This is a genomic window from Pseudomonas fluorescens Q2-87 (assembly GCF_000281895.1).
Taxonomy (GTDB): domain Bacteria; phylum Pseudomonadota; class Gammaproteobacteria; order Pseudomonadales; family Pseudomonadaceae; genus Aquipseudomonas; species Aquipseudomonas fluorescens_S.
Map to the genome: position 1 here is coordinate 3,942,361 of NZ_CM001558.1, position 54,514 is coordinate 3,996,874.

Here is a 54,514-nt window from a genome sequence, read left to right on the forward strand (position 1 = left end):
CGCCGCTGAAACCGGTGTGTGGCGGGGGATTGGCTCCTTGGGGCGACTGCGCAAAACGGGATGATCCGTCGATGATGATTCAACCTCGTATTTCACGGTTTCGAAGAGCTGTTTTTTACAAGCAAACCTCGCCGGGGGCTATCTAAATTGCGTAACGCCCCCTAACTTAGATCGCCTTTGATTGCCAAGCGCCCCCGCCGACCATGAACAGACCGCCCCAAACCGTCGACGCCCCCCTGACTCGTCCCGCGACCGTCAGCCTGCGAGAAGCTTTCTGGTTCTGGCTCAAGCTGGGCTTCATCAGTTTTGGCGGGCCGGCGGGACAGATCTCGATCATGCATCAGGAACTGGTGGAGCGCCGACGGTGGATTTCCGAGCGGCGCTTCCTGCATGCGCTCAATTACTGCATGTTGTTACCGGGACCTGAAGCCCAGCAGTTGGCAACGTACCTGGGTTGGCTGATGCACCGCAGCTGGGGCGGGGTCATCGCAGGGGCGTTGTTTGTCCTGCCTTCGCTGTTCATCCTCATCGCATTGTCCTGGCTGTACGTCGCCTTCGGAGAAGTGCCGATAGTGGCAGGCGTTTTCTATGGCATCAAACCGGCCGTGACGGCCATCGTGTTGCATGCCGCCCACCGTATCGGCTCCCGTGCACTCAAGAACGGTTGGCTGTTGGCGATCGCTGCGGCGTCATTCACCGCGATATTTGCTTTTAACCTCCCGTTCCCGCTGATCGTGCTAGGTGCGGCTGTCATCGGTTACTTCGGCGGACGCTGGGCTCCAGGGAAATTCAGCCTGGGCGGTCACGATGCCAAGGAGCAATCCTTCGGCCCGGCCTTGATCGACGACGACACACCAACCCCGGATCACGCCCGTTTCAGCGCCTTCAGACTCGCTCGGCTGGTTGTCATCGGTGCCCTGCTCTGGGTATTGCCGATGGGGCTGCTGACGGCACTGTTCGGCTGGAGCGGGACGCTGACCCAAATGGCCTGGTTCTTTACCAAGGCCGCACTGCTGACGTTCGGTGGCGCCTATGCGGTTTTGCCTTACGTGTATCAGGGCGCCGTCGGACATTTCGGTTGGCTGACGCCGACGCAGATGATCGACGGCCTGGCCTTGGGCGAAACCACGCCCGGGCCATTGATCATGGTCGTGGCGTTCGTCGGTTTTGTCGGGGGTTATGTCATGCAGGTGTTCGGCCCCGAACAGGCCTTCCTCGCTGGCGCCGTGGCGGCCACGCTGGTGACCTGGTTTACGTTCCTGCCTTCGTTTCTGTTCATCCTGGCCGGCGGCCCATTGGTCGAATCGACCCACAACGCGTTGAAATTCACTGCTCCGCTGACCGCGATTACCGCCGCGGTGGTCGGGGTGATCCTCAACCTCGCCTGTTTCTTCGGCTATCACGTGCTGTGGCCCAAAGGATTTTCCGGCGCGCTGGACTGGCCGTCAGCAATCATTGCCCTTGCCGCGGCCATTGCGCTGTTTCGCTACAAGCGCGGCGTTATCCAAGTATTGGTGGCGTGCGGGTTGGCCGGGTTGGCGGTGCATTTGCTGCGCTAGGGAGACGGTGGCGACCACGATTGCGAGATCGCCTCATGACCCAGCGCAAATGCCATCCCCCCCTCATCGGCTAAGCTCAACCTATCATCAAGACAGGGAATCGACATGAGCAAGGCAGACCAGCTAGCGGCCAAACTGAGGCAAACCCAGCAAACCCGTGCCGACACCGACAATTGCGCCGACCTGGCAATCGAACATTGGCCCGCCCAGGTCTACGAGCTGTACCGTCAGATCGAAACGTGGCTGGCGCCGGTGTGCGAGGCCGGCCTGGATATCCGGCGCAACCCTACCCACGTGTTCGAAAGCCATTCCAGCAGTTCGACGTACCACTACGCCATCGATCAGCTGATCATCGAAGGCAACCATCGACGCATCACCCTTGACCCAATCGCGCGCTTCTCGGCCAAAGGAGACGGCTGCATCGAGATCCACATGAAAGGACAGGAGCATTGTCTTTTACGGACATTGGGCGAGCATGGCGAATCGTTGTGGCATATCCAGGCGCTGCGCTCGGCCGGAAAACAGCCCGACCCCGTGGCGTTGGACGAGGACGCGCTGCTGTCATTGATCGAGGAAGGCCTGGGGCTATAACGCGAATGGGCAGCCCTGAGACTGCCCACTGTTGTAGCGCAACACCGACTAGAGGCTGATCCGTGTGGCCGATTCGGGCACGGGATCAACAGGCTCCCTTCGCGTTGCCCCTGCCGTTTGCCGTCCCAGCAGAACACTCAGGGCGTTGTCGATCTCGTCAGCCGCGCCGTTTGCGTACCGCGCATCGGCCCAACCCCAGTAATGATCAGCCATCAACCCACCCACCGCTTGTGCGCACAGCTCATCGCTGCTGATGCCCATTTTTCCGGCAGCAGCGATCACCGCCATAAGGGCCTGTTCCAATTGAGAAATTCTCTCGGTAGCCACAACTAATCAACTCGACTGATCGTTGAGCGAAGCTTACCAAGATATCAATGTGCCACCAACTCCAGGCGCCCAATGGTCATTCCAATCATTGCCTTTGGCGTTGGACCGGCGCGGCTGATCAACCCGCCGTGTTGTAGCTCACTGCGCGGCGCAGCGATGAACAATCCCGACGGGCCGCGCGCGCCGCCAGAACACTCAAAACCGCAGCAACGCAGAGCACGGCGGCGCTGGTTTCGAAGGTCGCCTGGTAGCCACTCAGGTCAAACAGAATGCCGCCCATTGTTGCACCCGCCGCGATAGCAAGCTGGACGATGGCGACCATCAGCCCGCCCCCCGCTTCGGCGTTATCCGGTAGCGTTCGCGCCAGCCAGGTCCACCAACCAACAGGGGCTGCCGTGGCCACCAGCCCCCAGAGGCCGAGCAGTAGGGTCGTGATCGTCATCGACTGTGCAAACCACATCAGGGCAATGGCGATTGCAGCCATCAACAGGGGAATGACCACGAGTGTTCGATACAGACCGTTCTTCAGGAGTGCGCCGATCAGGAAGGTTCCCAGCAAACCTGCCATTCCGATCACCAGCAGCATGAAGGACAGCATGGGAACGCTCACCTGCGTCACCGTTTCCAGAAACGGTCGCAGATACGTGAACAGCATGAACTGGCCCATGAAGAACGCGCTGACCGCCAGCATGCCCAGCGCAACGGGCGCGCGGGTCATTAACTTAAAGACGTTGCCACTGCCTTTCTTCGTTCGTGAATGCATGGAGGGCAGGCGTAACAGCAGCCAGACCAGCGCCACCGCCGCAACAGGCACGATGCAAAAGAACGCGCCCCGCCAACCGATGATCGCCCCGAGGAAGCTGCCCAACGGTGCCGCCACCACCGTCGCCAGGGCATTGCCGCCATTGACGACGGCCAATGCCCGCGGCACTTGATCGTCCGGTACCAGCCGCATGGCCGTGGCGGCCGACAGCGACCAGAAACCGCCAATCGCCACGCCGATCAACGCGCGGCCCAGCATGAACGTCGTGTAATTCGGAGCCAGCGCGACCACGGTTCCAGACACGATCATCAGCAGCGTCAATCCTGACAACAGCCACTTGCGGTCGATCCGGGCGGCAATCGAAGCGATGAACAGACTGGCAATCAAGGCGAAGGCGCCGGAGACGGCAATGCCTTGGCCGGCCTGCCCTTCGCTGACGTGAAGGGCAGCCGCAATCGGTGTCAGCAGGCTGACCGGCATGAACTCCGACGCAACAAGGGCGAACGCGGCGAGCGACATGGCGAGTACGGCACCCCAGGCGGGTTGGCCTGGTGGTTTCGGCAATGAGGTATCGGTCATTGGCATTGGACCTTTGAGTTTCTTGGTGGACTTGAAAATCGGCGGCGCACTTCGCGATCCCTGAAGGCCAGGTGTTGCCTGCGCAGGTTCGAACACGTATTGGGTAACGCCCTCCTGAGTCAGGTTGGATTGCATTCTCAAGGCCCGACCTGGATCACAGGTAGCGCAATGCACTGGTTTTTTTGCCCGATCCTATGAGTTCGTCCATTTCGTGTAGGCAGCGCTTCGCTTGGCGGGTTAATGTCCTGCCTATAGCTCTTAACCGAACATGGCACCGACCCCACCATGGCAAGCCAACGCAGATCCCTACAAGAGACGCTCGCCGACCTCATTGGCGCCCGCACCCCACAGCCAGGCGACTTTGAAATGCCGATTGCCGGGCTCAGCTTTTTCCGCCGTGAAGCCCCGGCGGCGCCCGTCATTTGCATGATCGAACCGAGCATCGTGCTCGTGGCTCAAGGCGTGAAGCAGGCTTGGGTAGGCGGCAAGGCGTACGGGTACGATACCGGACGCTTCCTCATGACCTCGCTGGATATTCCCGCCAACTCGGAAGTGTTGATGGCGAGCCCGGAGACGCCCTGTCTTGGGCTGGTCTTGAAGCTCGATCTGCGCATGGTTGCCGATCTGGTCGCTCAAGGGGGCCTGGCACCGCACCGTGATCGGCCCGTCGGGATCGGCGCGGGAATCGGCACCACAACGGCCGACTTGCTGGCGCCGTTCGTGCGCCTGCTGGCATTGCTCGATGAGCCCGAAGCGATTCCGGTACTGGCGCCGCTGATCCAGCGTGAGATTCACTACCGGCTTTTGATGAGCGACCAAGCCGCCCGCCTGCGGCAGATCGCTTCCGTGGACAGCCAGGGCTACCGGATCGCAAAGGCCATCGACTGGTTGAAGTTCAACTACACCGAGCCCGTGCGCGTTGAAGAGCTGGCGGCGCGCGTGCAAATGAGCGCCCCTACGTTTCACCACCACTTCCGCCAGCTCACAGCGATGAGCCCACTGCAATATCAAAAGTGGCTGCGATTGAATGAAGCAAAACGCCTGATGCTCAGCGAGCACCTGGACGTGGCAAGCGCGGCCTTCAAAGTGGGCTATGAAAGCCCTTCCCAGTTCAGCCGAGAATATGCCCGCCTGTTCGGCGCGCCGCCCAAGCGGGATATTGCGGCATTGCGACAGCCGGGCAGCAAGCGCGAGGTTGTTTGATTCATTCAGGCTGCTTGGTTTTCCATTCGTGGCGAGGGGATAAATCACCTCGCCACAGCTGCTGTGCTCGACTGTAACTACAGTGTTTCAACTCCCTCCAAGTTCCCCAGGACGCTCACCGGCTTATCGGTCTTTTCTGCCAACCCGATACACTTCAACGCCAGGATCATCGTTGGATCAACGAGCGTCACCGTGTGCCCATTGATGTTGAACGCCTCACAGTGCTCAAACAACAGCGGTAACTCCGTACATCCCAGGATCAGAACCTGCGCGCCCAACTCGCAGAGATGCTCGGCCGCTAAAGACAGTTGCTCCTTGCACAGCCCTTGAGTGAAACCGGCCTTGATACCCCGTGGGCCGTAGATGGCTTCCATGACCATCGCCTGGTAATCGACGCCGGGCGTAAGGAGCTGAACCCCGGCGCGACGCGCGGCCTGATGATAGACCTGGCTCTGCACGGTACCGGATGTCGCCAACAGCCCTATCGCCTTGCCCGTACCGTATGTATGCGCTATCCACTCCACCGTCTCGGTCAGCATGTTCACGATGGGTATGCGCAGGTGCGCCTGGATGCGCTCGACAAAAGCATGAGCGGTATTGCAGGGAATCGCGATGGCATTCGCACCCGCGCTTTCGAGACGTTTGCAAGCAGCGTACATCGCCAGGGTCGGATCGGTTTCGTCCCGCAGCAGGTTGGCTGTTCGGTCCGGTATTTGCGGGTTTTGCTCGACGACCATCTTGATGTGGTCCTGATCCTTTCCTGCCGGCGTATTGGCTACGACCTTGGCCATGAAATCTACCGTGGCGGCAGGCCCGACGCCGCCGACGATGCCCAGCTTGAAGGACAGACGCCTGGGTTGCTGATCCAGCGTCGCGAAGTCGGCGTAGATCTCGTTGCTGTCCAGCACGCTGATGCCGCGCCGCTGCAAGTCGGCACAGACCAGGGAAAGTTCGGTCATCCCGGGCAAAACTACCGCTGCGCCTTGGGCTTGTAGCGAAAGGCAAGCCTGGTAAACCGCCTCAATTGGTACGCCTTCCAGGTGGCCGTCCTTGATCCCGTTAACGCCGTACATCGCCTCCATCAGCCCCGATTGAGCGTCAGTGTCGGGATAGACAATCTTGAAGTCCTGGGCGAAGTACCGTTCGAACAAGCCGCAATGGCGGACGAAGTCGGAGGCGATAATCCCCAGTGTCGCCTGGGGCGCAACCGTGCGGCGGACGTGCCGGCTCAAGGCAGCCATCATGTCCAGCACGGGAATGCCCAGTTCCTCTTCGATCTCAGCGCGGAAGGTCTGGCTGGCGAAGCACGGCAGCATCACCGCATCGAAACCACTTTGCTCGAACGATTTGCACACCTGGAACGCATAGAATTTGCGCGACGTCATGCTCGCGCCCTGGTCCAGGGGCAGCAACACATCCTTGAAGGGGTGCTGCTCGAAAAGGAAGTGGTAGCGACCTTGATCCTCGAGCACGGCCCGGGACTTGACCAACTTGTAGAACAGATCGCCCCCGGCCAGCGACCCAAGCCCACCGACGATACCCAACTTGCGAACAATAGAACCCTTGTGGCTCGCCTTCGCTTTGACCTTCATCATGCGCTCCTCAAACAACCGGAACCGGTGCGGATCGAGACCGAACGGGAGCCTGCACGTTATCGTCCTCGATGGTCTCGTCGAGAGGCTCGGACTGGGCGACAACAGCCGTCGCGATGCTGTTACCCACCACGTTGGTGGCGGTGCGCGCCATATCCAGGAACTGGTCGATGCCGATGATCAGCAGCAGCCCCGCCTCGGGAAGATTGAACATCGGCAACGTGGCCGCGACCACGACGACCGAAGCGCGGGCAACACCGGCCATGCCCTTGCTGGTGATCATCAGCGTCAGAAGAATAAGCAGTTGCTGAGTGAAACTCAGCTCAATGTTGTAGGCCTAGGCGATGAACAGGATGGCGAACGCCTGGTACATCATGGAGCCGTCCAGGTTGAACGAGTAACCCAGGGGCAATACGAAACTGGAGACGCGTTTGGGGGCGCCGAACTTCTCCAGCGCTTCAATGGTTTTCGGATAAGCGGACTCGCTGCTGGCAGTCGAAAAAGCCAGGAGAATCGGCTCGCGAATGAGCTTGCCAAGCCGCCAAACGGAACGCCCCAGGAACAGGTACCCGGCACCGAACAACAGTGCCCAGAGGATCAGAATCCCGAGGTAGAACTCCGCGATCAGCTTGCCGTAATCCACCAGCAAGCCAAGCCCTTGGGTGGTGATTGCCGAAGCAATGGCGGCGAAAACCCCGATCGGTGCGAAAGCCATCACGAAGTCGGTAATCCTGAACATCACCTTCGCCAGTTCTTCGATGGCGTCCGTGATCCGGGTATATCCGGCCCGTTTCACACCGGCAAGGGCAAAGCCGAAGAACAGCGAGAACACCACGATCTGCAAAATCTCATTGTTGGCCATGGCCTCGGCGATGCTGCGTGGAAACACATGGCCAATGAACGCCTTGAGGCTGAAGTCACCGGTATTGACCGGCACGGCAACTGCCGCGTGCTGGGCCACGTCCATATTCAGCCCGGCCCCGGGTTGGAACAGATTGACCAGACCCATCCCAATCAATAGCGATACAAGCGACGCCGTTACGAACCACGCCATCGCCCGGGCACCGATTCTTCCGACGGATCGGGAATTGCCCATACTGGCGATGCCCCCCACCAGTGTCGCGAAGACCAGGGGCGCGATGATCATTTTGATCATGCGCAAGAAAATATCGGTGGCCATCGAGAAGTACCCAGCCATCTCTTTGGCACTTTGCTCGCTCCCTGCGAAATGGTGACACGCCCAACCGACCAGTACGCCCAAGGCAATGCCCATTGCAATTCGACGTGGGAGCTTATTCTTCTTCACGGTTCTGTCCTCAAGTAGTTCTTGGAGTTTTTTACTTGGCAGGAATCAAGTGGCGGCCCCCATGCCCTACGCGGCACAGTGGCTTCGAAAGTGATTCTAAGGGGCGCATCCAGAGGCATGATGAGTAATCCAGATCAGCCCATGCGCTTTTGGAATAGTTGGTCAAATGCCGCTATAAACCCGGTGATTGCGCAGTAAGATGGCGCACCGACCGCGGGAGATTCGAGATGCAACTCAAATGGCTGGACGATCTTCTGGCAATTGCTGAGTGGAAGAACTTCTCCCGCGCGGCCGAAGTTCGTTGCGTGACCCAATCGGCCTTGTCCCGTCGGATCCAGTCCCTTGAGGAATGGGTAGGGGTCAAGTTGGTGGATCGTGGCACCTACCCCGTCCAGCTCACATCGGCGGGCATCACCTTTTGCGCTGAAAGCAGAGAGGCGCTCGCTGGTTTACTCAGGTTGCGTTCGACCTTGCGTGACGTGGAACGGATGCCGGGACGCTCCATCCAGATCACCGCCGGCCACAGCCTGTCGATGACCTTCCTGCCGAAATGGCTCACCCAATTCCAGCAACACAACGAGCAATTTAATGCCCGTGTGGTGGCCGCCAACATCCACGACGCCGTTATCGCGCTGGAAGAAGGCAGTTGCGACCTGATGATGGTTTACCACCACCCGCTCACCCCGATCCTGCTGGACCCCGAACGCTTTGGCAGCCTGACCCTTGGCCACGACGCGTTTATTCCTTTGTGCGCACCCAACCCGAAAGGTGAACCGCTGTTTCGCCTGCCCGGACGCTCCGGCAAACCTGTTCCCTATCTCGCCTACACAGCCACGACATTCCTCGGCCGCGTCGCTGACATCGTCATCAAGAATGGCCCCGCCCCCACTGCACTGGAGCGCTGCTATGAAGCCGACATGGCGATGTTGCTGATGCGAATGGCCATTGAAGGCTACGGCGTGGCCTGGCTGCCGCAGAGTGCGGTGGCCGACGAGCTGGAGCGTGGGCTGTTGGTGCGAGCCGGTGACGAGCAGTGGAGCACGCGTTTAGAGATCCGCTCATATTGCGCGATTGCCAATCGTAATCCGACGATGGGCAAGCTTTGGAAGACGTTGGAGGGAGCTTCGTTGCATCGGCCGGGCAGCGCAGCATTTGTGACAGCAGATACTGACTGACTCACCTCACTCACACGCTGTTTGCAAATAGTCGGTTCACACCGATGTAATAAGCCATCCCGACCACTGGCAGGCCGCAATGCGGTGTGGTTAGCTACCTGCACTTCCCTCCCTTTGCCGCCGAAGCCATAAATGAACCTTACCCAGCCTCGTTTGAGATTGCTGTTGATACTGAGCGCGATCCTGTTAGTGGTGGGCGCTACGTCCTACTACCTGTTTCGCCAGAGCAATACATGGGCAGATGAAAGCTTCAGCGCCGAGGATATGAACGAAGGAGGCATAGAAGACATCGGCACGCTGACGCTGCCAGAGGCGCAAAAGCGTCTGAATTACTTGATCCACGACACTGGTGAAACCCTAAGAATTCTGGATTTGGTGATTGACTCGGAATTTAGCCTGACCGTTGACAAGACCGAGTCGGCCAGCAGCCAAGAACTGCGGTACGAGGAGCTGTTTGTTCCTTTCACCAGTGCACAAGTGAAGACGGCCCTGGCGTCGAGCCATGACCTGCGGTTCGCTCAAAGATTGTTTGCTGACAGTTCCGAAGTGCGGTTCGACACCAGCAACCTTGACCCCCTGTGGAAACGCGCCGCCTCGCCGGATGAGGCGGCGGCCGAACAGTACCGTCCAGAACGCTTGCGTTTTCGAGACGGCAGCGAGACAGCGTTTGCCGATATCAAGGTATCCCCCCAATCAGGCCCTGATGATAGCGAGTCATTCGATGCCCCCATCACATTGGCGGTCAACAAACCCTTGGCCAGCCTCAGCCTGACGATCGCGTACCGCAGCTATCCGGCATTCAAAAAAATCGTCCTGGACAAGGACCACCCACGAGTGACCTTGGACGACGGCCAAACTTTCCAGCTCACTGCCCTGGGTGACGGCAGCGCCTCGATACGGCTGAGTATCCCCAAAATGTCGACCTTCGTGGTGCAGGGTTTGACCGGCTCGGGCAAGGCGCTTTACAGCAACGGCAACAGCACCCGCTCCTTCCCTTCGGACGGCGAAATTGCGGCGATGCATGCTTTTTACAACGCCCTGCTGCAAACCAAGGAGGATCTCGATCGGCTCAAGACCAGTCAGGCCGTGCAACAACAAGTGGAGCAACTGGCCAATAATCTCTCCACCCTGGCGGGGCCGCTGAAAAACACCGAGGTCGACTACCAGTTCGAGTCCACGCCTCAGCGTATCGTCATTCATGTGCTCGATCCGATGGAAGACAACATCGCCGTCATCGACGAGGTGCACAACGTTCTGGCAGAGCAACCGCGTTACATCGCCCGCGAGCGAAAATCCGGTCTTTACGGCTTCATCGACCAGGCCGGTCAATGGTTAATCAAACCGCGCTGGAGAGAAGTGCAGGATGGCGGAGTGGCAGATACCTACACGTTGTTTACGCTGGAAAAATCCAGCGAGCCACAACGGGACGTGCGGGAGGTGCGGAGCCAACTCGCCTACTTCGCCGCCGGCAGCAATAAACTCATAGACCTGCCGTTCGAGTACATATCGCAGACATTGGACAATGACCTGCTGCTGGTAGAGCGTGAAACCAACGGCCCCTATGGGATCTACGACGCCAAGGCGCACCGCTTCACCCTGCCAATGAAGTTCGTCAATCCCACGGTAACCGGCAACGTGTTCATCGCCCGCCTCGGCAATAAAACTTATGCCACGGAAGGTTACTACGGCGCTTATACCCTGGCCGGCAGGGAGATTTTGCCACCGCAGTTCTCCTATATTGAGCAAAGCGGTGATCACCTCTACACCCGCTCAGCCGACCAGAGTCACCAGGACGTTTTCGACCTGGAAGGCAAGCGAATCAACCCACAGGGCTATAACGCAATCGGTGTTTTTTTTAGTGAACAACCGCTGTTGGTGCAGGACGGTAAAAGTAAGAAGTTTGCTTTTATCAACCGCCAGGGCGCGTTGCTTCCCATCAAACTGCCCTATGACGAGGTAGAGCCGTTTTCCAACGGCATGGCGGTGGTCGGTCGTGACCAACGCTATGGAGCCATCGACCTGACCGGCAGATTGCGGGTTCCGCTGGAGTACAACAGGATCAATGCGTTCCAGACCCGCTACGCCGCCGCCATCCCGGCCGGCAGTGGATCTGGACTGGTACTGATCAATCAACGCAACGAACAGTTCAAGAAGCTCGGTTCCTACACCAGCATGACAGTCCCGGATAACAGCAACGAAGCCCGTTACAACGTGAGGGACCCGAATAATTCTGACGAGTACCTGGTCTATGACGCCGACGGCAATCTTGTGAAGGAAGAAGAGTAGGGATTTTCCTCAAGACTCAGGGACTCATTATTCGCTTACCTTGCTTCTCCCTCACCTCCAGCGCCTGCCCATCCCGCTGCTTACCTTGCCGCGCCTGGCCGACCAGTAGCGGTATCAAGTCGCCCTCCGGCAAGTGCCGCCAGAAACGCCCGGGCATGTGCTGGCGCAGCGCCTGGGGATTGAGCCGCGCCGGGTTGAAAATGTGCCGGTAATAGGTCCGCCACAGCTCGGCGCCGGGATCTTCGGCGTGACGTGCCCATTGTCGCCATTGCTCGGGGCAATGGCGCTGGTAGTCCAGCCGCTGGCCATCGAAGCGGATGCCGTCGCGAGGCGTTGCGATCAGCCAGCGTTGTTTGCCAAGCCGCTCGGCAAAATGCCCACTCGCGCTTTCAAGGATGTCATGGGCTGGCTCATGAAAAGACACCAGGTCCAGCTGCAATGACTCGGCTATCGCCGGGGGCAACGGGATGAAACGTACAAAGGCGTGCAGATGATGCGCTTCACGCTGGACCTGCTTGATCCGCCGCTGCAATTCACTGCCCAGGCGATCACCGGCCAGCATGGCGGTGCGGTCGCCATGCGCGACGCGCCAGAGCACTTCGTACAGCAGGTTCCAGCGCTGCTCGCCCTGGTAACGCCCGGCCTGTTCGAGCTGAGCCAACAAGGCCGCCGGCACCCGCGTGCGGTACGGCCCTGGACCTAGGGGCAATGGCGTCGGCACAGCCAACAAGTCAGCCATGGGGCCTTGGGCCCATGTGACATCGCTCGGATCGATACCATGGCCGAGCAGCGTCCGCGCCTGGTCGCGCCACGTGGAGAAATCGTCATCACACTCCAATGCGATCATCCCCACAGACCCATCTGTACCGGCCTCTGGGGATCGCGCAAACGCGCCCGTAGCAAACCGCTGCGCACCTGGGCGTCAGCGGGCCGGTAGTCGCTGGTAACAATGAACGGGCGCGCCTTCTCCAACACGCACCGCAACTGCACCAGGTCGTCATAGCGGACCCGCCGCTCCTTGCGCAACGCAACCAGCCTTTGGACGCTACGCAGGCCAATCCCTGGAATACGCGCCAGCAATGCGGGTTCGGCGCGATTGACATCGAGCGGGAATACCTCCCGGTTGGCAAGCGCCCAGGCCAGCTTGGGGTCGATGTCCAGGTCCAGGTTGCCGGTATTGCTTAAAAGCTCACCCGCCTTGTAGCCATAACCGCGCATGAGGAAATCGGCCTGATAGAGTCGATGCTCACGCAACAAGGGAGGCGCCGCCAGGGGCACGCTGGCAGGGCTGTCAGGAATCGGACTGAATGCAGAGTAATAGACCCGTCGCAGGCCATAACCCTGGTAGAGCGATTCGGCGTTGCTCAGGATGGCGTGGTCATCGGTGGCATCAGCACCCACGATCACTTGGGTGCTCTGCCCCGCCGGGGCAAATCGGGGCGCCCGCGGCTCGCCGGCCACGGCTTGCTGGCCCAGTTGGATGGTGCCCATGGCTTGGCGGATCGTCGTCAGCTGCTTTTCCGGTGCCAGGCGCTTGAGGCTGACTTCCGAGGACAGCTCGATGTTCACGCTCAGGCGATCAGCCAGCCGCCCTGCCTCTTCGATTAGCAGCGGATCGGCATCCGGAATGGTCTTGAGGTGAATATAACCACGAAACTGATGCTCTTCGCGGAGCAACCGCGCCACGCGAATCAACTGCTCCATGGTGTAATCGGCCGATCGAATGATGCCGGAACTCAGGAACAAGCCACTGATGCAGTTGCGGCGATAGAAATCCAGCGTCAACCGCACCACCTCCTCAGGCGTGAAGCGCGCCCTCGGCACGTTGCTGGAACGGCGGTTGACACAGTACTGGCAGTCGTACAGGCAAAAATTGGTCAGCAACACCTTCAGCAACGAGACACAGCGCCCATCCGGCGTGTAACTGTGACAAATCCCCATGCCATCGGTGGCGCCAAGCCCCTCGCGGCCTCGGGAGCTGCGCTTCGGAGCTCCACTGCTGGCGCAGGAGGCGTCATATTTGGCAGCGTCGGCAAGAATGCCAAGCTTGGCGATCAGTTGCATGGGAGCGTCTCGATACTGGATGCATACACAGTATTTTGAGATGTGCGGCGATGCAAGCGCCATTGGTCAATTGTGAGCAGATGAAAGCCGGTTCGTCCGGGCCCTCCACATAGGCCATGCCAGTGAGGGAGCTGCGCACCGTTGACATGTCCTTATGCGTTCATTCCGCCGGGTGATACAGTTGCCATCAATTAAAATCTGCTAAAGCACAAAAAATGTACAGGACGACGTCATTCCCACCCAACAAAGAAGGTCGTGATTTTGCGGTGGGCGACATTCACGGACACTTCAAACTTCTAACACAAGCCTTGGATAAGTTGGATTTCAATAGCGAAGTGGACCGTATTTTTTCTGTGGGAGACCTCATCGACCGAGGCCCCGACTCCATAGACGCATTGAACTGGCTTGAAAAACCGTGGTTCCATGCCGTGCGCGGCAACCATGAACATATGCTTATCGAGTGCATCTCCGGCCACGGCGACATACCCAGGCATATCCGAAATGGAGGGGCTTGGCTCTACGAATTACAGCCAGACATCCAGCGTGAACTCTTAAAAGCTTTACAAGCACTCCCATTGATCATTGAAATCAATTTATCAAGCGATCAAACAATTGGAATAGTCCATGCCGAAGCCCCTGTCATGAGGAGTAACGATGGCTGGCAAGAAGCTAAAGACGCTATTACTGGAAAATCGGGGAAGCAGCATCAGCGGCAAGCCTTGAAAACAGCGTTGTATACAAGAGAGAAAATCGAGCAGCAAGACCACACGCCTATTAAAGGCATCGACCGGCTCTATGTCGGGCATTCAACAGTGCCTGGCGTCAGGCGCTTGGGCAATGTTATATATATTGATACTGGCTGCGCATTTTCCGACGGCGCGTTAAGCTTGGTGAACATCCAGACTGAAATGATCGCCAGTATAAGCATGAGCGAAGCGCGCCCTTAATAAACACAGGGCAGATGTTCCGAATCCGGAACGACCAAAACGATGCAGCACGGCCATTCGGACCCGGCTCTCCAAAGGAACTCAACAATACGTCGAGAGGAGCAGTCCACGGTTTTTCAGTAGCGTTTGTAGCCTGCCCCTTTTTCGCATAACTTTCGAGAAGCGCCGCTCAAAGTTTCTCGAAACTTATTCTTCTATGACTTAATAACTAGCATGATCATCGGGATTTGACTGAGCATCAAGAAGCCTCTTCACCTCATCGGCGGAATTTTGAGGCAACGTGAGGGTCCCACCCGTTTGACTGCCCCCTGGAATGGCCGCCCCGGATAGTCCGGATCGTCAGGAGAATATTCGCGGATAAAATATTGCTTATATAGAGTATCTTGACTCATGACAACCTCCTCAAATTAACCTAATAGATTTTTCCCTACCGCCCTCATGACGGCACAGTAAAGATTGAAGATTGAAGGTTGAAGATTGAAGGTTGAAGGTTGAAGGTTGAAGGTTGAAGGTTGAAGGTTGAAAAAATATTGTCACAGAAGATTACGACGCGGAAGCGTGTACTTGCGCGAAGTATCGCAAGACGCATAGTTAGAGCATTGATCCCTATGGCTACGAATCCTGCCCTTTCACGAGATGACATATTGTCCAAGCTTCTCGCAAAAGGTGTCGGACACACAAGTTAAAAACCAGACAACAGACTAATCAACTTGTGAAGCTTAAGAAATTGGTGGCTGGCGGAGGACTCGAACCTCCATCTACCCCTCGAATACCACCTAAAATCCAGGTGTCATTCGAGGGAAGGCTGCGCCGTAGCGCAGCCGTAGGGCGCATTACCGATTATGCTAACCAGCCTACATTTTCGAAAATAGCTCATTCGCAGAATAACTGTCAAGGAGATATTCTTGTTGAAGATGCTGAATAATTCCTTTAGCTCGCCTATCCCCGGTTATTCCCTTATACCTTTTTGCCACCAAAGGAAGCACATCTTTTTCTGGATCTAATGACTTGACACACAAATCTAGAATCACCTGCTGCCAGACTTTCGACAACAAAATCATATCCTGACTATTCAAACTTCCCGGCTGACTTGGAGTGCATCCATACTTAGCGGCTATATTAGTAACTTGGGGTTGACCGAAAGAATACGCCGCACTAGCTTTGCCTCCATGAAAATTTTCGTTTCTTAGCTTCCTATAATAATCAATTATCGCAACATCCCCAACATCCACCAGCTCGCCCATCGCCACATCATCATTCACTATCGTAGAGGAGTCATTCCTTGAAGCATATAAAACGCGGACAGTCTGTCGTAAATAATCTCCCTCCACGGCAGCTGTAGGTTTGCGCACCAAGGGCTGCTTTCTTATTTTTTCACACGCAACTTCAGCCTTACCATTTATAAAAGCTATATGAGAAACATAAACAAACTGTTTCGTACGATCCAACTCTAGCTGATCTAAATACAACCTCCCATACCCTAATAGCTTTGCCTTTGCCGCTATAAACTTGGAAGGACTTACACTAACTTTAGCATCATCCAAGAAAATCCTAACCGATGAGTCCACAATAGCCATGTATGGATTGATGCTACCCAACTCTTTCTTCAACTCAGTAAAAATTGCACCTGGCGTCATCACACCCTCCACCCAAAACTTTAAAGCCCAAAAGAAGTTCTCAACTAGTCAAAGCAGGCATTCCGCTCATGGCGTTTATTTTATTGATAGCATTCACAAACGAAATTAAAAAACCATCTCGACCTTCCGCCACACCACAATAATAAGTTATATACTCTTTGAATTTGAGCTTATCTTTGTCCGCCCACGACTTACAATTCGCAACTGGTGTTTTAGCCTCATCCATAACATCCTTAACTGCTAACGACTTAATACCCGCATCCTTAAACTCACCCAAAAGACGCTCGCGTTCTTTTTTAAACTTTACGAAAAAATTATCATCATTTTCCAACTCCAAGATAAACACTATAATTCGCCGCTCAATTGCCAATCCCTGATCATCAGGCAACGTCAAATAGAGGCTTTTATTTTTATATTGTCAGTCACTGTAGCGGGTACATCCCCATCAAATAAAACCAGGCTCCGTTCAAGTAGCAACGGGTAGTTCACACACAAGGCACGTAATGCGGAATAAGATGTACCCGGACCATTTTCCTGTTTATTCAATGACGAATGAAACTCAACACAGCTTAATATTTTTCTCGACTTTATTAGTTTTTTTGCAAAATGGACAGCATGATCATCCTCGCAAAAAACTCTTATTTTTCTAGCTTTAACAGCCTCTTCTGGATCCTGAAGTGTCAGCTCTTTGTATGCCAGTTCATAAGGAGGATTACGAAGAATCGGATAGTTTCCGTCCACCGCGGTAGATTTGCTAACAAAATTAACTACTATTCTATCTTTCTTTAAGTTCTCACCATGCTCCAAATAAATATGAGAAATCAGATGGAGCGAATGCGTTGATACGATCACCTGAACGTTGTACTTACTCGACCAGCGCTGGAGATAATCAAAAAGTCTTAATTGAGCAACAGGATGTAAACTACTTTCGAATTCATCTATACAAAAATCCCATTACCCCCACCATTTCTCCCTTTAAAAGAGCGCCTAAAACCTAGAAGCCTATTGAATATAGCCCCCAAATTATCCTCCCCCGAAGATATCGAAAGCCAATCATACCTCGCGCCTTCTCCTACAGGGGCAAAAGTTGTCTTGACATTTTTTTCGTGCACGGGAGTAAACTGATTATAATCAGTACTTGGCAATACCGTTTCATAGTAGTCCTTCAGATCAGCAGCTTCTTCGGGACTCAAATCAAGTGACGCCGCCTTATCCGGGACGGCCTTAGTATCAACCAAAGGATACAGTCTTTTCAAATTTAGAAAGGACGTATTATATGCAAAGTTACCATCTCCCTTTTCAGCGCCAGACACTACAACTCGATGGCGATTAGTTTTATCGCCAACATAGTACATCGCCACAGTTTCTTTCAGCATTATCCCTTTGTCCGTACAAAGGATCAAGTCATATTCATACCTATCCCTGTCGAAAACAGGAGACAACTTAAATACTTCTTTTAATGGCGTTTTCAGAACCTTGCCAAAGACATCTTGAGCCTCACTATTAAAGGGGTGCGCTATCAACCCCATCAAGGATGTTTTCATCGTCCCATTACGGCCAGAAAATATCGTAATGTTTTTCCCTAAAAAAACATCTTGATCCTGCATAGTTCTAAATCGCTTAATCGCAATACCTGCGATTGAGGCAATAACAACTTCCTTGTTTTCTGAATAACCCAGCTCAATCTTAGTTGAAGCCGAAGGAAATTTTTTCATCCCGGAGAGTCTCATTATGACAAAATGCCACCACATTACACCTTTTGCACATAATTGGTCAAAATTGAAATAACAAAAGCCCAGCGTTTTTTAGAACTCAGAACAGCCTATCAAGCAAACTGGGCTCCCAATTCATAATCACCAACTCCCGACTCACTTCTGCGTTTCCTTGCCGTTGATTAGTGGAACTGTAGCGAATATCCAGCGTCTCTAAGTAAAAGCCCTCAAACACCCGCCGAATGTCTGGGTGATCGTTAATGCTCACCATCACCTTGCCCTTGCACCGACGCATGAAATAGGCCATTCGCTCGTAGTTTTCGAACGGAAAGTCCACCCCATATCCGGCTGTCTGCCAGTAAGGCGGATCCATGTAGTGGAAGGTATGGGGGACGGTCGTAGCGCTCTGCACATTCTAGCCAGGGCAGGTTTTCGACGTAGGTGCCAGACAGACGCTGCCAGGCGGCCGAGAGATTTTCCTCGATCCGCAACAGGTTGATGGCTGGGCCGGTAGTGGCAGTGCCGAACGTCTGCCCGGTGACCTTGGCGGCGAAGGCATGGTGCTGCAGGTAGAAAAATCGTGCGGCGCGCTGGATGTAGGTGAGGGTTTCGGGGCGGCTCATCTTCTGCCACTCGAACACCTGCCGAGAACTGTGCGCCCATTTGAATTGGCGCACGAACTCTTCGAGGTGGTTCTGCGCCACGCGGTACAGCGTCACCAGGTCGCCGTTGATGTCGTTGAGGACTGCGACCGGTGCTGCCTGAGGCCGCATGAAGTAGAGCGCGGCACCGCCGGCAAAGACTTCAACGTAGCATTCGTGAGGTGGGAACAAAGGAATGAGGCGGTCGGCCAGGCGGTGTTTGCCGCCCATCCAAGGGACGATGGGTGTAGACATAGATAGCAAGACCTTTACTGTATGGATAAACAGGTGCCAGCTTCGCCGCGCTTCGTGCACGGAGTAAGAGCCTTGGCTGGACTTGCAGGGACAATCTGCAGGGACGGCGGTAGGGTTGGATGTTGACGCATCCAACCCGGCCGCTCTTTTTCACTTCGGTGTTGAGACTTCTTTTACATAGGCCTGACAGGCAGCCAGGGCGATCAGTCCTTGGTCGCCGGCATCGGTGATGCTGATAATTCGTTGAGCATGCGCCGGGTCAAGTTGGGCTCTTGTGGCTCCATGAACCACGCTGCCGGTTGTGGTGACGGCTGACACTGTGCGGCCACTGGCTGCATCGGTGGCGTCGAGTAGGACTGACAGGCGCAGATCAGCAGTGGCAAGACGGTCGCGCAGGGGACTTTGATCACGTCGGGCATCGTTTAGGGCTCGGTAATGTGTTTGTTCACTGGCTGAAAGCCGCTGCTCCAGGGCGAGACGTTTGGCCTGCTCAGCTTGTTGCTGCGCTGCAGCCGCCAGAGTCTGTTGGTTAAGGCTTTCCGCCTGAAGGCTGGGTTGTTGCTCCAGCTGCCGACCGTAGCGCCAGTCCTGAACTTGCCAGGTCCGCGCGGCAGATCCGCCGGCCAATGCGGCCAGCAGCACACCGATGGCCAGCAGCCGATACGGCACCGGGATCAGGTCGACGAGACGCATAGCACCGCCCTCGCCCGCGCCCACAATTCCAGCCGATCCGCCAAGCCATTGAGGCCGCCATTGATCTTGCGGGTGATCGCCTCAAACTCATCGCGATCTGCCAGCGCGTTCAGCTCGCGGACCCACCAGAACCATGCAGCCGACTCGGCGGCCCATTGCGGCAGCTCGAGCAGCTCGGGGGTGCGCAACAATCGCTCATCACCAAACAGAGCCAGGCTGCAGCGCAGGTAATTGTTGCGGCCGGTCACCTGAATCAAGCCGCGACCGCGATAGCGCTGGCCACCTCAACCGTGTCCACCGCGTAACGCCCCTGGCGCGCCAAGGACGTTTCGGCATAGCCCTGGTAGATCTCGATAGAGCTGCCACGCCGAGGCAGCTGCACCTCGCCGTCACGGTCATCAATGCGCAACTCAAACTCGTCGGAGTCCATACCTGGCTTGTCAGAGGTGCGCAGCAAAAACGACCTATCATTGATCAGGGTCGTGATATCGGCGCCATCGGCAACGATTCGAAAAGTGGGGGTCATGAATTTTGTCCAAAAAAAACCCGCGCAAGGCGGGTCAAAAAACAAAGTGTCGCTACGCGTAACGCAACGGTCTGTCGGCGGCGGAATCGCCCAAGGTCAATCCCACAAGCTAATCCCTTCCTCGGTCGGGCTGGGCAGGTCCGGCAGCACGATCAGCACCCCAGCGCGGTAGGGCTGGGGTTCATCCGCCAGCCCCTGATTCGCATCCAGCACCGCCTCGGTGCTGCCGTTCAGGTGGCCATAAACGTTATGACAAATGACATTGAGCATGTCCCCATCAGACGTTCTGCATGTCGTCGCCATAGCGCGCAAACTCCAGAGTGAACCCTTGTTTACGGGGAATCCCGCCGTGCATCAGCGCGCCCTGCTCCTCGTTGATATTCTTCAGGCACCAGGTCCCAATCACTTCGCCATAGCCCGTGGTCAGGGTCAGCGGCTGAAGCCTGGCTCCAATGCTGCGCAACGTGTCGAGCTGCTTGAGGCCACCCTTGAAGCCCGGGTAAATCGTCCCTTTGAGCGTTAGCTTTTCCTCCCCCATTCCTACGGCCTGCTGCGCCGGACGGCGCGACAGTCGCTCCTGTGAAGCCCAGCGAAATTCGGTCGAACGGCTCAGCTCGTCGAAGGCCGCCGTGTCCAGGTTGAAGTAGTAGGGCTGAACTTTGGGGTCACGGGGCTGGATGATCAGCAAGTGGGGAAACAGCTTCACCGCCTCCGGCGCCGGCGTGGCATCCACGGCAAAGGAACTGGTGGGCACGATGTTCGCCAACGACGGGCTGACTTTGCCGGCGATGTTATTGATCGCCGTCGCCGCCTTGCCCGCCTGTTCCTTCAGCGTACCCATGCGCATGCTCACCCCTCGCGAGCTGTACCGCGCTCAGAGCTTTCCCGACAACTACGTCATCGACAGAGGACACGACGGTCGGAAGTTCAGCAATAAGACGCAGGTAATGATGGTGGGTAATTCGGTTTCGCCGTGGCCAATGATGACGTTAGTTGGCGCAAACAAAGTTGAAGTAGATGGCGATTTGATAGGAGCGGCAGCATGAATACACTTTGTTTACTCATGGCCCAATACCATAGACAGGCTGTCATCCCGCTCAGTCGCGTTTGTGCTGATTACATGCACCTGACTGTTGAGAGATTCAAACTGAAATGTATGTCAGGAGAAATAGACATTCCAATTGTCAGGCTTGGCGCCAACAGCCAAAAGGCAGCCCTTGGCATTCACCTAAGAGATTTAGCCGATTACATCGACAAACAAAGAGGCAAGGCGACTAAAGAACAAAAACAACTTATGCGCTAACTCAAATACGAGCTATATTTTTTTGCAGCCTCAGAGGGATTACCAATTCGCATTTGTAATCCCTCAAAAAATCCAATATGATAAGCGATTTTCTAGAGAATAGTCAGATGCTTACACCGTTACGCTATCCCGGTGGCAAGGCCAAGCTTGGGGCCTGGCTTGCGCACCTGCTAAGGAATAACAATATTCAAGATGGCTCGTACATCGAGGCATACGCCGGCGGCGCGGGTGCAGCAATTTATTTGCTGAGCAACAAGTATGTAAAAAACATATTTATCAATGATATTGACCCTGCAATTTATAGCTTCTGGAACTCCATTACCAATGATAGCCGCAGCTTCATCAAGCTTCTGTTTGAAACCGAAGTCACTATCGACGAAAGGGAGAAGCAGCGAGAGATATATTTCAACCCCCTAAAACACACTGAACTGGAATTAGGCTTCGCCACCTTCTTCCTTAACAGAACCAATCGCTCAGGCATTATAAAAGGGGGAGTTATTGGGGGGAAAAACCAGGACGGAAATTACAAAATTGACGCCCGGTATGCAAAAGAAAATCTAGCTAAACGCATCCTAGATATAAGCGAAATGAGATCCAAAATAACAATTTCGTCGGATGACGCCATAAAATTCATGAACAAAGTTCCGCACAATGCGAACTCATTGATAAACCTTGACCCACCGTACTACAAGAAGGCCGACCAACTTTACTCAAGTTTTTATACGCACGACGACCACGTACGCATTGCGCAACTGGTACACTCAATAAAGACACCAATCATTGTGACGTATGACAACTGCGAAGAAATTCAAGAAATTTACGAAGACCACAACACATTAACATTCAACATCATTTACTCAAGCCACTTGGAACGCCCCGCCGCAAAAGAGCTTCTAATCTACAAGAATATAAACATCGACCCCTTACCGTTCACATCAAAACAGATAAGCCCAATTAAGGAGCCGAGCACAAAGCAATTAAGCCTTAGCAGCTAGCAACTGCCATAGCAATTTCAAGAAATGATAGAACTCATCCCAAGTTTTTATAACATCCGCATCCTTGGGATTAAACATTTCAGAATGAATAAACTTTTGCATAGTTGGCACTGTCACGATCGAATTTTGCGCCATCAACTCGACCTTCTGAAACAGATCCGACCCTGTCCCCTCTACTAAAATATTATCATCAATCAACTTTTTTCGAATAAATCTAAGCATATCCTTTATTGAGGCACCATCAATACGCCCCTCCTCCATCAATTCGTTTCTCCTCACGAATGCCCTGAAGGTACTTTCAACAAAGGCCCGCACAAGCATCATTCCCGCTATCGGACACTTTTCGACAGTCTGAAGCTCTTTATAGATATCTCTAATTTTTTGTTCGCTCGTGGGCATTTCCAGAGGATGCAAAGCCCTAGTCACATACTTTTTCCGCAGAGAGCTGTGAGTTGCGGGTGTCGTACCGTTCTTCCCACCCTTTACATCCGCTCCCCCAGCCCCAGGAGCACCTGCTTGCGCAGGACCTACTTGAGGCTTGCCACCTTCCGTAACACTGATACCATTTCCGCCAGGCTGGCCGCCGGCCTGCGGAGATGCGGGTCTTGCACCAGGTCCATTGCCGCCCGGCACAGGGTCCACCACATCAACAGAATCCAACTTCATTTCGTGCCGAATCGCATCGATATACAGGTCACGATTTGCCGCACCCATCAGAGACATTGTCCCAGGAGTATCTCCACGTTTAACATGAATATAGCCAGACTCAATATCACCAATAATTTTCTTAACGATCACAACCGCCGTGAACAACGGCACCACTGGATAAATATTATCCTCACCATCAAATTCGAAGCCAAGTAACTTAATATTTTTTGCCGCACTAAAAAACCGGCCCAAAGTAGTAATACTAAAATTATCGGGAACCTCTAAATCATTTTCATCAGCCCAAAGCATGAGTTTTGCGGCCTTCCAATATGGCCCTTTCTCACCAATCGAAATCTGATAGAACTCTTGCTGTAGAGACTCCCAGTTCTTCCGACCTAGCCCGCCATTTTCACCGGTATGGGCTCGCCAAATATACGCGTTAATTGCCTCTTCACTTGAACCGACCATGCAATCAACCTTGCCGATTAGATTGCCGTTATCCTCAGCCGTCTTCGCAAGCTTAGTAAATCGATCCCTGGAAGCTTTATCAGGACAGAGGTGCGGCCGATTCAACAGCTTTAGAGCTGAAATCCGACGATTTCCATCTCTAACTTTATATTTATTTCCGTCTTTGTGAACCACGATATGTTCGATGGACAACCCAGCTTCAGCGATATCCTTGGCAAGCGCAAAAAAAGGCTGCCCGTACGAAATCATTCGAGCTAAAACAGCATCTTGATCTTTGGCGAAACCGAGACGGGGGTTTTTCTCATCCAATGTCAACAGATCAATAGAAACCGCTTTCTTTTCCTTGAACTCAGCTCTCATTTTTAATCTCAGCTATAGGCAAAATTTGGGTAAAAAGACAGGCCACATGTCTTTTTAACATCACGAAACAGAGAACATACTAATTTTGCCCACTGCAAGCAACGACCCACCTGACCAAAAAGAATGTGAAATATTTCGTCACCTCTTGAGAAGGCTAGCTTTCCATTGCCAACTTTTATAGGAATCCCCCCTTTCTCTCAGGTGCGTATAGCGGCGTAATGAGTTCCAATCACGATGCCCTGAAACGCTGGCCACCCTCGGAATATCCCAATCCATTTCAAACAGCCGACTCACCCCGTCATGCCGCAGATCATGAAAATGCAGATCTTCAATGCCCAACAGCGGGCATGCCCGAGTGAAGACTGCCGACACTGACTTACCGTTGTAGGGAAAAATCTCCTTCTCTGCCTTAGGCATGGTCTTCAGAATCGCCCAGGCTTCGTCAGGCAGATGGCACCAGACGTCGTTGCCAATCTTTTGCCCAGGATTCTTCATGTCCCGCACCAGAACGGCTTGCCGGTTCTCGTCAAGATCCTCCCACCGGATCCGCGTGATCTCCTCCTGCCGGCGCGTTGAGAAGATCGCCAAAGCGATCATCTTCGGCATGTGGATCGACTCCGGCCGGCGCTTCAGCGCCCCGAAAAAATGCTCCATGAGTTTATCCAGCTCTTCCAGGGTAGGCCGTCAGTTACGCTCCTTGCTTTTGCTCACCATGCCCAGCTTGCGTAACACCTTGCGCGCATCCGGCATGGCCAGCGGATCGACCTCATAGCCCCAAGCGGGCCGAGCCACGGACAACACCGCACCCAAATGCGACAGATCGTTGCCAACGTCTGCGCCTGAACACTGCCGCCCTCCTTCCCGATTCGCCACTGCGCGAACTCCACCAACTTCTGGCTGGTCAGCGCCGAATCGTCGAGCTCGCCCAACCAGGTATCCTTGATCGCCTTCAGCGTGGCGTTCTTGGTCTTCCCTAGCTGACGGATCTTTTCGTATTCGTTCAGATACTGCTCGATCATTTTATTGATCGTCACACCCTTGCGGTTCGCGCGCTCGATGCCGCCAGGTTCCGCCAGCTCCGTTTCTCGCCGCTTGATCCAGGCCTGCGCAACCTGCTTGCAGTCGGAGGCTTGGCTTTCCTGATAAACTGTCGCCCCGTCCCGATTGATCCGTATCTGCGCTGTGCAGGCCGTCGAGTTGTCCTTGCCCTTACGTGATGTGATCGTGCCCATTTCCAGTTGCTACAGCGCCGAAGTCATTTGCTACATTGCAGCAAGCGACTTCAGAAACAGGGGAAAAATGGGTAGAAGCCTCTGTATGAAGACCAGCATCAATGAATTCTGAAAATCCTGTACTGCCCGTAAACATTAGCGTTGCCCGCTCTGAACCGTCCCGGCGCTTCAGTGTGGCCCCCATGATGGATTGGAACTTCTAACTCTACAGCCCACGTAGTACGAGCTTTGTAGCCGTGTCGATCAAGCTCCGTACCATTTTTGTACCAACCCCTGGCCCAAAGCATCAATGACCGGCGTTTTTCTCACTAGCTCCACCAATCCGAGGCAGCGCTACTGCTATGCTTAATTCCTTCCGAGACGAGTCGGCGATCATGGCAAGCGAATACTCACTGGCGGATGTTCTGTACAGGATTTATCAAAATCAGTTGGCCCTAGAGGCAGCAATAATGGAGCTGACGCTGTGGGCTGAACAGCAAGACGCTGTGGAGGTAGGTGAGAATATTCGAGGGGCACTCAGCACCATTACCGAAAATGCCGGACATATCAAACAAGGACTCGCCCGATTAAAAGGGGCGGGCTTCATCTAAATGGCAATAGCGGCTGTTTAGAAACCTACTGGTAAGGGTAAAGCCCTAGCCAAAAAACCTTACCATTTGCCCTCTCAGGTAAAGCCCTCCTCGGCGAACTGTCTCATGCGCATTGGCGCGCTGCTATGCTTGTCGCTCCCATCCATCGCAGGAGCGACTATGGCGACGCCGGTCACGACTTTGGATCAATCTTTTTCGATAGCGTGTGCGTAATAGCTAACCGCTTCCCCCATTAATCGTCGCCAGTCGTGCTTATCAATAATTCCCTGTTGCTTGAGATCATCGGCCATCCTAGTCAGCTTCTCATACTGCTTCTCGACATCCATTCGGATGTCAGGCTCGGCAAGCGCTTTGTGCCAAGCGGCTAAAGCCTGCTCCCTGCGGTCTTTACCCATCGTTGTAGCCTCGTCGTCACGTAGCGGTGTAGACATTAACGTTCAATGACCCGTTCCAAAACCAGCTCATCGTATGAGAACGTTCTCAGCTGCGGACGGCCAGTTTGGTGGTGTCCTCTCGTGAAGGCCACGGGCTTGCTCAATCCTATGACCGTTCGGATAGGTGTGGGGAACCGGAGCTTTAACGAAAAAATCGAAGTAGAAATCACAAGCTATTCCAGATTATGAATATCGAAAATACAGCCCATCTGATCAGTTTTTTACTGGAGCAAATGACCGCCGATATGCGATACGAGGCGGATGAGCTGAGCGGAGAGCGGGAAATCATTTTGTTCGGAATTCGGGAGATGCTGCAGCTCGGTCTGCTGACTGCAGAATGTGAATACGCGGAAATTTCCGATGCTAACGGACCGCTTTTGGCGTCTGCTTCTAATATATGCCTAACAAAAAGGGGGGTAAATTTTAAAAGGCATTAGGCCACTATTTACTTAAATCACCGCTGGAATAAGCTTGTCAGCTTAAATTCCGAGGTGTTGAAATGGACAGGTTGTCGAAGATCGAGATCGAGGCAGCACTGAGGGATCTACTCCCTGGGTGCTCAGTGGAATGCACCTTAAATTTCGACGGAACCGCCTCGCTTTTGGTAGCAGGTCATGACGGAGAATCTTTTGCCGTTGTCGGTCTGATCAGACACCAGTTTCGAGGCGAAGTAGGCTTAAGGAAGCTGGCTCGATTCATCTTTGAAGACATCGAATTGGCTCGCCAAGGCTTAAAAACTCATAAAGTGCAGGTGGTCTCGCCTTCATCCTTCCACGCTAAGCCTCCGCCAAAGCTAAAGAAAACTCTCCATTGAGCACGCTTCTGCGCTGAGCATCCTATCGCTACGTCTATGATGTGCGCTGAAGTAGATGCTTCATCGAGGCTATCAAGTCGTTTACGGCCCACGGTTTTTGCAAATATAGGGTTGGACCAGGCACTGATCCAGGAAGAAATTGATATCCTGATGTGAGTATCGAACCGATGGAAGGCCATTTGCCCCTAACCATCTTGATAAAATCCATGCCATTGATTTGCCCAGGAACGCCGTAGTCGACAATTACGAGGCAACATCGAACCTGAGATTGAAGCAGGTAAATCAAGGCTTCATCGGCCGATCCGAAAGCGACGGTTTCAGCTCCAATGTCTTCCAAGATCTCAACCATGAGTACACGCAGTGTTTGATCATCCTCAACGATCAATACTTCGCCTTCAAAAGGGCCAATTTCTTCCCAGTTTGTGATCATATTTTGTCTCTGCCAGAAACGGCTGGCGCATGCAGCCAGCACGAGCGGATGCTCCTCTATATCGCGATCCCAATATGATGAGGCAATGCTCAATTGAGCGTAGCGTACTCGACCGGTGCCGCGCCGTTTTTAACACCTTCCACAACCTCACCGGCTGACGCTTTGTGAACCAGTGCGTGCGAGTGAATGAGAAGGTGAGAACTGCGCAATCCTGCACACAGCTTCAGGCGGTGGCCCGCTCGAGGCATGTCCAGCGTTTTTATGTTGACCCACGGGAAAGAGGTTAGGAGGGTTAGTTTTTTACTCGCTGCCCTGAAAGCCTTGTCTGGTAAGGCTTCGCGAAGGATTCGCGAAGGTTAGTTTTTGGTTAGATTGTGGTTATTTCCTAACCTTTATTGGCGTTAAATATTCAGCTTATAAATTCTTTTAAATACAGTCACTTATGGATTCCTAACCTCTAACCTAACCCAACCTAACCCTTCAAAGTTAGGTCTCAAGCCCAACAAATACGGGCCCTCCAGCCCACAACATCCCTCTCAAAAAAAACCTAACCCTTTTCCCGTGGCGCCTCCGAAATCCGTACGCCTTTGCACGCGTATGAGCATTGCGAAAGACACCCACCTTCGCAGGGATCCGCAGGTATTCGATAGCCTGGATAAGCTCCGATAGCGCCCGGAGGGCTTGGTTACAGTGGGAGTGCAGAAGCGCGGAGAAAAAGACCTATTTAGACCGGAGGCGAGGTGGGGGGACGACGGCGCGCGCCAGGTTTGAAGCACGCCACTGCCCGCCGATAGCGCCCCATTTCGGTGCGATTTCTTGGGGACGAAAAAAAGCCGCCTCGGCGGGCGGCTCATGGATCAGCAGATCATCGACAGGGCACCTGCCACAGCTGGTCCAGCCTGGTCGTGTAGCTCTGGCTCATCATCTCCCGCCGCATGCCCCAGTCAGGGTTGACGGGCACGCTGGCTGATCGGAGTGTCCCTCTCCCCCATCGCCCGTTGATCTGGTCCAGCACAGCCATCAACTTCGTGGCGTCGGCTGGTTGGGAGGTGGCAAACAGGTCGTCGGTGTACTCCCCCTGCTGACATAGGTTCATCAACAGCACCTCAGCTTTGCTGTACTTGAAGCCCGGCCGAAACACGCGGTCGAGCGCGTCCACTGCTGCCTTGGTCAGCAGCCGCACATCATCAGTGGGGTACGGCATGTCGATCAGCACACCAGTGGCGTACTTCGCCTCCTCCGGGTTGAACATGCCGGTGCGGATGCTAACGCGGATCTTCTTGCACAGCGACTGCTGCGCCCTGAGCTTTTCCGAAGCACGCATCATGTATGTAGCCACCGCTTCCTTGATGGGTGCCAGGTCCGTGAGCCGCTTCCCGAACATCCGACTACAGCAGATTTCCTGCTTCGGTGGGTCCGGCTCGTCCAGCTCCAGGCACGGCGTGCCGGCCAGCTCCCGGGCAGTCTTCTCGATCACCACGCTGAACTTCTTGCGTAGCGTCCACGGGTCGGCCTTCGCCAGGTCCATTGCGGTCTTGATGCCCATAGCGTCCAGGTGAAGTTTCATCTTGCGGCCGACGCCCCAGACCTCGGACACGTCGGTGTTGCGCAGAACCCAGTCACGCTTGAACGGGTCGCAGATATCGACCACGCCGCCGGTTTCCACCTGAAGCCGTTTGGCGGTGTGATTTGCCAGCTTTGCCAGGGTTTTGGTGTGGGCGATCCCCACCCCAACAGGGATGCCTGTGCAGCGCAGTACCAGGCTGCGGATCTTCCGACCGAGGGCATCCCGGCCGTCGATGCCGGTCAAGTCGGCAAAGGCTTCGTCGATGCTGTAGACCTCGACGGCAGGCACCAATGATTCAATGAGCGTCATGACCCGCTCGCTCATGTCGCCATAGAGCGCATAGTTCGAAGAGAACGGAACGATGCCGTGCTTGTGCAGCTTGTGCTTGATCTGGAAATACGGTTCGCCCATCTTCACATAGGGCTTGGCGTCGTAACTACGGGCGATCACGCAGCCATCGTTGTTGCTCAGCACCACAATGGGCACGCGGGCCAGGTCGGGTCGAAACACGCGCTCGCAACTGGCATAGAAGCTGTTGCAGTCGATCAGGGCAAAAACTGGCTGGGGTTTAGACATGGCTGCGCACACTGCATGTAATGACGCCCCAGATCACCAGCTCGTCGCCCTCAAGCACGTACCTCGGTGGATACTTTGGGTTCTCCGACAGGAGAATCACCTCCTTGCCGCGAATGCAAAGCCGCTTGCATACGGGTTCGTTGTTCAGCAGCGCTACGACGATGTGACCGTGTGCTGGCTCCAGAGCGCGGTCCACCACAGCGAGATCGCCTTCAAAAATACCGGCGCCTTGCATACTCTCCCCAGCGATTGAGACCAGGTAGACATGCGGGGCGCGAATGTTCAGAACCTCATCCAGTGAGATGTGCGCTTCGATGTGATCCGCCGCCGGAGATGGAAAGCCGGCAGGCACTCGAAACGAACACAAGGGCAGCTTCAAGCCACCCGTGGCGATAGGGCCTAGAATTGAGAAGCTCATAACGCACGATTCCCAAAAAATACTGTACGAACATACAGTTAATCTTGTACAAATTTTCCGGTCAATTTGTATAGGAAAAATCTGACAGGCGGGATAGCCGCGTGCGAGCGGTTCGTCAAGCCGATACCCGGGCCCGTCCCAGCGATGGTGAGGTAGATCATCAGCAGCGGTTCGCGTGCGCCCCACGTAGACATGTTGATGGCACTTCGATATTGTTATTCTTTTGAAAATAAGGGACAAGGAATGAAGCGAAAACTTCAGGTGTTCATATCTAGCACTTACACAGATCTGATTGAGGAACGACAAGCAGCTGTAGGTGCTATTCTAAAGTCAGGTCATATCCCTGCTGGCATGGAGCTTTTTACGGCCGGTGATCGTTCTCAGATGGAAACAATTAACGACTGGATTGATCAATCAGACGTTTACATGTTGATCCTTGGCGGTAGATATGGATCCATCGAAAGCTCTACGAATTTGAGCTACACAGAATTGGAGTTCGACTACGCCGTCGCACAAAATAAGCCGATGTTTTCAGTAGTAATCAAGGAAGACGCGCTGGAAAGAAAAGTGCGCGACTGCGGAACGAATTATCTTGAAAAAGACAACCCAAAGGAACTGAAGGCGTTTCGAGAAAAAGCACTCGGAAGAATATCCTCATTCTTTGACGACCTTAAAGATATAAAGCTTTGCGTATATGAAAGTCTTTCTGATTATGCGGGAAGAGGCGAGTTAACAGGGTGGGTCTCAGCAAGCGAAATTGTCGATACCAAGCCCTTATTCGAAGAAATAAAAAAGCTATCGGATGAAAACACTGAACTAAAAGAAATAATTAAAAGTTTAGAAAGTCGCCCTTTACCCGCCCCAGCCAAGCCGGCTGGAGACACAGAAAAACTTTCAGAAATAGCGGAAGTATTAAGCCATCTTACAGTAACCATCCCAGCAACTGTAACCTCAACTGAAAAGGAAGAAGAAAACAGCCTTTTAGATATTTTTTACAACACACGAAGTAAATTAATACAAGGCGTAACCAACGCAGCATCAGGGGCGACTGACGTAAGTAGATTCCTTTATTTCAATATCTGCCCAAAGCTACAAATTCACGGCCTAACAGAGAACGAGAAGGTTACAGGCGTAAAATATAGAAGATACTTCGTGACTAAACTAGGATTACAACTGCTCGCACATATCGAAAAAGAACAAGTAGCTTTAAAGAAGCAGCAAAAATAAACCAACAGTAAAAGAACGCATTCGAAGCCGCCATGATGGCGGCTAATCGAATTTACCCAAAAAGTTCCGCCATCCAACATTCGCCGCAAACATATCAACTTCCAATTTATGGTTACGGACTCCACCGACTTTTCTGCCACTGGCGCCAGTTCGCTGCACAGAACCGAACGCCTAGGAATCTTAAGCCTCCCCGCCGTTTGCGTAGTGTTTGAAGCGCAGTATTTCCTCCCCTAGCCAGTGATTTAATTGCGTCATCCGCGTCTGGATGGGCTCAAGCTCGTTGGCTGCATAGATCTGCGCTGCCTCCCTGATCGACCCAAAACCGCCCGCGTTCTGGGGCACAATCCCCATTAGTTGCGGTGGAATCCGCAGGCTCGCCAGCACATCATCACGGGTCTGATTCTTGATCGAGTTGAATTCGTCTTTGGCCGCTACCTCGCTGACAGGGATTAGCTGAATCCCGTCCTTCTTGCCCGTGGGCGAGTAGACAAACAAGTTTCGAAAATTCCCTGGTCCCTTGGACTCTTTCAGCGCATTTCGCAACGCATCAATATCCGCCTCAGTCTGCGCCGCGTCGGTCATGTACAGGATGAAACCGGCGTGACTCCCGTTCTCGTAATACTTGCGCCGGAACAGCGTCGCCGACTCATTCAATAACGCCGACTGCAACGCACTGATCCACTCAGGCAACCCATAAATCTCCTGGTGCAGATCCGCTTCACGCAGATGAAAAATGCTCCCTGGCTCAAACGCGTGCTCGTTCTTCCAGCCCTGCACCTGGTAGAACTGCCCCTCCGGCCCAACCCGCATGTACTTCGCAAGCGACGGCACCAGTTGCCGAGTGTTGCCCAGCACCGAACGGCGTTTCTCCAGGTATCCATTCCCCAGGCACAGGAAATCCAGGGCGAACTGTTCAAAAGCGGCTCGGGACAGCATCGGATGCGGGATAAAGGTCTTGCTCAACAGGTTGCGCTTGAACATCAACCCCGAATGCAGATGCACGCTCGCCCCCACCGAGCGGGCCAGGCCGTTGAGCGACAGAGGCGGCTCATACCACCGTCCGTTGAACCAACACTCCAGGTAATCGAACACCTCTCGCCCACCCAACACCGGCGTCGGCTCTCCGAAGCTAAACACCTGAGTACCCGCACTGGTGGCATCGAGGGCGGCCGGCAAAAGATCCTGGCTGGCAAGTTGTTCGGTCATCAGTAAATCTCCATTCGCCCGGTATTGGCAGCGGTCTGCCCTTCGAGCGGTTCGTTCTGCAATGCGTGGAAGAGCGCCCAGGCCAGGTCGGCGTGGCCGGTGTTGTCGTTGCGGCCGGCGGTGTAGGTGAACTGGCGGCCGCCTGCGGTGATGGTCTTGCGAATCGCCATGAGCGACTGGGCCATGTCGGTCCAGCCGGCGTCGAACTCCAGCCGGCCCTTGTGGATCACGTCGTATGCCTTCAGCACCAGGCGGGTTTTCACCTCGGGCGAGTAGCTGAAGGTGGTCACGGCCGGGAAGAACTGGCGCACCAGCTGGGCCACGCCGCTGCCCAGGCCGGTGACGTCGATGCCGATGTATGTCACCCAGTAGCGGTCGCACACGCCCTTGATGGCGGCGGCCTGGGCGGCGAAGTCCATGCCGCGAAACTGGTGGCGCTCGAGCACGCGGAACTTGCCACCCGGCACCAGAGGCGGCGCGACCACCACCAGGCCGGAACAATCGCCCGTCTCAGCCGGGTCATAGCCGACCCATACCTGGCGGTCGCCGAACGGACGCATGGCGAAAGGTTTGTAGTCCTCGGCCCACTCCACCCAGCTATCGACCATGCAGGACTGCAACACCGACAGCGGGAAAATGCTCGCGCCGTCGTCAACGAACTCGCACATCAGCAGGTTGGCGAACGCCTCGGGGCTGTACTCCCGGCGCAGCTCTTCGATGTCGAATAGATCGCAGCCGCCCCGCTCCGCGTCGAGGATGGTGACAATCTGGCGCCATAGCCGGTCCTCACAGAACCGCCCCTGCTGGAGCGCGCCGTGGGTCACATCAACCTTGGTGTGCTGTGCGGCGGGCTTGCCCTTGTTGAAGCGCTCGCCCGTCCAGAAGGTGTACGCCTCGTGGGCCATGCTCGACGGGGTCGAGAAATAGGTTTTGCGCCACTTCTTGTGCATCGCCATACCCGAGGCGACCTTGTTCAACTCCTCGAACTTGAACGTCCAGAAGAACTCATCGAAGTAGAAATTGCCGTGGTAGCCCTGGGCGGTGCGGGCGTTGGTCCCGAGGAAAAACAGCTCGGCGCCGTTGGGCAATACAATCGGGTCACCGGTCAGCTCGACGCCGATGACTTCCCGGGCGAAGGCCTGAATGTAACCACGGAACAGGTAGGCCTGGTTCTTCGATGCCGACAGGAAAATCTGGTTGCGACCGGTGTCCAGGGCGTCGATGAACGCCTCGCGGGCGAAGTAGTACGTGGCACCAATCTGGCGGCTCTTGAGGATAACGCGGGTACGCTGGTTGCCGGCCCGATACCAATCTTTCTGGTAGTCGAAACAGCCGTCGATGAAGGCCTCGCGCAGCAGCTCGATCTGGTCTTCGCTGATGTCATTTTTCGGGGACTTTTTCTTTGGTCCTTCGTTACGCTTGGCGAGGTTCGGGTTGAGGTCGGTTTCGGTACCGCCGCCCTGGAAGCGTTGAATGCGGGCCTGGCGTTCAAGCTGGCGGTGCAGCAGGTCGATCTCCTTGAAATCGCCTCCGGTCTTGTTGTCCTTAAGGATCAACTGCACCAGGCGCGCTTCCAGGGCGCCGCCGATGCGCTCGACGTTGTCGGCCCGGTCCCACTCGTCGCGGGCCTTCCAGCTGTGTAGCGTTTTTTCCTTTTCGCCCGTAGCCTCGGCAATCTCGCAGATACGCCAACCCATCCAGTACAGGAACTTGGATTGGCGTCGGGGATCGATAGGCAGCAGGCAGGTCGTCGTCATGGCCGAGATGCTGCCGCCCATGGCGACGACTCAATAGCGCCGCCCCTTGTACCCTCCTCGCCTACAGTCCCGTCTCGTTGCCGCCGCTCGCGCCCGTGACGACCATGCCCCTCATTGCAACGCACTGCTCAACCCAGCAGGCGCCCCACGCACTGAGGATTCCCGGCATGAAGAAGTTTCGCAGCAACTGGTTCCGCGTCGCCGTCGAGGGCGCTACTTCGGACAAGCGCACCATCAAACGCAGCTGGCTGGAACAGGCCGCCAAGAACTTCAACCCGTCCACCTACGGCGCCCGTATCTGGCTGGAGCACTTCCGCAGTCTGTTGCCCGACAGCCCGTTCAAGGCCTATGGCGACGTGCTGGCAGTGAAAACCGAGGAGGTGGACATCAACGGCCAGAAGAAACTGGCCCTGTTCGCCCAGGTTGAGCCGACCCCAGAGCTGATCGCCATGAACAAGGCGAAACAGAAGATCTACACCTCCATCGAAATCGACGACAGCTTTGCCGACACCGGCGAGGCCTACATCGTCGGCTTGGCTGTCACCGACTCGCCCGCCAGCCTGGGCACCGACGTTCTGGCGTTCTCTGCCCAGAAACCTGACGCCAGCCCCTTCAAGGATCGCCACTACTCGGCAACTTCGATGTTTACCGAGGCGGTGGAAACCGAGTTGCAGTTCGAAGAAATCGAAGAGAAGCCCAGCATCGGCGCCCAGCTGTTCAACAAGGTGCAAGCGCTGCTGACGGGCAAGCAGGCCAAGGACGACAGCGAGTTCGCCCAGATCGGCGAAGCCGTCGAAGCCATCGCCGAACACGTCAAGGATCTGCCCGACCAACTGGCTGCTGAAAAGCAATTTTCAGCGGGGCTGAAAACCCGGCTCGACCAGGTCAGCACGGAACTCACAGAGCTGAAAACCAAGCTCTCCACCACCCAGGACCACAGCCAGAAAACGCGTCCGCCTGTAACCGGCGGCAACGACCTGGTCGTGACCGACTGCTGACAGTCAGCCCAACCACAGCCCCGAATCATGAAGGACGATCAACATGCGTAACGACACCCGAGTACTGTTCAACGCCTACCTGCAACAACTGGCGCAACTGCATGGGGTGACTGACGTCACCACCAAATTCACCGCAGACCCCAGCGTCGCCCAGACCTTGGAAACCCGCATTCAAGAATCCAGCGCGTTCCTCAGCGCCATCAACGTCTACGGTGTATCGGAACAGTCGGGTGAAAAGGTCGGCATCGGTATCGACGGCACCATTGCCAGCACCACAGACACCACTACCAAAGACCGCGAGCCCCGCGACCCAAGCGGCCTGGACGACCGTGGGTACACCTGCACCCAAACCAACTTTGATACCAGCCTGCGCTACCAGAAGCTGGACCAATGGGCCAAGTTCAAGGACTTCCAGGCACGCATCCGCGACGCCATCATCAAAGCCCAGGCGCTCAACCGGATCATGATTGGCTGGAACGGCATCAGCCGCGCCGCGACATCCAACCCGGCCATCAACCAGCTGTTGCAGGACGTCAACATCGGTTGGCTTCAAAAGATGCGCCTGGAAAACCCTGCCCGGGTTCTGGATGAGGTGGTGGCCGGCAGCGGCAAAATCGAAATCGGTGCCGGTAAGGACTTTGAAAACATCGACGCTCTGGTCGTCAGCATGGTCAACGAGTTCATCGAGCCTTGGTATCAGGAGGACACCGAACTGGTGGTCATCTGCGGTCGCCAACTGCTGGCCGACAAGTACTTCCCGATCATCAACAAGACTCAGGCGCCGACCGAAATGCTGGCGGCCGACATCGTCACCAGTCAAAAACGACTCGGGAACCTGCCGGCGGTGCGTGTGCCGCACTTCCCGGCCAACGGTTTGCTTGTCACCCGCCTGGATAACCTGTCGCTGTACTGGCAGGAAGGCACCCGCCGCCGCACCGTCGTGGACAACGCCAAGCGCGACCGCATCGAGAACTACGAATCGGTGAACGAAAGCTACGTTATCGAAGACCTGGGCTGCGCGGCCATGGCCGAAAACATCACCCTGAATTGAGGCGGCCATCATGACCAACCCATGCCGCCGTCACTTTGAACGTGTCACTGCCGCCATCGAGGCGGCAGCGACCGAGCCCACCCAAACCATGGCCGGCGCCACGGCCTACGAGCACCAGCTCAACCAGCTGCTGCAAGACCGCCTGCGCCTGAAACAGGTCCAGTCCAACCAGGGCAAGGCCGAACTCAAGCGCCAGTTGCTGCCGAGCTATGAATCCTACGTGCAAGGTGTGCTGGAAGGCGGCCAGGGCGCGCAGGACGAGGTACTGACCACCGTCATGGTCTGGCGCTTCGACGCTGGCGACTTCACCGGTGGGCTCGACATCGCGACCTACGTGCTGGAACACAAGATGGTTATGCCCGACCGCTTCGCACGTACCTTGGGCTGCCTGGTCGCCGAGGAAGTCGCGACGGCAGCCTTCAAAGCCCAGAAGGTTGGCGAACCATTCGACCTGGCAATTCTGCACCGCACCGCCGAACTCACCGATGCCGAAGACATGCCCGACCAGGCCCGCGCCAAGCTGTTTCTTGCCATGGGCCGCGCCACGCTGGAAGGCATCACCGAAGAGGCCCCAGGCCAACCCGGCCAGCTTCAGGCCGGTGTGGATCTGCTGAAAAAAGCCATCGCCCTGCACGATGCCTGCGGTGGCAAAAAGGATCTGGAGCGGGCCGAACGCCTGCTCAACAAACTTGCCGGCCCTGCCGGCTAACCGAGCGTCCCCACGCACCCCGCCGGCTCGGGGCGGATCGGCCAGGCCGCTCCTCCTGAACGTGAAGCCCCGACCACCGGCGACCTATTTTAGAGTGCTGTTCCATGAGCGGATTCGTAGCCGGCGGCACCGTCGCCAGCGGCCATATCAACACCGACGCCTTCTGGCCCTCCATCGATCTGGATCAATTGCGCGCCACGCTGAGAATCGACGCGAGCGTCACAGCACCGCGCCTGGAAACCGCCGCTGTGGCCGCCGCCATCAGCGTCAACCGCGAGCTGAGCGAATGGCGGGCCAGGCAGGAAGCCGCAGGCCATGTCGAACTGGCAGATGTTCCTGGTGACAAGATCAACGACGTGTCGGTACTGGAGCACCTCTACCGCCGCGCCATCGAAGCCGCCACCGGTGCCGAAGTGTGCGAGCGCTACCGCTCCTACGACACCACCAACAGCGGCAACCAGAACGCCGAAGATCTCACGCCAAACATCGACGATTACCGCCGCGACCTGCGCTGGGCCGTGCGTGACTTCCTTGGCATCAACCGCACCACTGTGGAGCTGATCTGATGCCCGTCACCGTCCGCGCCTTTCAAAACGACACCGTAGACGCTCTGTGCTGGCGTCACTACGGCCGCACTGCCGGCGTAACCGAAGCAGTACTCGAAGCCAACCCCGGCCTGGCCGACTACGGGCCGATCCTGCCCCAAGGCCTGGCCGTGCAAATGCCCGAGGCCCAGCCGGCCGCCCCACAGCGGCAGATGGTGAACTTATGGGACTGATCAACCTGCAGCGAGCCCACGAACCCACCCACCCTGGATTACGGAATGAAGCGCATGCCTGAACGTCCCGACACCTGGGCCTGGCTCGCCGCCTGGCTCGAACAGAACTGGCCGGCCCTGTACGCGGGAATCCTGGCGCTGACAATCGCCGCTCTACGGATCATGTACGGCGGCGGAACCCTGCGCCGGATGGCAGTTGAGGCCCCGCTTTGCGGTGCCCTAGCGCTGGCCGCCAGCCATGGCTTGGCGCTGCTCGGCATCCCCGCCTCCACTGCGCCGTTCTTCGGTGGGGTGATCGGTTTGCTTGGCGTCGAGGGGACTCGCGCCGCCGCCAAAAAGTTTTTCACCCGAAAGGTAGAACAACTATGACGACACTTCGCCACGGGGACCGCTCGCAAGCGGTGCGCATCCTGCAAAAGAACCTGAATGATCATGGCGCCAAGCTGGCAGTGGATGGAGACTACGGCGACTCCACCGAAGCCGCCGTGCGGGCGTATCAGTTGAAAGCCGGTTTGGTCGCCGATGGCGTGGCCGGCGAAAAAACCCAGGCAAGCTTGTCTGGCGGTGACTGTCAGTTCCTGCTGAAAAACGAGGACCTGGTACAGGCCGCGCAGATCCTCGACGTACCGTTGGCGAGCGTATATGCAGTCAACGAGGTGGAATCCAAGGCCAAGGGTTTTTTGGCGAATGGCAAGCCGGTGATTCTGTTCGAGCGACACATCATGTACCGCCAGCTCGCCACGCCGCGCCACGAAGACGACAACATCGACGAACTCAAACACCACGCCGACCAGCTGGCCGTCGCCAATCCGGCCATCGTTAATCAGAAATCCGGCGGCTATGCCGGTGGCACTGCTGAGCACCAGCGCCTGAGCCATGCACGTCTGATCGACGACACCGCCGCGCTGGAGTCCGCCTCATGGGGAGCGTTCCAGATCATGGGCTTTTACTGGCAGCGCCTGGGCTATTCCAGTGTGCAGGCGTTCGCCAAGGACATGAGCGCAGGCGAGTCTCAGCAATTCGCCGCCTTCGTGCGTTTCATCCAGACCGACCCGGTCCTGCACAAGGCGTTGAAAGCACGCAAATGGGTCGAATTCGCCAAGCTCTACAACGGCCCGGACTATCAGCGGAACCTGTACGACATCAAGCTCCAGCGCGCCTATGAGAGGCATGCAGACTGCGGCTGCGGCCAGGCGGTGGCGGCATGATCGATCTGGACGCAGTGCGCAAACTGGACGTCCAGGACGGCAACCTGCTGGTAGTGCCGGAAAATACCGAGCAAGCCGATATGGAGCTGCTGTGCGGAGCACTGGTCTACATGACGCCGGATTGCCGTGTAGTCATCGTGCGAGGTCCCGTGGAGCTGATGGATGTCGGCGCCATGAACAAACTTGGCTGGTACCGCGCATGAGTACCCTGCGCCAGGCACTCTACGGTATCGCCCTGCTGGGCGCCCTGGCGCTACTCATCTGGGGCCAGGAGCAGCGCATCACCGTGGCCGAGAAGAATGCCGAGCTGGCGGCGAAAGACACCAAAACCGCCCGCGATGAGGCTGACAGGCTGCGCAGCAATCTCAGCACCCTGCAAACCACCCTGAGCGACGAGCGCATCGCCCAAACCGCTTTGCGGAACCAGCAGGATCAGTTGCGCCAGGGGCTGGCAAAGCGCGAGCAAACCATCGAGGCACTGAAACGTGAAAACGAAGACCTTCGCAACTGGGCTGACCAGCCTTTGCCTGAGCTTGCTCGCCGGCTGCGCGAGCGCCCCGCCCTCACCGGCGCCGACGCTTATCGTCAGTGGTTGTCCGGCCGTCGTGCCCTGCACCCTGCCGGCGACAAGCCCACTCAATAACGGCGATCAGTTCACCGACCAGGACCGCGTCGAAACCGCATGGGCTGAATGCGCCGGCCAGGTAGACATGGTGTTCAACCATCAACAGGCGGCCCCATGAACAAACCCGAAAGCCTGCGGGCCCATCTGCTGAGCACAGTGGCCGAACTCAAGCACAACCCCGACCGGCTGCTGATCTTCATCGACAACGGCAAAATCCGCTGCACCGCGGCTGCCTCGCTGTCGTTCGAATACAGATTTGATTTACAGGTCATCCTCACCGACTACGCCGGTCACCCAGACAGCGTCATGTTGCCGTTGCTGGGCTGGCTGAGCGTGAACCAGTCCGAGCTGCTGGAGAACTTGAACAAGTCCGCCGAGGGCATCCAGTTCGAGGCCGACATCCTTGACAACAGCAAGGTGGACCTGAGCCTGACACTGCCGCTAACCGAGCGTGTGGTTGTGGGGACAGACGCCAATGGCAATACCACCGTCCACCATCCTGGAGAGCCTAAGCAGGTGGCCGCATTCCTCGACCCGGCGTGGATACCTGGCGCCCAAGGCACCGGCAGCGAATGGGTCGTACCGAAATGACCAACCGATTGGAAACGCTGGAGGATTGGGCCGCCGGCCTGCTGGGACAATTGGAACCGGCATCGCGCAACAAACTGGCCCGCAGCGTCGGCCAGGCCCTGCGGCGCAGTCAGCAACAGCGAATCATTGCCCAGCGCAACCCAGACGGCAGCAAATATGCGCCGCGAAAGCAGCGCAACATGCGCGCGAAAAAAGGTAGAGTGAAACGAAAGGGGCAGATGTTTCAAAAACTTCGCACCGCGAGTTTTTTGAAGGTTCAAGGCGACGGCAATACCGTCACCATCGGCTTTACCGGGCGAGTTGCCCGGATTGCCAGAGTGCACCAATATGGATTGAAAGATCGTGCTGAGCGGGGAGCATCTGAAGTGAAATATGACCAGCGCGAATTGCTCGGCTTTACGGAAGCGGACCTTGATTTGATTCGCGACAGTCTGTTAATTGCGTTCACTAGCAATCAGTAGATTATGCTGCACGTGCAGCTTCACTGATTACTCGTTTAAGCTCATCGCAGGCTTCACCAAACGCCATTTGTGCATCGGCAGCTGGGCGCTTGTATACGTCTCCGGGCCGACCTTGCTTATACGCAAACTTATGGGCGGCATTCACCTCATTGATTGCCTCACGTGCTTCCATCACTTTCTCATAAGAAGGTCCTAACTGGGCCCCATAAATATCGATGATCATTTCAATCCGGCTGAAATCGAAGCCGCCTAAGTCTTTAGTGCTGGTTCTATCAAGATATTCGTTGTAATCAATATGCCCCTCCATGACTAAATTTAAACTCATGTATTGGCTGAAGAAAAGGTTTCCCCAATGACATACGAGGATGTACAGCTCCTCTAAGCGCTCCTTTTTTATTTTTTGACCGCTAAGACGCTCTTCATGAGCCAATTGCTGCATTTGCCTTTTCGCGTTTGCATTGTTGGTAAGCCAGACACCAAAAGTTGTCAGCAAAGATCCAAAAATTACGCCTGAAAGACCAACCCATGATTCTGATGAAGCTTTCGCTACCAATTCTGAAAGCACAACACTGGCTCCTGCCCTAACGAAAGGCTGGAAAGTACGCCCTCCATGACTCCCTGTCTATTGGGGTTTGTAGCTTAAATGCATACAACCTTAGGTTGCTGTGCACGCGTGCGCGGGACGCGAACATGGGCGCCATGAACGACTTAGCCACCCTCGCCCGCCTGATCGAAAACCTCATCCGCTTCGGCACCATCGCCGCCGTCCAGATGCTGCCCCCGCGTGTGCAGGTCAAAACCGGAACCCTGACCACCGCCTGGCTACCGTGGATCGCCCTGCGGGCCGGTGCCGACCGGGAGTGGAACCCTCCGACTGTCAACGAACAGGTCCTGTTGTTCAGCCCCTCGGGCCAGCTCGGCAATGGCGTCGCCTTGACCGGCCTGTTCAGCGACCAAATCCCCGCCAACGGCGACCGCGAAGGCCTGCACCGAGTCACCTACCGGGACGGCACGGTGATTGAGTACGACAGCGTCGCTCACCACCTCAACGCCACGCTCACCGATGGCGGCACCACCAACCTCATCAGCACCGGCGGCATCAAGATCGTCGGCGACATCACGCATCAGGGCGATTACACCCAGACCGGCAACCAGAACGTCACCGGCAAAGTCACCGTGTCGGTGGATGTGGTGGCTGCCGGCATCAGCCTGGTGAAACACTTGCACGGCGGCGTCATGCCTGGCAGCGGCAAGACGGGGAAACCGGAATGAATCGACACACCGGCACCGTCGTCACCACCGTGGAGAGCATCGCCCAATCCATGAGCGACATTCTCAGCACGCGCATAGGTACCCGGGTGATGCGGCGCGAATACGGCAGCCTGTTGCCCGAGCTGGTGGACCATCCGTTCAATGACATCACCCGCTTGCAGGTATACGCGGCCACGGTCATGGCGTTGATGCGCTGGGAGCCCCGTATCAGCCTGAGCCGCGTGCAGTTCCAGGGCGCCACGCTGCAAGGTCAAGCTTCGCTGGATATCGAGGGCAGCATCGTCGATAGCAACGAGCCGCTGAGCCTGAGCGTGCCTTTGAACTTGGGGGGTAGCGCATGAACTCATTCGTCGCGATTGACCTGGGCCAGCTCCCTGCGCCCGAAGTCGTGGAGCAGATCGATTACGAGCAGATCCTCGCCGAGCGCAAGGCCTACGCAATCAGCCTCTGGCCCGTCGAAGAGCAGGCCGAAATCGCTGCACGGCTTGAGCTGGAATCTGAGCCACTGACCAAACTGCTCCAGGAGAACGCCTACCGCGAGACGGTGTGGCGTCAGCGCGTCAATGAGGCATCCGTCGCCAACATGATGGCCCTGGCAAAGGGCAGTGACCTGGAGAACCTGGCCGGCAACTTCAATGTCAAGCGCCTGGTCATTCAGGCCGCCAAGCCCATGGCCGTGCCGCCGGTACCGTTGCTGATGGAAAGCGACGACAGCCTGCGGGAGCGGGCTCAAATGGCGTGGGAAGGATTGAGCACCGCCGGCCCGCGCAACAGTTACATCTTTCATGCGCGCTCTGCTGACGGCCAGGTTGCCGACGCCACTGCCGAGAGTCCCGCCCCGGCCGAGGCAGTGGTGACGGTGCAATCGATCCTGGGCGACGGCACCGCCTCGCCCGCGCTGCTGGCAAAGGTCAATGCCTACCTCAGCGACGACGACCGCCGCCCTGTCGCGGATCGGCTCACCGTGCAAAGCGCCCAGGTCATCAACTACCAGGTCAAGGCCAAGCTGTTTCTTTCGACGTCCGGCCCTGAGAGCGAGTTGATTCTCGCGGCGGCCAATGCGCAGTTGCTGGCCTTCGTGCACCAGCGGCGACGCCTGGGCTTGGAGGTATCGGAATCGATTATCCATGCCTCACTGCACGTTGAGGGTGTGCGCAAGGTCGTGCTGGAGAACTGGGCGGACATCGTTGCCACGAAGTACCAGGCCCCGTTTTGCACGGCCATCGACTTGGCGTTGGGGGTTGAATGATGGCAGACGCGCCCTTGCTCCCCAGCAATTCGACGCCATTGGAGCGCCAAGCAGCGCAGGCGCTGGCCCAGATCCAGCGTGTACCGATTCCACTGCGCACGCTGTACAACCCCGACCTTTGCCCGCTGCCCCTTTTGCCTTACCTGGCCTGGGCCTTCTCCGTGGATCGCTGGGACAGCAAATGGACCGAGGCGGCCAAGCGCGCCGCCATCCGCAGCGCGTACTACATCCACTCACGCAAAGGCACCATCGGGTCACTGCGACGCGTCGTAGAACCGCTCGGCTACCTGATTGAAATCATCGAGTGGTGGCAGACCGTGCCGGTCGGCCCTCGCGCCACGTTCAAGCTCAAGGTCGGCGTGCTGGACACGGGTATCACCGAAGAGATGTACCAGGAACTGACCTGGCTGATCGACGATGCCAAGCCCCTGACACGCCACCTCACCGGGCTCGCCATCAGCCTGGAGACCACCGGTTCCGTTCATATCGGCGCCTGCGTCACCGAAGGCGACGAGATTGATATCTACCCACCTACACAGCGAGACATCGAGGTCACGGGCTACATCCATCAGGGCGGCCGTGAACACCAGATCGACACCATGGACATCTACCCATGACAGACCAAAACAGCCAGTTTTTCGCCATCCTCACCGCTATCGGCAAAGCCAAACAGGCCAACGCGGACGCCCTGGGCATTCCTTGGACGTTCGCACAAATGGGCGTCGGTGATGCCAACGACACCGATCCGATCCCCGACGAGCAACAGACGCACCTGATCAACGAGCGTCGTCGCGCCCCACTGAATCAGCTCAGCGTCGATCCTGCCAATCCCAATATCATCGTCGCCGAACAGGTCATTCCAGAGAACATCGGTGGCTGGTGGATTCGTGAGGTAGGTTTGTATGACGCCGACGGGGACCTGGTCGCCGTGGCGAACTGCGCCCCAAGTTTCAAGCCGCTACTGACTCAAGGTTCAGGCCGTACCCAAGTGGTGCGAATGAATCTAATCGTCAGCAACACCGCCAACGTTGAATTGAAGATCGACCCGAGCGTCGTCCTGGCAACTCGCACCTATGTGGATTCGAAAATTCGTGAGGAGTTGTACAAGCTCGACAGTAAGCAGTCGGTGCGCGTAGCGACTATGGGAAACATCGCTTTGACCGGATTGCAGGTGGTCGATGGTGTGACGCTGCTGGCCGGCGACCGGGTGCTGGTGAAGAACCAGACGGCTGCCAAGGACAACGGCATCTATCTCGCGGCCGGCGCTGCTTGGCAGCGCGCTCCAGATGCAGACAGCAGCGCTGAGGTGACATCGGCGCTGCTGGTTTCCGTGGAACAAGGCTCTAGCCAGGCCGATACCCGGTGGCAGCTGGTAACAGACGGGACGATTGTTCTGGGCACCACGGCATTGACGTTTCAAAACGTGACGCAGGGCTACGCTCCGATAAATTCTCCCGCCCTAACTGGAATGCCTACGGCACCGACCGTAGCAGGTACCGACAACAGCACCCAAATCGCTACGTCGGCAGCGGTACGCGCCATCATGGCTCAGTTTGGCCTTGGTTCTACCGCATCCAACTACACAGGGAACATCGACACCCTCGCTCTTAACGGCATTTATATGGTCACCGCCAGCACGACGGGGACCAAGCCCCTAACACCTGGAACCGCGTCGGCGATCCCTAACGGGACGGTGTTCCATTTGGAGCGCGGTAGCTCCAACATGGCGACACAATGGTGGGATTCCCTGGTGAGCAACGCAGTCCCAGTTACCTGCATGCGAACCCGGAACTCTGCCGGAGTTTGGTCGCCCTGGGAGCAATTCACTTCGGTCGAAAGAGTCCGTGCAGTGCTGGATACATTCGGATTGGGCGCGGATGCTGCGAAGATTCCTTTGATTGCTGATTTTTCAACAGACATCAAGCCGGGTTTATACCGAGCATTCACTCAGGGACATCCAGAAGCGTCAATCGGGGGGCCGCCGGAGAATAATGTAGCCGGCGGTACGTCGATGACGGTTCTGGTCAGTGGTGGCTACATTACGGCCAGCTATAAAACTTTCCTGGCGATTATCAATTTCAATGCCTCCGGTCCGACGCGGGCCTATATCGGACACAAGGTTTCCGCCGGTGAGCCGCCGGTATGGAACGAAATTGCTCAAACTGTTCATCTGCCTTATCGCGCAAAAATATTGTTCAAAACTGCCGGGGTTTACCAGTGGACGGTGCCTGCGAACGTGTGGAAGGTATTTGTTGAGGTGCGTGGTGGTGGCGGTAGTGGTGCCTTTGGAACGTTAGAAACAGGAGCTGGCGGCGGTGGTGCAGGTGGATTTAGCAAGCGACTCGTTCCTGTCACGCCAGGCTCCGTCATTACGGTAACCGTTGGGGCGGGAGGCGCTTCCGTGACCGCCGCCAGCACCAATGGTAATCCGGGTGGTACCTCTTCATTCGGTCCCCATAGTTCGGCGACAGGTGGCGCGGGCGGCTTGGTCACTGGCGGTGCGGGAGGTGGTTACGGCTCCGGTGGTGACTTCAATGGCATGCTGGGCTCAGGCAATCCACCTGTACGTAACTCAGCGGGTACTGGCGCGAACGGTGGCGCGGGTGGCGGCGGGGAGAGTATTTCCGCAGCCGTTGACACCACCCAGTTGACACAACCCGGAATGGGTGGGGGCGGTCGCGTCGGTAATCGTTCGCAGGCGGGTGCCGATGGCTGTGTCTTCATCACTTATTAAGGGGAACCGTATGTTCTGGGCAAGAATTGAAAATGGGACGGTGTTTGAAACCACTACGATCGATCCCGCAGAACGCTTTCATCCTGATCTAATATGGCAAGCCTGCCCCTCAGACGTGGAACCAGGATGGACTGTAGAAGATGGTCAATTCTCCCCGCCGCCAGCGGGCCCCATGCTCGACCAGGTCGATGCCGAGCGGGTATGGCGTAACTCTGAGTTGCAAGCCACTGAATGGCTAGTCACACGCCACCGAGATGAGCAGGATTTGAACCGCGCCCCTTCCCTGACAGCGGAGCAATTCTCAGAACTGCTCACCTATCGCCAGACGCTTCGGGACTGGCCTCAGACAGGGGAATTCCCAGGTGCTGAGTTTCGACCAGTCGCACCGTCATGGATCGCTGAGCAGACCCAATAGGACCCGCTTTTCTCTTTGTACCATCCTTTCCTACAAGCCCCCGCGCTCGCCCCATCGGCGCGCGCGCGGCAGCCTGTGCACTGTCATCCCAATCACTGCGCAGGCAAACCCATGGCCGATTATCTTCACGGCGTGCGGGTCATCGAACTCAACGACGGCACCCGCCCCATACGCACCATCCCCACCGCTGTTATCGGCATGGTCTGCACGGCCGACGACGCTGATGCCACCGCCTTTCCATTCGACACGCCGGTACTGCTGACCAACGTCCAAACCGCCATCGGTAAAGCCGGCACCACGGGCACCCTGGCGAAGAGTCTTCAGGCCATCGCCGATCAGACCAAGCCCTACACCATCGTCGTGCGAGTGAAAGAAGGCGCCACCGAGGCAGAAACCACCAGTGCCCTGATCGGCACCACCACGTCCGAGGGTAAATACACCGGTTTGAAAGCCCTGCTCGCCGCGAAGGCTCGCGTTGGCATGGTGCCGCGCATCCTGGGTGTGCCAGGCCTCGACAGCCTACCGGTCGCTACCGCCCTGGTCACCATCGCCCAGCAGTTGCGCGCCTTCGCATACGTCAGCGCCTGGGACTGCAAAACCAAGGAAGAGGTGGTCGCCTACCGTGACAACTTCGGCGCCCGCGAAGCCATGGTTATCTGGCCTGAATTCCAGAATTGGAGCACCGTTACCAACGCGACCGTCACCGCCTCGGCCGTGGCCCGGGCATTGGGCCTGCGCGCCAAGATCGATCAGGAAGTGGGCTGGCACAAGACGCTGTCCAACGTCGCGGTCAACGGCGTCACCGGCATCAGCGCCGACGTGTTCTGGGATCTGCAAAACCCGGCCACGGACGCCAACTACCTCAACAGCAACGAAGTCACCACGCTCATTAACGAGGGTGGCTTTCGTTTCTGGGGCAGCCGCACCACCAGCGAAGACCCGTTGTTTGCCTTCGAGAACTACACACGTACCGCGCAGATCCTCGCCGACACTATGGCCGAAGCGCACATGTGGGCTGTGGACAAGCCGCTGCATGCGTCCCTGGTGCGCGACATCATCGAAGGGGTCAACGCCAAATTCCGCGAGATGATCGCGGCGGGCTACCTAATCGGCGGCAAGTGCTGGTATCCGGACGATGCCAACGACAAAGACACGCTCAAGGCCGGCAAGTTGTTCCTGGATTACGACTACACGCCGGTGCCACCGCTGGAAGACCTCACGTTGCGGCAACGCATCACTGATCGCTACCTGATCGACTTCGCCAGCAAGATCAACAGCTAACCCGGGCGTCCCCGCAAGGGGAGCTGCCCCGTGCCTGAGCAACGGAGACACGCATCATGGCTATGCCTCGCAAACTCAAAAACCTCAATCTGTTCAACGACGCCAACAGCTACTTGGGTGTGGTCAAGACCGTCACCCTGCCCCCGCTCGGCCGCAAGATGGAAGGCTATCGCGGCGGCGGTATGAACGGCCCGGTCAAGGCCGATCTGGGCTTCTCGGATGATGGCATCCAATTCGAATGGAAGACCGGCGGCCTGGATCTTATCGCTCTCAAACAGTTCGGCGCCGTCAACGCCTCGGGCGTCGCGTTGCGCTTCACCGGCTCGTTCCAGCAGGACGACACCGCCGAGATCAGCGCCGTGGAAGTCGTGATGCGCGGCAGGCACGAGACCATCGAAATGGGTGATGCGCAGCCGGGCGAAGACACCGAGCACAGCATCACCACCACCTGCACCTACTACAAACTGATCGTCGATAACGAAGAGATCATCGAAATCGACCTGCTCAATTTCATCGAAATCGTCGATGGCGTGGACATGCTGGAAAAGCAACGCCAAGCCCTCGGCATCTGATCATTCCTGCCCTGACCCAGGGCGGTTAACCCTGCAATCTGGAGCCATATATGAAACCTGAAGACACCCTCGAAGCGCTGCCCCTGGTTGACGACAACACCGTCACCCTGGACACCCCGATCATTCGTGGAAAGACCGTCATCGACACCATTACCCTGCGCAAACCGCAATCCGGCGAACTGCGCGGCGTGCAGTTGGTCGAGCTGCTGAACATGGACGTAGCCACCCTCATCAAGATCCTGCCGCGAATTAGCAGCCCGGGCATAACCGCGCCCGAAGCCGCCACCATGGACCCGGCCGACCTGCTCGCCTGTGGTAGCAAGATTTCCGGTTTTTTGTTGCAGAAGTCGGTGAAGACGGACGCGTCCCTCGTTGCGTAGAAGACGCCATGGCCGACCTGGCCGTGGTTTTTCACTGGGCACCGGCTGACATGGACCAGTTGGGCCTTCAAGAGCTGATGGAGTGGCGCGAGCGCGCCCGGGTGCGGAGTTCCACCGATGGCGAATGACTTAAAACTTCAGGTGCTGCTCAATGCCATCGATAAGGCGAGCGGCCCCCTGAAGGCCATCAACAACGGCAGCTTCGGGGCCGCCCGCGCCCTCAAGGAAGCCCGCGACCGCCTCAAGGAACTCAACGCTCAACAGAAGGACGTCAGCGCCTGGCGCACCCAGCGCGCTGCCGCCGAGCAAACCGAGCAAGCCCTCGTCGCCGCCCGCGATAAAGTACGGGCCCTGTCCCAGCAGTTCGCCGCTACAGGCGCGCCGACCAAGGCTATGACCAGGGACTTCCGCGCAGCGGTACGTGAGGCCCAGAAGCTCAAGGAACAGCATCAACAACAGGGCGAACAGCTCCAGGCCCTGCGCAGCAAACTGCAAGGCGCCGGCATCAGCACCAAGAACCTCAGCAGCCACGAACGCCAGCTGCGCGAGCAAATCAGCGCCACCAACGCCAGCATCAGCGAACAGGGCAAACGCCTGGTCGCGTTGAATGCTCAGCAAAAGCGCCTTGCCATCGAGCGCGCCAAGCTGGAGAAAACACAGAACCTCGCCGGCAACATGGCTATGAACGGCGCCGCCGGCTTGGGTGTAGGGTATGCAGCGAGTCGGCCGGTGGCTAAGGCCATCGGTGCCTTTGCGCCGAACGAAGACTCGGCCACGCAACTCAAGGTTTCGATGATGGACGGCACCGGCAAGGTGTCTGAAGACTTTCAAAAAATCACGGACCTGGCGACCAAGCTGGGCGACCGCCTGCCCGGCACCACGGCCGACTTTCAGGAGATGATGACCATGCTGCGGCGCCAGGGTCTGAGCGCGCAGAGCATTCTCGGCGGCACCGGTGAAGCGGCCGCGTACCTGGGCGTTCAGTTGCAGATGCCCGTAACCGCCGCAGCTGAATTTGCGGCGAAGATGCAGGACGCCACCCGAACATCCGAAAAAGACATGATGGCGCTGATGGACATCATCCAGCGCGGCTTCTACTCCGGCGTAGACCCGACCAACATGCTCCAGGGTTTCAGCAAGATCGCGCCGGTTATGGACACCATCAAGAAGTCGGGCATCGACGCTGCTGCCGAGCTGGCCCCGCTGTTGATCATGATGGACCAAGCTGGCATGGAAGGTGGCGCAGCGGGTAACGCCTACCGGAAGATATTCCAGGCCGGCCTGGACAAAGACGGGATCAAGGACGTCAACAAAATCATGGAGCTGGAAGGCAAGAATATCCGCTTCAAGTTCACCGACGACAAAGGCAACTTCGCCGGACTGGAAAACCTGTTCGCCCAGGTCGAAAAACTGAAGTCCCTCAACGACGAGGATCGCACGTCCACGATTAAGCTGCTGTTCGGCGACGACTCCGAAACCATGACCACCTTGAACACTATGATGAACAAGGGGATCGCGGGTTATCGGGAAGTGCAGCAGAAGCTGCAAAACCAAGCCGATTTGCGCAAGCGGGTCAACGAACAGCTCGCCACCCTCACCAACGTCATGGAGGCCGCAGAGGGCAGCTTCACCAACGCCCTTGCCGAGTTTGGCGCCGCTGTTGCGCCCGAACTAAAACAAATCATCAGCACGCTCGGGGAGGTTGCCAACAGCATCGGCGCCTGGGCTCGGGAGAACCCACGATTGGCGGGCGGCCTGGTCAAGGTTGTAGCGGCTGTGGCCGGCCTGGCCTTCGTGTTTGGTGGCCTGGCATTGACGATGGCGAGCCTACTCGGCCCCTTCGCCATGGTGCGGTATGGCATGGGGATGTTTGGCATTCGCCTAGGCATTGTTAAAGCCCAGTTGATCGGCACGCGCACCGCAGCAGCAGGCGCCGGTGCCAACATTGGCAGGCTTGGGAAAGTCTGGCGGTCCCTGGTAGCCACTCGCTCGGCGGGTGGATTGCTCAGTGCGTTACCCGCTTTCGTAAGCAGCGCCCGCCTGGCTGCCTCCAGCCTGCTGCCGATGCTCGGCGGCGCGATCAGCGCGGTCGGTGCCGCCATCATGGCGACCCCCATAGGCTGGCTGTTGGCGGCCATCGCTGCCCTGGTTACAGCGGGAGTGTTGGTCTACAAGTATTGGAACCCTATCAAGGGATTTTTCCTCGGTTTCTGGCAGGGCCTCGTCGGCGCTCTTCAACCCGTGCTCGATAGCTTTGCAGGGCTCGGTCAATCGCTGCTGAACCTGGGACAAGTCGTCATGACGCTGCCAGGTGTCGGCGCAGCCATGGAGCTTCTGGGCAGCATCGCACGCCCCTTGTTCAGTCTGATATCAGATGGCGTCAGCAGCCTGATCACTTGGTTTGGTCAGCTACTTGCGCCCGTCGAAGACGTCGGTGGCGCCGCTCAGTCAATGGGCGAACGCTTCGGCGCTGTCATCGGCAATATGCTCAGCCTTCTGTTAGGCCTGCCTGCACAGTTCGCTGAACTGGGTACGCAGATGATTCAAGGCCTGGCAAATGGCATTACCAACAGCCTGACTGTTGCCAAGGAAGCCATCACCGGGGCAGGCGATGCGGTGATTGGTTGGTTCAAGGAAAAGCTCGACATCCACAGCCCCTCGCGTGTGTTCGCGGAGCTGGGCGGTTTCACCATGGCAGGCCTGGCCCAGGGGCTTGAAGGCAGCCAGAACGGGCCGCTCAACGCCGTGACCAGCCTGAGCAAACAGCTCACGGCAGCCGGCACGCTGGCACTCGGTGCATCCGCCATGCCTTTGGCTGCCATGCCACTACAGCAATTCCCGGACGGGACTGCCGCAGCCTCGTCGCTGTCGATCGATGATCGTGCGCCCATCAGCCCTGCCCCGGCGCCGGTTCATGACAGCCACGACACCTACGAAATCAACATCCACACCACGCCAGGCATGGACGCCCAGGCGATCAGCCGCGCCGTACGGGCCGAGCTGGCGCGCATCGCCAGCGAAAAGGCCGCCCGCCAGCGCAGCAAACTGTCAGATCTGGAGTAATCCCCATGATGCTTGCCTTGGGCATGTTCGTATTCAGCCTGTCCACCGCCGCTTACCAGGAGCTGCAACGCCAAACCGAGTGGCGCCATGCGAGCAACAGCCGCGTCGGCGCCGCTCCGGCTCGGCAGTTTGTCGGGCGCGGCGACGACACCATCACCCTGCCCGGCGTCATCCTGCCGGAGCTGGCCGGCAGCGCCCTGAGCCTCGACGCCCTGCGCCTGATGGCAGACACCGGCAGGGCGTGGCCGATGGTTGAAGGCAGTGGCCGGATCTACGGCCTGTGGATTATCGATGGCCTGAGCGAAACCAAAACGCTGTTCTTCCGTGACGGCACGCCTCGGCGTATCGAATTCACGATCAACCTCAAGCGCATCGATGACGACCGGATCGATCTGCTCGGCGCCGGTACAAGCGCAGGTGTCAATATCTTGAGGGCGCTGCTGTGATTGATGCAGCCCTGTCCAAGGTTACCGGCTACGTCGAAGACCTGGTCGAGCGCTACCGCCGCGATGCAGCCTATCCGGTGCCGGCGTTTCGTATCACGGTCGATGGCAACGACATCGCCAAGTTGATCAGCCCACGGCTGATGAGCCTAGAGCTGACCGACAATCGCGGTATCGAGGCCGACCAGCTCAGCATCACCCTCAGCGACCATGACGGGCTGCTGGCGATCCCGCCCAAAGGCGCGACCATTCGACTATGGCTGGGCTGGAGCGACACAGGTCTGGTGGATAAAGGCACCTACACCGTCGATGAAACCGAACACAGCGGCGCGCCGGACGTACTGAGCATCCGGGCCCGCTCGGCAGACCTTCGCAAAGGCCTTAAGACCAAGCGCGAGCGCAGCTGGAGCAACACCACCCTCGGGGATGTTCTGGGCGACATCGCCCTGGGCAACGGCCTCACCGCCACCATTTCCGGCGCCTTGGACGGCCTGCCCATTCTGCAGTTGGACCAGGCCAACGAATCCGACGCCAACTTGATCAGCCGCGTGGGGGAAGAGTTCGACGCCGTGGTCACCGTCAAGGCCGGCTGCCTGCTGTGCATGCCGGCCGGCGGCGGCAAGACGGCCACCGGCGCCGAGCTGCCGCATATCACCCTCTCCCGCGTCGATGGCGACCAACACCGCTATCTGCAAGCTGACCGCGACAGCTACGACGGTGTGCGCGCCTACTTCTACGACGTGAACAGTGCGAAAAAACAGGAGGCCATCGCCGGTGGTGGTGAAAACCTCAAAGAGCTGCGCCACACCTTCAGCGACCGCCAGTCCGCCCTGCGCGCTGCCAGGGCGGAATTCAACCGCCTGCAACGTGGCAGCGCGACGCTCAGCTATACCCTAGCCCGGGGTCGACCTGACCTCATTCCCGAACTGACCTACACGCTCCAGGGCGTGAAGCCGGAAATTGGCGAGATCATCTGGTACGGCGGTAACGTGCAGCACACCCTCAGTCCAGACAATGGGTACACCGTGAGCCTGGAGTTGGAGAGCAAGCTGCCCGAGGATACGGTTGACGGGCTGGCGGAGGAAAACGAAGGGGATTACACGGGTATCATTGCGTATTATCGCGACAAGAAAACCGGGAAGGAGAAGACGGTGACTGCGGGGGATCAGAGCAAGCCGAAGCGGTTGCGGTGGTTGTATGCGTCAGAAAAAACCGCGATCCGGGCAGCAAAAAGGGAACTCAGCAGATTAAAAACCTCATGAATTAACATTGTTTTCTGCAATACAGCAGAAAACAATGTAAGAGCATATCAAGACAGCCGATGCGCCAGCTCAACCAATCTGCGATACTCCCCAAGAATTTTATGACTATTGTGAACTTCTGGAACAACTAGCTCCCGCCAACCTTTAGAATTATTAAGGTAATGCCTAAGCTGCTGACGTGACGAATGACTAAGCCGCACATAAAATTTAGCCACACCCGCAAGACTTTCTTGCGAGTCCGCAAAAGTAAAATTCACCGGCGCAGCCTTGTTTACATCATAAGCATCGATAGCGGCATCGGCTTTATTTTCATACCCTAAAGACTGATATAAATCCTCATCGACCGCTTTGGAGAAAATCAAAAAAGCCGCCCAAAAATAATGAAAATTATGTTTCGGCAGAGCACTGGCCATGCTATTTATTTGCTGAGCATATCTGAGCATCTCTCTCAGCTCCACTCTGAAATACTTTGCCATACTCACCAATATCAGAGCACATTCAGGATAATCGGCTTCATCTGTGCAAACCGTTCCACTATTAGGCTCTATGCTTTTATCTAATCCGTATGCCGCAGAATGGCCATTGATACTTATATGCAGTTTAGCAGAGGAATGAACAAACTCCGACTGCTTGGCCACAGCAAACATATTCGAATTATCCAATCTGAACTCAGCATCAAAAAACCTACTTAAATAGCGCTCAGAATGGAATTTCTCACCATAAACGGCTCGAACGGAATGCGCCAACTGAGTGGAATCGGAGGCGACAATAAATCGACAATCATCCAGCTCAAAAAAGTGTTTTACACGCTCTAACAACTCAATTGCATAAGTTGGCCTACACCTATCCAGCTCATCAATAAAAATAAAAGCCGGCTTTTTAAGACTATTATCTTCCCCTGCTTGAGACAATTTATCCAGAATAGCTTGCTTGAAATCCTCCACATGAACAGCCGTTTTTGACTGTTCTTTTATCAGATCCTCTACAACACTCTTCGCCGTTTCTCCGGCTTGTTCTCCCCCCTCTTTACCCAAAAGCTCATCAACCTCCACCCCTGAGAACTTTTTGACTAATCCTTTTGCAATCAATGGGGCCGCTTTTTTCATTAGAACACTTGCGACTTTAATTACATTTTTCCCTGCACCGGTTGAACCAAGCGATAACTTATTCACCGTCTGCTGCTCTATACATGTAACCAACGCTATTAACGGCTCGGCTGTATAGTCTGTTTCCCAGGCATTAAAAAAAATGCAGACATGCTCCCTTCCCAAATCCTCCTTCCATTTATTCAAAAAGAAAGACTTCCCAGCCCCCCAAGGAGAATTAACATTCAGCACTTTTATATGCGGATTGGCGAGAAGGTAAGATGTTAAAAATTTGGCACTGGGTTGGCGATCCATGAGATCACCAACCCATATATCATTCGAATCCATGGATCATTTACTCCTGTAAAAACTTAAGAAGCCCGACACTGTGCCGGGCTGTATTTTAGGAAATATGCATGAGGACATTAATGAACCGTAATATGTCCTTTTTTGATC

55 protein-coding genes, 1 tRNA gene and 8 pseudogenes are annotated in these 54,514 nt (G+C 56.5%); 36 read left to right on the top strand and 28 right to left on the bottom strand.

What is annotated here, in order from left to right; translation table 11 throughout:
- The first annotated feature begins 203 nt into the window (after window positions 1-203).
- Both chrA and PFLQ2_RS10415 read left to right on the top strand, forming a co-directional pair.
- A complete protein-coding gene (chrA, locus tag PFLQ2_RS10420; protein ID WP_003183221.1) occupies window positions 204-1,559 on the top strand; it encodes a chromate efflux transporter in 1,356 nt (451 codons plus the stop codon).
- A gap of 105 nt (window positions 1,560-1,664) precedes the next feature.
- The gene (locus PFLQ2_RS10415; RefSeq protein ID WP_003183223.1) at window positions 1,665-2,150 is read left to right on the top strand and encodes a hypothetical protein; all 486 of its coding nucleotides are present in this window, start codon (window positions 1,665-1,667) and stop codon (window positions 2,148-2,150) included.
- 48 nt (window positions 2,151-2,198) lie between these two features.
- Here the strand turns inward: PFLQ2_RS10415 and PFLQ2_RS27890 are convergent, their stop codons facing one another.
- Together PFLQ2_RS27890 and PFLQ2_RS10410 are read right to left on the bottom strand one after the other, a co-directional pair.
- A complete protein-coding gene (locus tag PFLQ2_RS27890) occupies window positions 2,199-2,453 on the bottom strand; it encodes a hypothetical protein (protein ID WP_177330205.1) in 255 nt (84 codons plus the stop codon).
- Window positions 2,454-2,595: 142 nt separating this feature from the next.
- Window positions 2,596-3,819 carry an MFS transporter gene (locus tag PFLQ2_RS10410; protein WP_003183228.1) on the bottom strand — a complete coding sequence of 408 codons (1,224 nt, stop codon included), beginning with the start codon at window positions 3,817-3,819 and terminating at the stop codon, window positions 2,596-2,598.
- Between the two features lie 285 nt (window positions 3,820-4,104).
- Between PFLQ2_RS10410 and PFLQ2_RS10405 the strand changes: the two genes are divergently transcribed.
- The gene (locus PFLQ2_RS10405) at window positions 4,105-5,022 is read left to right on the top strand and encodes an AraC family transcriptional regulator (protein ID WP_003183229.1); all 918 of its coding nucleotides are present in this window, start codon (window positions 4,105-4,107) and stop codon (window positions 5,020-5,022) included.
- Window positions 5,023-5,099: 77 nt separating this feature from the next.
- Here the strand turns inward: PFLQ2_RS10405 and PFLQ2_RS10400 are convergent, their stop codons facing one another.
- Window positions 5,100-6,614, bottom strand: a complete 1,515-nt coding sequence (locus tag PFLQ2_RS10400; RefSeq protein WP_003183231.1) for an amino acid racemase — start codon at window positions 6,612-6,614, stop codon at window positions 5,100-5,102.
- Between the two features lie 10 nt (window positions 6,615-6,624).
- Window positions 6,625-7,920, bottom strand: a pseudogene (locus PFLQ2_RS27895) (dicarboxylate/amino acid:cation symporter).
- A gap of 227 nt (window positions 7,921-8,147) precedes the next feature.
- Between PFLQ2_RS27895 and PFLQ2_RS10395 the strand changes: the two are divergent.
- Both PFLQ2_RS10395 and PFLQ2_RS10390 read left to right on the top strand, forming a co-directional pair.
- On the top strand, window positions 8,148-9,095 hold the full coding sequence (locus tag PFLQ2_RS10395; RefSeq protein WP_003183239.1) for a LysR substrate-binding domain-containing protein: 948 nt from the start codon (window positions 8,148-8,150) through the stop codon (window positions 9,093-9,095).
- A gap of 132 nt (window positions 9,096-9,227) precedes the next feature.
- On the top strand, window positions 9,228-11,381 hold the full coding sequence (locus PFLQ2_RS10390; RefSeq protein ID WP_003183241.1) for a WG repeat-containing protein: 2,154 nt from the start codon (window positions 9,228-9,230) through the stop codon (window positions 11,379-11,381).
- A gap of 16 nt (window positions 11,382-11,397) precedes the next feature.
- Here the strand turns inward: PFLQ2_RS10390 and PFLQ2_RS10385 are convergent, their stop codons facing one another.
- Together PFLQ2_RS10385 and PFLQ2_RS10380 are read right to left on the bottom strand one after the other, a co-directional pair.
- Window positions 11,398-12,228, bottom strand: a complete 831-nt coding sequence (locus PFLQ2_RS10385; RefSeq protein ID WP_003183242.1) for a TIGR03915 family putative DNA repair protein — start codon at window positions 12,226-12,228, stop codon at window positions 11,398-11,400.
- Window positions 12,225-13,445 (bottom strand): putative DNA modification/repair radical SAM protein, encoded by a 1,221-nt coding sequence (locus PFLQ2_RS10380; protein ID WP_003183244.1) that lies wholly within the window; start codon window positions 13,443-13,445, stop codon window positions 12,225-12,227. Before PFLQ2_RS10380 ends, PFLQ2_RS10385 begins: the two co-directional genes overlap by 4 nt.
- A 215-nt stretch (window positions 13,446-13,660) precedes the next feature.
- Here PFLQ2_RS10380 and PFLQ2_RS10375 point away from each other — a divergent pair, with 215 nt between their 5' ends.
- Window positions 13,661-14,392: a metallophosphoesterase gene (locus PFLQ2_RS10375; protein WP_003183246.1), complete on the top strand. Its 732-nt coding sequence runs from the start codon at window positions 13,661-13,663 to the stop codon at window positions 14,390-14,392.
- Between the two features lie 728 nt (window positions 14,393-15,120).
- On the opposite strand, the gene PFLQ2_RS29995 is transcribed toward PFLQ2_RS10375, so the two are convergent.
- The 12 genes and pseudogenes from PFLQ2_RS29995 to PFLQ2_RS28365 all read right to left on the bottom strand — a co-directional run.
- Window positions 15,121-15,247: transfer RNA gene (locus tag PFLQ2_RS29995), tRNA-OTHER, on the bottom strand.
- A complete protein-coding gene (locus PFLQ2_RS10370; RefSeq protein ID WP_033046131.1) occupies window positions 15,247-16,029 on the bottom strand; it encodes a hypothetical protein in 783 nt (260 codons plus the stop codon). The genes PFLQ2_RS29995 and PFLQ2_RS10370 overlap by 1 nt, the downstream gene beginning before the upstream one ends.
- Before the next feature lie 40 nt (window positions 16,030-16,069).
- Complete coding sequence (locus PFLQ2_RS10365; RefSeq protein WP_003183251.1) at window positions 16,070-16,423, bottom strand: hypothetical protein; 354 nt, start codon at window positions 16,421-16,423, stop codon at window positions 16,070-16,072.
- Window positions 16,420-16,881: a hypothetical protein gene (locus PFLQ2_RS28890; RefSeq protein WP_003183254.1), complete on the bottom strand. Its 462-nt coding sequence runs from the start codon at window positions 16,879-16,881 to the stop codon at window positions 16,420-16,422. The genes PFLQ2_RS10365 and PFLQ2_RS28890 overlap by 4 nt, the downstream gene beginning before the upstream one ends.
- 24 nt (window positions 16,882-16,905) lie before the next feature.
- Window positions 16,906-16,971 (bottom strand): annotated as a pseudogene (locus PFLQ2_RS31035) (hypothetical protein); the annotation flags it as partial.
- Entirely contained in the window at window positions 16,968-17,744 is a 777-nt protein-coding gene (locus PFLQ2_RS10360; protein WP_003183256.1) for an AAA family ATPase, read from the bottom strand. The pseudogene PFLQ2_RS31035 and the gene PFLQ2_RS10360, both read right to left, overlap by 4 nt.
- A gap of 97 nt (window positions 17,745-17,841) precedes the next feature.
- Window positions 17,842-18,637: pseudogene (locus PFLQ2_RS27900) on the bottom strand (DNA adenine methylase).
- Window positions 18,638-18,787: 150 nt separating this feature from the next.
- On the bottom strand, window positions 18,788-19,330 hold the full coding sequence (locus PFLQ2_RS10355; protein ID WP_003183260.1) for a lysis system i-spanin subunit Rz: 543 nt from the start codon (window positions 19,328-19,330) through the stop codon (window positions 18,788-18,790).
- Window positions 19,312-19,611, bottom strand: a pseudogene (locus tag PFLQ2_RS27905) (glycoside hydrolase family 19 protein); the annotation flags it as partial. The pseudogene PFLQ2_RS27905 and the gene PFLQ2_RS10355, both read right to left, overlap by 19 nt.
- Window positions 19,608-19,856 (bottom strand): annotated as a pseudogene (locus PFLQ2_RS10350) (phage late control D family protein); the annotation flags it as partial. The pseudogenes PFLQ2_RS27905 and PFLQ2_RS10350, both read right to left, overlap by 4 nt.
- A gap of 96 nt (window positions 19,857-19,952) precedes the next feature.
- Window positions 19,953-20,159, bottom strand: coding sequence for a tail protein X (locus PFLQ2_RS10345; protein WP_033046133.1), 207 nt, complete (start codon window positions 20,157-20,159; stop codon window positions 19,953-19,955).
- A pseudogene (locus PFLQ2_RS28365) lies at window positions 20,134-20,709 on the bottom strand (phage tail protein); the annotation flags it as partial. The gene PFLQ2_RS10345 and the pseudogene PFLQ2_RS28365, both read right to left, overlap by 26 nt.
- 189 nt (window positions 20,710-20,898) lie before the next feature.
- Between PFLQ2_RS28365 and PFLQ2_RS27920 the strand changes: the two are divergent.
- Window positions 20,899-21,159, top strand: coding sequence for a pyocin activator PrtN family protein (locus PFLQ2_RS27920; RefSeq protein ID WP_033046134.1), 261 nt, complete (start codon window positions 20,899-20,901; stop codon window positions 21,157-21,159).
- A gap of 107 nt (window positions 21,160-21,266) precedes the next feature.
- Window positions 21,267-22,154 (top strand): DNA adenine methylase, encoded by an 888-nt coding sequence (locus tag PFLQ2_RS10340; protein ID WP_225970838.1) that lies wholly within the window; start codon window positions 21,267-21,269, stop codon window positions 22,152-22,154.
- Here the strand turns inward: PFLQ2_RS10340 and PFLQ2_RS10335 are convergent.
- Together PFLQ2_RS10335 and PFLQ2_RS27925 are read right to left on the bottom strand one after the other, a co-directional pair.
- Complete coding sequence (locus tag PFLQ2_RS10335; RefSeq protein WP_003183272.1) at window positions 22,137-23,630, bottom strand: hypothetical protein; 1,494 nt, start codon at window positions 23,628-23,630, stop codon at window positions 22,137-22,139. The genes PFLQ2_RS10340 and PFLQ2_RS10335 overlap by 18 nt on opposite strands.
- Window positions 23,631-23,768: 138 nt before the next feature.
- Window positions 23,769-24,862 (bottom strand): annotated as a pseudogene (locus tag PFLQ2_RS27925) (site-specific integrase).
- A 374-nt stretch (window positions 24,863-25,236) separates the two neighbouring features.
- Between PFLQ2_RS27925 and PFLQ2_RS10330 the strand changes: the two are divergent.
- Window positions 25,237-25,452, top strand: coding sequence for a hypothetical protein (locus PFLQ2_RS10330; RefSeq protein WP_033046569.1), 216 nt, complete (start codon window positions 25,237-25,239; stop codon window positions 25,450-25,452).
- 185 nt (window positions 25,453-25,637) lie between these two features.
- Here PFLQ2_RS10330 and PFLQ2_RS27930 read toward each other — a convergent pair whose 3' ends face one another.
- On the bottom strand, window positions 25,638-25,847 hold the full coding sequence (locus PFLQ2_RS27930) for a hypothetical protein (RefSeq protein ID WP_033046570.1): 210 nt from the start codon (window positions 25,845-25,847) through the stop codon (window positions 25,638-25,640).
- 224 nt (window positions 25,848-26,071) lie between these two features.
- On the opposite strand from PFLQ2_RS27930, the gene PFLQ2_RS27935 reads away from it, so the two are divergent.
- Window positions 26,072-26,323, top strand: coding sequence for a hypothetical protein (locus PFLQ2_RS27935; protein ID WP_033046136.1), 252 nt, complete (start codon window positions 26,072-26,074; stop codon window positions 26,321-26,323).
- 411 nt (window positions 26,324-26,734) lie between these two features.
- Here PFLQ2_RS27935 and PFLQ2_RS28900 read toward each other — a convergent pair whose 3' ends face one another.
- The 3 genes from PFLQ2_RS28900 to PFLQ2_RS10320 form a co-directional block, all read right to left on the bottom strand.
- Complete coding sequence (locus PFLQ2_RS28900) at window positions 26,735-27,172, bottom strand: response regulator (RefSeq protein ID WP_343228924.1); 438 nt, start codon at window positions 27,170-27,172, stop codon at window positions 26,735-26,737.
- Window positions 27,173-27,995: 823 nt separating this feature from the next.
- Window positions 27,996-29,273, bottom strand: a complete 1,278-nt coding sequence (umuC, locus tag PFLQ2_RS10325; protein ID WP_003183286.1) for a translesion error-prone DNA polymerase V subunit UmuC — start codon at window positions 29,271-29,273, stop codon at window positions 27,996-27,998.
- Window positions 29,266-29,691, bottom strand: coding sequence for a LexA family protein (locus PFLQ2_RS10320; protein WP_003183288.1), 426 nt, complete (start codon window positions 29,689-29,691; stop codon window positions 29,266-29,268). The genes umuC and PFLQ2_RS10320 overlap by 8 nt, the downstream gene beginning before the upstream one ends.
- Before the next feature lie 243 nt (window positions 29,692-29,934).
- Between PFLQ2_RS10320 and PFLQ2_RS10315 the strand changes: the two genes are divergently transcribed.
- On the top strand, window positions 29,935-30,918 hold the full coding sequence (locus tag PFLQ2_RS10315) for a DUF4062 domain-containing protein (protein WP_003183290.1): 984 nt from the start codon (window positions 29,935-29,937) through the stop codon (window positions 30,916-30,918).
- 180 nt (window positions 30,919-31,098) lie between these two features.
- Here PFLQ2_RS10315 and PFLQ2_RS10310 read toward each other — a convergent pair whose 3' ends face one another.
- Window positions 31,099-32,124: a phage portal protein gene (locus tag PFLQ2_RS10310; protein ID WP_003183292.1), complete on the bottom strand. Its 1,026-nt coding sequence runs from the start codon at window positions 32,122-32,124 to the stop codon at window positions 31,099-31,101.
- Window positions 32,124-33,881, bottom strand: coding sequence for a terminase ATPase subunit family protein (locus tag PFLQ2_RS10305; RefSeq protein ID WP_003183294.1), 1,758 nt, complete (start codon window positions 33,879-33,881; stop codon window positions 32,124-32,126). The genes PFLQ2_RS10310 and PFLQ2_RS10305 overlap by 1 nt, the downstream gene beginning before the upstream one ends.
- A gap of 167 nt (window positions 33,882-34,048) precedes the next feature.
- On the opposite strand from PFLQ2_RS10305, the gene PFLQ2_RS10300 reads away from it, so the two are divergent.
- The 12 genes and pseudogenes from PFLQ2_RS10300 to PFLQ2_RS10250 all read left to right on the top strand — a co-directional run bounded on the left by PFLQ2_RS10300 (window position 34,049) and on the right by PFLQ2_RS10250 (window position 40,302).
- Window positions 34,049-34,879 carry a GPO family capsid scaffolding protein gene (locus tag PFLQ2_RS10300; protein ID WP_003183295.1) on the top strand — a complete coding sequence of 277 codons (831 nt, stop codon included), beginning with the start codon at window positions 34,049-34,051 and terminating at the stop codon, window positions 34,877-34,879.
- 43 nt (window positions 34,880-34,922) lie between these two features.
- Window positions 34,923-35,930: a phage major capsid protein, P2 family gene (locus PFLQ2_RS10295; RefSeq protein ID WP_003183297.1), complete on the top strand. Its 1,008-nt coding sequence runs from the start codon at window positions 34,923-34,925 to the stop codon at window positions 35,928-35,930.
- A gap of 10 nt (window positions 35,931-35,940) precedes the next feature.
- Entirely contained in the window at window positions 35,941-36,639 is a 699-nt protein-coding gene (locus tag PFLQ2_RS10290; RefSeq protein WP_003183298.1) for a terminase endonuclease subunit, read from the top strand.
- 104 nt (window positions 36,640-36,743) lie between these two features.
- Window positions 36,744-37,205, top strand: coding sequence for a head completion/stabilization protein (locus tag PFLQ2_RS10285; RefSeq protein ID WP_003183300.1), 462 nt, complete (start codon window positions 36,744-36,746; stop codon window positions 37,203-37,205).
- Entirely contained in the window at window positions 37,205-37,417 is a 213-nt protein-coding gene (locus PFLQ2_RS10280; protein ID WP_003183302.1) for a tail protein X, read from the top strand. Before PFLQ2_RS10285 ends, PFLQ2_RS10280 begins: the two co-directional genes overlap by 1 nt.
- A gap of 45 nt (window positions 37,418-37,462) precedes the next feature.
- Window positions 37,463-37,786 (top strand): phage holin, lambda family, encoded by a 324-nt coding sequence (locus PFLQ2_RS10275; protein ID WP_003183304.1) that lies wholly within the window; start codon window positions 37,463-37,465, stop codon window positions 37,784-37,786.
- Window positions 37,783-38,625 (top strand): N-acetylmuramidase domain-containing protein, encoded by an 843-nt coding sequence (locus PFLQ2_RS10270; RefSeq protein WP_003183306.1) that lies wholly within the window; start codon window positions 37,783-37,785, stop codon window positions 38,623-38,625. The genes PFLQ2_RS10275 and PFLQ2_RS10270 overlap by 4 nt, the downstream gene beginning before the upstream one ends.
- Window positions 38,622-38,828, top strand: a complete 207-nt coding sequence (locus PFLQ2_RS10265; RefSeq protein WP_003183308.1) for a hypothetical protein — start codon at window positions 38,622-38,624, stop codon at window positions 38,826-38,828. The genes PFLQ2_RS10270 and PFLQ2_RS10265 overlap by 4 nt, the downstream gene beginning before the upstream one ends.
- Window positions 38,825-39,268, top strand: coding sequence for an Rz-like lysis system protein LysB (lysB, locus tag PFLQ2_RS10260; protein ID WP_003183310.1), 444 nt, complete (start codon window positions 38,825-38,827; stop codon window positions 39,266-39,268). The genes PFLQ2_RS10265 and lysB overlap by 4 nt, the downstream gene beginning before the upstream one ends.
- Window positions 39,180-39,368, top strand: a pseudogene (gene lysC, locus PFLQ2_RS30670) (Rz1-like lysis system protein LysC); the annotation flags it as partial. The gene lysB and the pseudogene lysC, both read left to right, overlap by 89 nt.
- Window positions 39,365-39,841, top strand: coding sequence for a phage tail protein (locus PFLQ2_RS10255; RefSeq protein ID WP_003183313.1), 477 nt, complete (start codon window positions 39,365-39,367; stop codon window positions 39,839-39,841). The pseudogene lysC and the gene PFLQ2_RS10255, both read left to right, overlap by 4 nt.
- Window positions 39,838-40,302: a phage virion morphogenesis protein gene (locus PFLQ2_RS10250; protein WP_003183314.1), complete on the top strand. Its 465-nt coding sequence runs from the start codon at window positions 39,838-39,840 to the stop codon at window positions 40,300-40,302. The genes PFLQ2_RS10255 and PFLQ2_RS10250 overlap by 4 nt, the downstream gene beginning before the upstream one ends.
- 1 nt (window position 40,303) lies before the next feature.
- Here the strand turns inward: PFLQ2_RS10250 and PFLQ2_RS27950 are convergent, their stop codons facing one another.
- Window positions 40,304-40,867: a hypothetical protein gene (locus tag PFLQ2_RS27950; RefSeq protein WP_033046140.1), complete on the bottom strand. Its 564-nt coding sequence runs from the start codon at window positions 40,865-40,867 to the stop codon at window positions 40,304-40,306.
- A gap of 134 nt (window positions 40,868-41,001) precedes the next feature.
- Here PFLQ2_RS27950 and PFLQ2_RS10245 point away from each other — a divergent pair, with 134 nt between their 5' ends.
- The 13 genes from PFLQ2_RS10245 to PFLQ2_RS10195 all read left to right on the top strand — a co-directional run bounded on the left by PFLQ2_RS10245 (window position 41,002) and on the right by PFLQ2_RS10195 (window position 52,973).
- Window positions 41,002-41,574 carry a phage baseplate assembly protein V gene (locus PFLQ2_RS10245; protein WP_003183317.1) on the top strand — a complete coding sequence of 191 codons (573 nt, stop codon included), beginning with the start codon at window positions 41,002-41,004 and terminating at the stop codon, window positions 41,572-41,574.
- Window positions 41,571-41,915: a GPW/gp25 family protein gene (locus tag PFLQ2_RS10240; protein WP_003183319.1), complete on the top strand. Its 345-nt coding sequence runs from the start codon at window positions 41,571-41,573 to the stop codon at window positions 41,913-41,915. The genes PFLQ2_RS10245 and PFLQ2_RS10240 overlap by 4 nt, the downstream gene beginning before the upstream one ends.
- Window positions 41,912-42,823 (top strand): baseplate J/gp47 family protein, encoded by a 912-nt coding sequence (locus PFLQ2_RS10235; RefSeq protein ID WP_003183322.1) that lies wholly within the window; start codon window positions 41,912-41,914, stop codon window positions 42,821-42,823. The genes PFLQ2_RS10240 and PFLQ2_RS10235 overlap by 4 nt, the downstream gene beginning before the upstream one ends.
- A complete protein-coding gene (locus PFLQ2_RS10230) occupies window positions 42,823-43,440 on the top strand; it encodes a phage tail protein I (RefSeq protein ID WP_033046571.1) in 618 nt (205 codons plus the stop codon). Before PFLQ2_RS10235 ends, PFLQ2_RS10230 begins: the two co-directional genes overlap by 1 nt.
- Window positions 43,437-45,557 carry a phage tail protein gene (locus PFLQ2_RS31040; RefSeq protein ID WP_003183326.1) on the top strand — a complete coding sequence of 707 codons (2,121 nt, stop codon included), beginning with the start codon at window positions 43,437-43,439 and terminating at the stop codon, window positions 45,555-45,557. The genes PFLQ2_RS10230 and PFLQ2_RS31040 overlap by 4 nt, the downstream gene beginning before the upstream one ends.
- A gap of 172 nt (window positions 45,558-45,729) precedes the next feature.
- Window positions 45,730-45,972: a phage tail assembly chaperone gene (locus PFLQ2_RS30675; RefSeq protein ID WP_225970881.1), complete on the top strand. Its 243-nt coding sequence runs from the start codon at window positions 45,730-45,732 to the stop codon at window positions 45,970-45,972.
- Window positions 45,973-46,083: 111 nt separating this feature from the next.
- Window positions 46,084-47,253, top strand: coding sequence for a phage tail sheath protein (locus PFLQ2_RS10225; protein WP_003183327.1), 1,170 nt, complete (start codon window positions 46,084-46,086; stop codon window positions 47,251-47,253).
- A gap of 56 nt (window positions 47,254-47,309) precedes the next feature.
- Window positions 47,310-47,825: a phage major tail tube protein gene (locus PFLQ2_RS10220; RefSeq protein ID WP_003183329.1), complete on the top strand. Its 516-nt coding sequence runs from the start codon at window positions 47,310-47,312 to the stop codon at window positions 47,823-47,825.
- A gap of 50 nt (window positions 47,826-47,875) precedes the next feature.
- Entirely contained in the window at window positions 47,876-48,205 is a 330-nt protein-coding gene (locus tag PFLQ2_RS10215) for a phage tail assembly protein (protein WP_003183331.1), read from the top strand.
- Between the two features lie 8 nt (window positions 48,206-48,213).
- Entirely contained in the window at window positions 48,214-48,333 is a 120-nt protein-coding gene (locus tag PFLQ2_RS28915; RefSeq protein WP_003183333.1) for a GpE family phage tail protein, read from the top strand.
- The gene (locus tag PFLQ2_RS10205) at window positions 48,323-51,268 is read left to right on the top strand and encodes a phage tail tape measure protein (protein WP_003183336.1); all 2,946 of its coding nucleotides are present in this window, start codon (window positions 48,323-48,325) and stop codon (window positions 51,266-51,268) included. Before PFLQ2_RS28915 ends, PFLQ2_RS10205 begins: the two co-directional genes overlap by 11 nt.
- A 5-nt stretch (window positions 51,269-51,273) precedes the next feature.
- The gene (locus PFLQ2_RS10200; protein WP_003183338.1) at window positions 51,274-51,714 is read left to right on the top strand and encodes a phage tail protein; all 441 of its coding nucleotides are present in this window, start codon (window positions 51,274-51,276) and stop codon (window positions 51,712-51,714) included.
- On the top strand, window positions 51,711-52,973 hold the full coding sequence (locus tag PFLQ2_RS10195; RefSeq protein ID WP_003183339.1) for a phage late control D family protein: 1,263 nt from the start codon (window positions 51,711-51,713) through the stop codon (window positions 52,971-52,973). Before PFLQ2_RS10200 ends, PFLQ2_RS10195 begins: the two co-directional genes overlap by 4 nt.
- Before the next feature lie 47 nt (window positions 52,974-53,020).
- On the opposite strand, the gene PFLQ2_RS10190 is transcribed toward PFLQ2_RS10195, so the two are convergent.
- A complete protein-coding gene (locus tag PFLQ2_RS10190; RefSeq protein WP_003183341.1) occupies window positions 53,021-54,406 on the bottom strand; it encodes a KAP family P-loop NTPase fold protein in 1,386 nt (461 codons plus the stop codon).
- Window positions 54,407-54,514: the final 108 nt, after the last annotated feature.

Excerpts from the sequence above, each read along its gene's own strand:
- PFLQ2_RS10375 (WP_003183246.1), top strand. The coding sequence starts at position 13,661 with ATGTACAGGACGACGTCATTCCCACCCAACAAAGAAGGTCGTGATTTT.
- PFLQ2_RS10305 (WP_003183294.1), bottom strand. The coding sequence starts at position 33,881 with ATGACGACGACCTGCCTGCTGCCTATCGATCCCCGACGCCAATCCAAG.
- PFLQ2_RS10380 (WP_003183244.1), bottom strand. The coding sequence starts at position 13,445 with ATGCAACTGATCGCCAAGCTTGGCATTCTTGCCGACGCTGCCAAATAT.
- PFLQ2_RS10200 (WP_003183338.1), top strand. The coding sequence starts at position 51,274 with ATGATGCTTGCCTTGGGCATGTTCGTATTCAGCCTGTCCACCGCCGCT.
- PFLQ2_RS10295 (WP_003183297.1), top strand. The coding sequence starts at position 34,923 with ATGCGTAACGACACCCGAGTACTGTTCAACGCCTACCTGCAACAACTG.
- PFLQ2_RS10310 (WP_003183292.1), bottom strand. The coding sequence starts at position 32,124 with ATGACCGAACAACTTGCCAGCCAGGATCTTTTGCCGGCCGCCCTCGAT.
- PFLQ2_RS10340 (WP_225970838.1), top strand. The coding sequence starts at position 21,267 with ATGCTTACACCGTTACGCTATCCCGGTGGCAAGGCCAAGCTTGGGGCC.
- PFLQ2_RS10345 (WP_033046133.1), bottom strand. The coding sequence starts at position 20,159 with ATGGCGACGACATGCAGAACGTCTGATGGGGACATGCTCAATGTCATT.
- PFLQ2_RS10320 (WP_003183288.1), bottom strand. The coding sequence starts at position 29,691 with ATGAGCTTCTCAATTCTAGGCCCTATCGCCACGGGTGGCTTGAAGCTG.
- PFLQ2_RS27935 (WP_033046136.1), top strand. The coding sequence starts at position 26,072 with ATGAATATCGAAAATACAGCCCATCTGATCAGTTTTTTACTGGAGCAA.
- PFLQ2_RS10315 (WP_003183290.1), top strand. The coding sequence starts at position 29,935 with ATGAAGCGAAAACTTCAGGTGTTCATATCTAGCACTTACACAGATCTG.
- PFLQ2_RS10395 (WP_003183239.1), top strand. The coding sequence starts at position 8,148 with ATGCAACTCAAATGGCTGGACGATCTTCTGGCAATTGCTGAGTGGAAG.
- lysB (WP_003183310.1), top strand. The coding sequence starts at position 38,825 with ATGAGTACCCTGCGCCAGGCACTCTACGGTATCGCCCTGCTGGGCGCC.
- PFLQ2_RS10285 (WP_003183300.1), top strand. The coding sequence starts at position 36,744 with ATGAGCGGATTCGTAGCCGGCGGCACCGTCGCCAGCGGCCATATCAAC.
- PFLQ2_RS10205 (WP_003183336.1), top strand. The coding sequence starts at position 48,323 with ATGGCGAATGACTTAAAACTTCAGGTGCTGCTCAATGCCATCGATAAG.
- PFLQ2_RS10235 (WP_003183322.1), top strand. The coding sequence starts at position 41,912 with ATGAACTCATTCGTCGCGATTGACCTGGGCCAGCTCCCTGCGCCCGAA.
- PFLQ2_RS27930 (WP_033046570.1), bottom strand. The coding sequence starts at position 25,847 with ATGGGTAAAGACCGCAGGGAGCAGGCTTTAGCCGCTTGGCACAAAGCG.
- PFLQ2_RS10270 (WP_003183306.1), top strand. The coding sequence starts at position 37,783 with ATGACGACACTTCGCCACGGGGACCGCTCGCAAGCGGTGCGCATCCTG.
- PFLQ2_RS10385 (WP_003183242.1), bottom strand. The coding sequence starts at position 12,228 with ATGATCGCATTGGAGTGTGATGACGATTTCTCCACGTGGCGCGACCAG.
- PFLQ2_RS28915 (WP_003183333.1), top strand. The coding sequence starts at position 48,214 with ATGGCCGACCTGGCCGTGGTTTTTCACTGGGCACCGGCTGACATGGAC.
- PFLQ2_RS27920 (WP_033046134.1), top strand. The coding sequence starts at position 20,899 with ATGAATACACTTTGTTTACTCATGGCCCAATACCATAGACAGGCTGTC.
- PFLQ2_RS31040 (WP_003183326.1), top strand. The coding sequence starts at position 43,437 with ATGACAGACCAAAACAGCCAGTTTTTCGCCATCCTCACCGCTATCGGC.
- PFLQ2_RS10290 (WP_003183298.1), top strand. The coding sequence starts at position 35,941 with ATGACCAACCCATGCCGCCGTCACTTTGAACGTGTCACTGCCGCCATC.
- PFLQ2_RS10220 (WP_003183329.1), top strand. The coding sequence starts at position 47,310 with ATGGCTATGCCTCGCAAACTCAAAAACCTCAATCTGTTCAACGACGCC.
- PFLQ2_RS10370 (WP_033046131.1), bottom strand. The coding sequence starts at position 16,029 with ATGACGCCAGGTGCAATTTTTACTGAGTTGAAGAAAGAGTTGGGTAGC.
- PFLQ2_RS10225 (WP_003183327.1), top strand. The coding sequence starts at position 46,084 with ATGGCCGATTATCTTCACGGCGTGCGGGTCATCGAACTCAACGACGGC.
- PFLQ2_RS10240 (WP_003183319.1), top strand. The coding sequence starts at position 41,571 with ATGAATCGACACACCGGCACCGTCGTCACCACCGTGGAGAGCATCGCC.
- PFLQ2_RS10280 (WP_003183302.1), top strand. The coding sequence starts at position 37,205 with ATGCCCGTCACCGTCCGCGCCTTTCAAAACGACACCGTAGACGCTCTG.
- PFLQ2_RS10330 (WP_033046569.1), top strand. The coding sequence starts at position 25,237 with ATGGCAAGCGAATACTCACTGGCGGATGTTCTGTACAGGATTTATCAA.
- PFLQ2_RS10355 (WP_003183260.1), bottom strand. The coding sequence starts at position 19,330 with ATGCGTCTCGTCGACCTGATCCCGGTGCCGTATCGGCTGCTGGCCATC.
- PFLQ2_RS10245 (WP_003183317.1), top strand. The coding sequence starts at position 41,002 with ATGAACGACTTAGCCACCCTCGCCCGCCTGATCGAAAACCTCATCCGC.
- PFLQ2_RS10360 (WP_003183256.1), bottom strand. The coding sequence starts at position 17,744 with ATGAAAAAATTTCCTTCGGCTTCAACTAAGATTGAGCTGGGTTATTCA.
- PFLQ2_RS30675 (WP_225970881.1), top strand. The coding sequence starts at position 45,730 with ATGCTCGACCAGGTCGATGCCGAGCGGGTATGGCGTAACTCTGAGTTG.
- PFLQ2_RS10390 (WP_003183241.1), top strand. The coding sequence starts at position 9,228 with ATGAACCTTACCCAGCCTCGTTTGAGATTGCTGTTGATACTGAGCGCG.
- PFLQ2_RS10405 (WP_003183229.1), top strand. The coding sequence starts at position 4,105 with ATGGCAAGCCAACGCAGATCCCTACAAGAGACGCTCGCCGACCTCATT.
- PFLQ2_RS10265 (WP_003183308.1), top strand. The coding sequence starts at position 38,622 with ATGATCGATCTGGACGCAGTGCGCAAACTGGACGTCCAGGACGGCAAC.
- PFLQ2_RS10215 (WP_003183331.1), top strand. The coding sequence starts at position 47,876 with ATGAAACCTGAAGACACCCTCGAAGCGCTGCCCCTGGTTGACGACAAC.
- PFLQ2_RS10415 (WP_003183223.1), top strand. The coding sequence starts at position 1,665 with ATGAGCAAGGCAGACCAGCTAGCGGCCAAACTGAGGCAAACCCAGCAA.
- PFLQ2_RS10400 (WP_003183231.1), bottom strand. The coding sequence starts at position 6,614 with ATGAAGGTCAAAGCGAAGGCGAGCCACAAGGGTTCTATTGTTCGCAAG.
- PFLQ2_RS10190 (WP_003183341.1), bottom strand. The coding sequence starts at position 54,406 with ATGGATTCGAATGATATATGGGTTGGTGATCTCATGGATCGCCAACCC.
- PFLQ2_RS10255 (WP_003183313.1), top strand. The coding sequence starts at position 39,365 with ATGAACAAACCCGAAAGCCTGCGGGCCCATCTGCTGAGCACAGTGGCC.
- PFLQ2_RS10275 (WP_003183304.1), top strand. The coding sequence starts at position 37,463 with ATGAAGCGCATGCCTGAACGTCCCGACACCTGGGCCTGGCTCGCCGCC.
- PFLQ2_RS10300 (WP_003183295.1), top strand. The coding sequence starts at position 34,049 with ATGAAGAAGTTTCGCAGCAACTGGTTCCGCGTCGCCGTCGAGGGCGCT.
- PFLQ2_RS10250 (WP_003183314.1), top strand. The coding sequence starts at position 39,838 with ATGACCAACCGATTGGAAACGCTGGAGGATTGGGCCGCCGGCCTGCTG.
- umuC (WP_003183286.1), bottom strand. The coding sequence starts at position 29,273 with ATGTCTAAACCCCAGCCAGTTTTTGCCCTGATCGACTGCAACAGCTTC.
- PFLQ2_RS10335 (WP_003183272.1), bottom strand. The coding sequence starts at position 23,630 with ATGAGAGCTGAGTTCAAGGAAAAGAAAGCGGTTTCTATTGATCTGTTG.
- chrA (WP_003183221.1), top strand. The coding sequence starts at position 204 with ATGAACAGACCGCCCCAAACCGTCGACGCCCCCCTGACTCGTCCCGCG.
- PFLQ2_RS10410 (WP_003183228.1), bottom strand. The coding sequence starts at position 3,819 with ATGACCGATACCTCATTGCCGAAACCACCAGGCCAACCCGCCTGGGGT.
- PFLQ2_RS10230 (WP_033046571.1), top strand. The coding sequence starts at position 42,823 with ATGGCAGACGCGCCCTTGCTCCCCAGCAATTCGACGCCATTGGAGCGC.